Raw genomic sequence first — 56463 nt, 5'->3', positions numbered from 1 at the left:
GTGATGGTAGCGCGCTTCGGCAGTTCGTTTTCATCGGTCACGTCGATAACCGGGCCGGCCTGGCCGCCGCAGATGTCGAGCAGCAGGCGCGTAGCGCGCTCCATCGCTTTGTACTGCAGCGCCGGATCGACGCCGCGCTCATAGCGGTGAGAAGCATCGGTGTGCAGGCCGTGACGGCGTGCGCGACCGGTGATCGACAGCGGGCTGAAGAAGGCGCACTCCAGCAGCACGTCCTGAGTTTCCCCGTTGACGCCGGAATGCTCGCCGCCGAAGATGCCGCCCATCGCCAGCGCTTTTTGATGATCGGCGATCACTAAGGTGTCGGCGTTCAGTTTGGCTTCGCTGCCGTCCAGCAGCGTCAAGGTTTCCCCTTCTTCCGCCATGCGCACCACGATGCCGCCGTCGATGCGGCTCAGATCGAAGGCGTGCATCGGCTGCCCAAGCTCCAGCAGCACATAGTTGGTGACGTCAACCACGGCATCGATAGAACGGATACCGCAGCGACGCAGTTTTTCACGCATCCACAGCGGGGTTGGCGCCTTAACGTCGATGCCTTTCACTACGCGGCCCAGATAGCGTGGGCACGCCTGCGGCGCGTCAACGCGGATCGGCAGCGTGGCGTCGATGGTGGCAGCTACCGGGCTCATGTCCGGCTCGGTCAGCGCAACCTGGTTCAGTACGCCCACGTCGCGCGCAACGCCGATGATGCCCAGGCAGTCGGCGCGGTTCGGCGTGACGCTGATCTCGATGGTGTTGTCGTTCAGTTTCAGATAGTCGCGGATGTCGGTGCCGATCGGCGCATCCAGCGGCAGCTCAATGATACCGTCATGATCGTCGGAAATGCCCAGCTCGGAGAACGAGCACAGCATGCCTTCCGAAGGTTCGCCGCGCAGCTTGGCGGCCTTGATTTTGAAATCGCCCGGCAGCACCGCGCCCACGGTGGCGACCGCCACTTTCAGGCCGGTACGGCAGTTTGGCGCGCCGCAGACGATGTCGAGCAGGCGATCGCCGCCTACGTTAACCTTGGTGACGCGCAGTTTGTCGGCGTTCGGGTGCTGGCCGCACTCGACCACCTCGCCCACGACGACGCCGTTAAACGCGCCGGCAACCGGATCCACGCCGTCCACTTCCAGGCCGGCCATGGTGATTTGATCGGATAATGCTTCGCTGCTGATGGCCGGGTTTACCCACTCGCGCAACCAGAGTTCACTGAATTTCATGTGATATTCCCGCCTTACTTAAACTGTTTGAGGAAACGCAGATCGTTTTCGAAGAATGCGCGCAGGTCGGTGACGCCGTAACGCAGCATCGTCAGGCGCTCCATGCCCATGCCGAAGGCGAAGCCGGAGTAAACTTCCGGATCGATGCCCACGTTGCGCAGCACGTTCGGATGCACCATGCCGCAGCCCAGCACTTCCAGCCACTTGCCGTTCTTGCCCATCACGTCCACTTCAGCGGACGGCTCGGTGAACGGGAAGTAGGACGGACGGAAACGAACCTGCAGGTCTTCTTCAAAGAAGTTGTTCAGGAAATCGTGCAGCGTGCCCTTCAGGTTGGTGAAGCTGATGTCTTTATCGACGATCAGCCCTTCCATCTGGTGGAACATCGGGGTGTGCGTCTGATCGTAGTCGTTACGATAAACGCGGCCCGGCGCAATGATGCGGATCGGCGGCTGCTGGTTCTTCATGGTGCGGATCTGCACGCCTGAAGTCTGGGTGCGCAGCAGGCGCGTGGCGTCGAACCAGAAGGTGTCGTGGTCGGCGCGCGCCGGGTGATGCCCTGGAATGTTCAGCGCGTCGAAGTTATGGTAATCGTCTTCAATTTCCGGGCCGGTGGCAACGGAGAAGCCCAGCTCGCCGAAGAAGGTTTCGATACGGTCGATGGTGCGGGTCACCGGATGCAGGCCGCCGTTCTCCATGCGACGGCCCGGCAGGGACACGTCGATGGTTTCAGCCGCCAGGCGCGCGTTCAGCGCGGCGCTTTCCAGCGCGTTCTTACGCGCGTTCAGCGCGTCTTGCACCTCTTGCTTGGCCTGGTTGATCACCGCGCCGGCCGCCGGACGGTCTTCCGCCGGTACGTCGCGCAGAGACTGCATCTGCAAGGTGAAATGACCTTTCTTGCCAAAATATTCGACGCGTACCAAATCTAACGCGGCAACATCCTGGGCATCTTCTACGGCTGCCTTGGCATTGGCAACCAGCTCTGCGAGATGTGGCATTGCTTTCCTCTTCCTCTGGCCGGGATGGCCCTAAGTAATTGTTATCTATTATTCGAACACGCCTTTGAGCAATCTTCAAAGACTTTTCAATACGTTGCCGGCCAGGCGACTCACCAGCGAGGCACAAGGCTCGCTCAACGCCTGCCGCTCTCACCGCAACGCTTTGCAAGGCGGGACGATGGCCAAAAACAAAAAAGCCTCCACGAGGGAGGCTTAGGCGCTACTTTTCGTTTCTTTTCTTACGCGCAAAGCCTCCTGAAATCAGGCGCTAAAGTAAAAAAAGAAACGAAAAATAGCTGCGTGCATGATTGCGGTACCTTGTCGATGATTGCCCACCAGTGATATAGCGGCGGCCACTAAAAGTCAATATTTGTCGCTGAAAACAAAGATTAAAAGAGGGAGCAAGCTCCCTCTTCTACTGACTTACGCCAGAGCTGCTTTCGCTTTCTCAACCAGTGCGCCGAAGGCCACTTTGTCGAAGACTGCGATGTCAGCCAGGATCTTACGGTCAATTTCGATCGACGCTTTTTTCAAGCCGTTGATGAACTTGCTGTAAGACAGACCGTTCTGACGAGCAGCTGCGTTGATACGTGCAATCCACAGCTGACGGAACTGACGCTTACGTTGACGACGGTCACGGTAAGCATACTGGCCTGCTTTGATTACTGCCTGGAAGGCAACACGATATACGCGCGAACGGGCACCGTAGTAACCTTTCGCCTGCTTCAAAATTTTCTTGTGACGTGCGCGTGCAATTACACCACGTTTTACGCGAGCCATATGCTCTCTCCTAAAGTCTTATTCTAAATTCAAAAAAAATGGCTTATGCGTACGGCAGGCACGCGGTAACCAGGACCAGATCGTTTTTAGACACCATGCCTTTCGGACGCAGGTGACGTTTACGCTTGGTTGCTTTTTTGGTCAGAATATGACGCAGGTTGGCATGTTTACGCTTAAAACCACCGCTGCCGGTTTTTTTGAAGCGCTTGGCTGCACCACGTACAGTTTTAATCTTTGGCATTTTAATTAAATCCACTTCGCATTGTTAAACAACGAATCAGTTGGGCGAATAAAACCCACACAGCGCAAGCGCCGCGCGGGTTCCATTACTTGTAAGCCTTACTGTTTCTTCTTAGGAGCGAGCACCATAATCATCTGGCGGCCTTCGATCTTCGTAGGGAAGGATTCGACCACTGCCAGATCCATATCTTCACACAGGTCTTTACGGACGCGGTTAAGCACTTCCATACCGATCTGCTGGTGCGCCATCTCACGCCCACGGAAACGCAGGGTGATTTTGGCTTTATCGCCATCTTCCAGAAAGCGAATCAGGTTGCGTAGTTTGACCTGATAGTCGCCATCATCGGTGCCAGGACGGAATTTGATTTCCTTAACCTGGATAACTTTTTGCTTCTTCTTCTGTTCTTTCGTCGACTTGCTCTTCTCGTAGAGGAATTTGCCGTAATCCATGATTCGGCAAACTGGCGGTTCGGCATTTGGGCTGATTTCTACTAAATCAACGCCCGCTTCCTCAGCTTTTTCAAGAGCTTCATTCAGACTGACAATACCAATCTGCTCGCCATCGACGCCGGTTAGGCGAACTTCTTGCGCGCGAATTTCTCTGTTAATGCGATTAGGACGCGCCGGTTGAACTCGTTTTCCGCCTTTAATACTTTATTCCTCCAGTTGATGAAGACTACGGCTGCGAATCTCTTTCAGCAGCTTGTCTACGACTTCGTTTACGTCCAGGCTTCCCAAGTCTTTGCCACGGCGGGTACGAACGGCAACTTTGCCTGCTTCGACCTCTTTGTCGCCGCACACCAACATGTAAGGGACTCGACGTAAAGTATGTTCGCGAATTTTAAAGCCAATCTTCTCATTTCTCAAGTCCGCTTTCACGCGAATACCTGCATCCTGCAGTTTTTTGGTCAATTGCTGGACGTAATCAGACTGGCTGTCGGTGATATTCATCACCACCACCTGCACCGGGGCGATCCAGGTCGGGTAGAACCCGGCGTATTCTTCGGTCAGGATACCGATGAAGCGTTCCATGGAGCCCAAAATGGCGCGGTGAATCATTACCGGCACGACGCGATCGTTGTTTTCGCCAACGTACGAGGCGCCCAAACGGCCCGGCAAGAAGAAATCGAGCTGCACGGTACCACATTGCCATGCGCGATCCAAACAATCATGCAGGGTAAATTCAATTTTCGGTCCGTAGAAGGCCCCCTCACCCGGCTGATATTCAAACGGAATGCCGTTCTCGGTCAGCGCGGCGGCCAGGTCTTCTTCCGCACGGGTCCACATGTCGTCGGTGCCGATGCGTTTTTCCGGACGCGTAGACAGCTTGACGGCGATCTTGTCGAAGCCGAAAGTGCCGTACACGTCATAGACCATGCGAATGCATTCGTTCACTTCGGCACGCACCTGCTCTTCGGTACAGAAGATGTGTGCGTCATCCTGAGTGAAGCCACGCACGCGCATCAGGCCGTGCAGGGAGCCCGATGGCTCGTTGCGGTGGCAGCTGCCGAACTCGCCCATGCGCAGCGGCAAATCGCGGTACGACTTCAGGCCCTGGTTGAAGATCTGCACGTGACCCGGGCAGTTCATCGGCTTGATGCAGTATTCGCGGTTTTCCGACGCGGTGGTGAACATGGCGTCTTTGTAGTTTTCCCAGTGGCCGGTTTTTTCCCACAGCACGCGGTCCATCATGAACGGACCTTTCACTTCCTGGTACTGATACTCTTTGAGCTTCATGCGCACGAAGGCTTCCAGCTCGCGGAAGATAGTCCAACCGTCGTTGTGCCAGAACACCATACCCGGCGCTTCTTCCTGCATGTGATACAGGTCGAGCTGTTTGCCGATCTTGCGGTGATCGCGCTTGGCCGCTTCTTCCAGGCGCTGCAGGTAGGCGTTCAGCTGCTTCTTGTCTGCCCAGGCGGTGCCGTAGATACGCTGCAGCATTTTGTTTTTGCTGTCGCCGCGCCAGTAAGCGCCGGAGGTTTTCTGCAGCTTGAAATGGTGGCAGAAACGCATGTTCGGCACGTGCGGGCCACGGCACATGTCGACGTATTCTTCGTGGTGATACAGGCCAGGACGATCGTCATGGCTGATGTTCTCATCCAGGATCGCCACTTTGTAGATTTCGCCGCGCTCAGCGAAGGTGTCGCGGGCTTCTTGCCAGCTGACCTTCTTCTTGATGACGTCGTAATCTTTATCGGCCAACTCGTGCATCCGCTTTTCCAGCAGATCCAGGTCTTCCTGCGTCAGGGTGCGGTCGATATCCACGTCATAATAGAAACCGTTGTCGATCACCGGACCGATCGCCATTTTGGTATCCGGCCACAGCTGCTTGATCGCATGACCCAGCAGGTGCGCGCAGGAGTGGCGCATGATTTCCAGACCGTCTTCATCTTTGATGGTGATGATGGCCAGCTGCGCATCTGATTCGATCAGATCGCCGGCATCAACCAGCTCGCCGTTGACTCGGCCGGCGATACAGGCTTTCGCCAGGCCAGGGCCGATATCGCGCGCGACATCCATCGGGGAAACGGGGTGGTCGAAATGACGCTGACTACCGTCAGGAAGAGTAATAACAGGCATTAATAATTCCTTATCTACAGTGGTGACCCACACGACAGATCACATGCAGTACGAAAATTGGGTTTTGGGTTTGGTCAGCCAGGTTTCAGATCTCGCCCACAATTGCCAGATTGAAACCTCACTGGGTATACAGAATGGAACGCATACCTTCTCAGCCGCATTCGGCTAAGCGAATAGTATCACTAAAATTGTTCCGGATAAATAAAGCGCCGCCCTCACGCTTTCGCGTCATCCGGCGCAAAAACGGTTTTCATGTAGCTCAGGGTGGCCAGCAGGCACAGGCCGTAGCCCAGCAGTTCACAGCCCTCTTCCACCATGTTTTTCACTACCCGGTTATAGCCGTCCAACATCAGCGTTTGCCACAGCGCGCTCATGCCGAACAGGCGGGAAAACACCAGAATGCACAGCAGGCCCGCGCACATCATGCCGTAGCCGGGATGCGTTACGAAATCGGCCAGGCCGCGCACCGTCGCCGCGATGTGCCTGGCGGCATGCCACAGGCAAACCAAGGCGATCGCCAGCGCGAACCACACCCACGCGCCGTGCCACAGCGCATCGAAGGCGAAGTCCATCTCGCGGATCAACATGCAGAGAAAGAAGCCGCCGACCAGCATCCAGGCGGAGCGGCGTTCAGCCTGTCGCCAGGCCGCGGCGAAAAAACCACCGGCGATGGCGAGCAGCAACAGTTCCTGCGCCACTTCGGTCAGCGAGGTTTCATGCACGAAATTATGCAGCCAGTGTACGTCGATAAACACCAGGCCGACCAAGGCCGCTAAAAAAGCGCCGTAGAATAGAAAGGCAACGGCCTTCCCCAGCAAAATATTCAGCTCTTGTTTCATAATCACATTCATTATTATTTACAGCGCATCTATGTTATCCACCTGTTCTCAGGGATCGTGGCAATTGATGCCTAATACCGTACACAGCGATAAAGGTGGTCATTAATCACGCCGCAAACAATAAAAACCCCGGCACATGGCCGGGGGAAACGCCAGTCTTTCCTGGCTGTCATTTCATCACCGTCAGTATTTCAGGCTCTCATCCCTCTATCATCGAGACGCGCAAACGAGCCTGGAAATTACGCCTGCGGAGATGATACGGTGACACGCCGGGCGTTGGTGTTAACGCCCCACAAGCCTGCCAATGCACTGACCACTGCGCCAATCAACAATGCAAAGAATGACCACAGGGCAGCCCGAGACAATTCGTCCGCAGCCGCGGCAGCCTGTTCGCGCGCTTTCTGTTTCAGCTCAGCATACTCCTGTTTTGCCTGATTGATTTTTGCTTCGGCTTCATCCAAACGCTGATTAACCAGCTGCGCAGTTTTATTTTTGGCGTCGACCAAATTCTTCACAGTCTGGTCTACTTCCTGCGGCGTCATATTGGTATTTTCAACCAGCGCTTTTTTCAGTGTGTCTTGATCCACATCTTGCGAGATGGCCTCACCATGTTTTTTAAGCTTGTCGACCAGTTGCTTAATAATCGCATCGCTATTGTCGGGCTGAAGTGCCAGGGCTTTTACTGCGTCTGCCAAATCAGTCTTGGCCGCATTCAACTGTTGCTGCATGAATTCAGGCTGCAATGACGGAATACCACTTTTTTTAAGCGCCGTAACCACATCACCATGCAGCTGTTCAGGTTCCAACGTGGTGTCTATACCCAACTTGTCAAACACCTTGCCACCCACGTCCGCTAACCCGGCTGCCCCTTTGCCAATCGCTGAACCGGCACCGGAGAGCAAGCTGCCAGAGGTCGAAGCGATAGCACCCAGCGCATTGCCGGTGGCCTTCACTGCAGACCCGACCAGCATCCCGCCCAGCACCGCCGCCACAATCAGTGACGTAGCCCATACCAGGAAGCCATGAATAAGGCCGTCATTAGCAGCCAAACGTCCGGCAATAAAAGCGCCGGCAGCCAAGCTAATAATGATTGAAACAGCGGACCAAATCACTACGGTGGTACCGGCTCCATTGATTGGATCGTCTGACGTCGGATCCACGATGGAAAATCCAAGGCTGGTGCCCAACGTCGACAGCAACAGTGAAACAGCCAATACGGTGATAACACCACCAATGACGCTGCCCCAGGAGATTTTTTTCGCCGCTACCCATTCTTTTGCCACTTCCATAGTAAAACTCCTTTTAAGCTTTTCGATTATAAAGAAATGCCACAAAGCCTTACCAGTATAGAAGTGTTTAATCTCTTAAGCGCTTAAATGGTAAAAACAGTTAAAAATAATTAATAATAATTACAGCACGGACGTGCCTACTCTCGGCGACAACACGCTGACAGAGCGTCTTGGCATCACTATCCTTACGTTATTCACTGGTGAACAGGTCTTGAGCTCATAATATGAACCGGTTACTCGCAGTCCTCGTCGTGCTATGCGCGGTATTAGCGACGCTGTATGGGCGGGTGCATTTTGGCGCGCGTTCAGTGCCGCGAGCGATTGCGGTCAATGAAGCGCCGCTGGGGTGTGGGGATGAACCGGAGCTCGCCGGCGAGTGCAATGGCGAAGAGGAAACGCCGGCCGACGGTTAATTAACCTTCCGAGCTATCCCCATTGCCGCCAGGCACACGGCAGGCTAGGCTGTTCAGCTCATGGGCCGCCGCCTGGCGGCTTGAACGTTGCACAGGGAGTTTTTTATGACGGGTATTTTGCAGTTATTCCAGGCCATCGGACTGGGTTTGGTGCTGCTGCTGCCGCTGGCCAACCCGCTGACCACGGTGGCGTTGCTGCTCGGGTTGTCCGGCAATATGACGCGCGAAGAGCGTAACCAGCAGTCGCTGATGGCCTCGGTTTATGTGTTCTGCATCATGACGGTGGCGTTTTACGCCGGGCAGGTGGTGATGAACACCTTCGGCATTTCGATCCCCGGCCTGCGCATCGCCGGCGGGCTGATCGTCGCCTTCATCGGTTTTCGCATGTTGTTCCCCCAGCAGAGCCCTGAAGAGGCACCGGAGGTAGAAAGCAAGTCGCACGAGCTGCGCCATAAGACGTCGGCCAACATCGCCTTCGTGCCGTTGGCCATGCCGAGCACCGCCGGGCCGGGTACCATCGCGATGATCATCAGCTCGGCGTCGAGCGTCAAAGCGAACACGCTGGGTTTTGAACCCTGGGTACTGGCCGTGGCGCCGGTTGCCATCTTCCTGACGGTCGCGGTGATCCTGTGGGGCTGCCTGCTCAGTTCCGGCGCCATCATGCGCTTGGTGGGGAAAAGCGGCATCGAGGCGATCTCTCGCCTGATGGGCTTCCTGCTGGTGTGCATGGGCGTGCAGTTCATCATCAACGGCGTACTGGAGATTATCTCCACCTATACGCCGGCCGCCTGACGATAAAAAACGGGCGCGATGATCGTCGCGCCCGTTGCCGTTATTTCCCCGCCGGCGCCTGCGCGCCCAAAATGCCCTTGCCTTCCGGCACTTCGGTAAAGCGGCTGAGGATCTCGCTGTAGGTCTTGGCCGGATCCAGATCCGGGAACTGCGCCGGATAGATAAACTTCGCCAGATACTCCAGCCCGACGATGTTGTACGGGTGGTTGTAGAAGTTATGGTAGATGCCGTAGAACCGCCCTTCCTTCACCGCCGACACCTGAGCGAACCCCGGGCGCTGCTTCATGCGGTTGAAAGCCTCATCCACCTGCTGCTGCGTCACGCCATAGCCAAACGGCACCGCGGCGTTGGTCTTGCTGGCCCACTGCGAACCGGAAACGATGTAGGCGTCCGGCTTCATGCTGATCACTTTTTCCAGCGCCACGTCGCCGGTGGCGCCCGGCAGCAGCGCAGAGCCGATATTGCGCGCGCCGACCGCTTCCACCAACGCGCCCCAGCCGACGTGGGCGTGGGTATAGCAGCAGGACTCCAGCCCGTTCAGGCCGGCCTTGGCTTCAAAGAACACCAGCGGCTTGGGTTCCACCGCCTGCGTCTTGGCCAGAATGGCCTGATAGTGCTGCTGATAATAATCGGTATATTGCTTGGCTTCGCTTTCGCGGTTGAGGGTTTCCCCCAGCAGCGTCACGCTTTTCGGCGTGTTTTCCACCGGCTTGAGCATGGTGTCGATAAACAGCACCGGCACGTTCAACGCCTTCAGCTTATCCAGCACGCCGGTTTGGCTCAGCGAAGGTTTGGAACGCAGCTGGGCGATCATCAGATCGGGGCGTTTGGCGATCACGCTTTCCAAATTGACTTCGCCCTTGTCGCTGAACCCCATATCGATGATGTTTTTCGCCGCCGGCCATTTGCTTTGCAAGATGTCCCAGGTCGCCGCATCGCTTTTCTTCAGCAGGTTATTCCAGGCCACCAGCCGATCGAACGGGTTGGCGCGATCGAGCAGCGCCAGCGTGAGAATATCGCGCCCGTCCTGCACCACGATGCGTTTTGGCTCTTGCTGGAGGGTGAGCGTCTGGCCGGAAGTGTCGGTCAGGGTCAGCGGATAGGTAGTGGCCATCGCCGGGGCGGAAAGCGCGGCGGCGCAAACCAGCGCCGACAGAGTGATTCGACGGTGCACGAAAAGCTCCTTGGTAAACAATTCAACCAAGGAATAGTAATGAGAATGGCTAGCATTATCAAAGGTCGCGCCGCATTGCCCGGCGATTAATTGCAAAGGGATGTGTAACGCGGGATGAAGAGGCGCGCCGGAAGCGGCGCGCCCTGAGGATCACACCAGGCCGTAGATCAGCGCCGACAGCGCAATCAGGCCCATCACCAGCACGAAGACGTTGCTCGCCGCGCGGTATTTACGCATTGCCGGCACCGCGCGCACCGCGTACATCGGCAGAATGAACAGGATGGCGGCAATCAGCGGGCCGCTGATGGTTTCAATGATGTGCAGCGCACTGGGGTTCCACACCGTCGCCGCCCAGGTGAGCAGGAACAGCGACACCGCCGAGATGCGGTGCGTCATACGCGAACTGAGCGGTTTGCCGACCGCGCGCGTGACGCCGTCGATCAGGCTGGTCGCCCCTTCCGTCACCCCCAGCGAGGTGCCGAGATAGGATTTGGCCATTGCCAGCATCGCCATCACCGGGCCCAGATAGGCGATCAGCGGGTTGGAGAACTTGTTGGCCAGCGTGGTCAGCACCGTGATGTTCTGGTCTTTCGCCTGCTGCATGTCTTCATGGGACAGGCTCAGCACGCAGCTGAACACGAAAAACAGCACGGTGACGCAGATCAGCACATAGCTGTAGCGCATGATGCGCGCGCAGCGGCGTTCCGCCTTGTCGCCATACAGGCTCTTCTGCGTCGAGGCGAAGGAAGAGATGATCGGCGCATGGCTGAAGGAGAACACCATCACCGGCACCGCCAGCCACAGCGAATGCCACAGCCCCGGCGTGTCGAAGCGGGTGGCGGCCAGGCCGTGAACGAAGTTGGCGGTATTCCAGCTCGGCATCAGGTACAGCGAAATGCCCATCAGGAACACCAACAGCGGGAACACCAGCATGCCCATCGCCGCCACGATGCTGTCTTTGCCGCGCAGCAGCACCAGATTGAGCACCACCACCACCGCCAGGCTCAGCCAGATGCGCGGCAGCGGCGCCACGTGGAACTGATGGATCAGGAAGCTGTCCAGCGCGTTGGTGATCGAAATGCTGTACACCAGCACGATCGGGAAGAACGCCATCAGATACAGCATCATGATGATTTTGCCGGCCAGCACGCCGAAGTGTTCCACCACCACATCGTGAATATTGCCGTCGCGGCTGGAGCCGGACAGCACGAAGCGGCTGAGCGCGCGGTGCGGCAAATAGGTCAGCGGGAAAGCGAACAGCGCCATCAACAACAGCACCAGCGGGCCGTTCAAACCGGCGTTGATCGGCAAGAACAGCGTGCCGGCACCCACCGCGGTGGCATAAAGGCCGAACATCCAGACGGTGTCGGTTTTGTTCCATTTGGCTGGCTGAGCGGCCGTCAGCGTGCCTGAATCGGGAGAAATCGTACTCATGAGACAGTCTACCTTAATCTGCGGCGCCAACGATTGCGCCTAACGGGATATCCTTCTCCGCGAACTTTTTAATAGTAATCAGTGAATTAAAGCGATATTTCATACTTACGCCTGATGAAAGGACGGCAAAGGATAATGAAAAATCCGCTGCGGGTCTATGTTTTATCGGCCGAACGGGCAATTTGCGAACAGGAAATGCTGAAAAAACCGGCATGCACAGAAAAAACTAAGGGCCCCTTGCGGAGCCCTTAAGCGGTTTACTTCTTCGCGTCCGGATGGTCCGGCACCTCGGCGCTGCCCATCTCCTTCTCGTCGCGGATCATCGAGCGGTCTTTACGCACGTCGGCCACGTCGGAGGCGCTCACCGGTTTGGCGCTGTTGCCCCAGCTGGTGCGGATGAAGTTCACCACGTCCGCCACCTGCTGATCGTTCAAACGCCAGCCGAACGGCGGCATGGTGATGTTGGACACCGCCCCCTGCACCGCCGGCGTAGTGTTGCCGGTCAGCACGATGTGGATCAGCGAGGTCGCGTCCTCGGTCTGCACCACCGGGTTGCCCTTCAGCGACGGGAAGGCGCGCTTGTAGCCCACGCCGTCGGTGCGGTGGCAGGCCGCGCAGTTATCGACATACAGCGCCGCGCCGGGCTTGCTGTCGTCGCCGCGCCACAGATCCTTGGCCACGCTGTCTTCGACCGGCGCCGCCTGCTGTTTGCCGTCTTTCGGCGGCAGCGATTTCAGGTAGCGTGCGATGGCGGTCAGATCGTCGTCGCTCAGGTATTGCAGGCTGTGCTCCACCACGTCGCTCATGCCGCCAAACACGATCGCCTTGTCGTTACGGCCGGTTTTCAGGAACTCGGTCAGCTCGGCTTCGCTCCAGCTGCCCAGGCCATCCTTACGGTCGCTGCGCAGGCTGGAAGCCACCCAGCCGTCGATCGGCGCGTTGCTGCCGGACAGATAGTCGTCGCTTTCGCTGTTGCTCAACGCTTTTTCCTGCATGGTGATGCTGCGCGGGGTATGGCAGGCACCGCAGTGGCCCAGGCCTTCCACCAGATAACGACCGCGTTCAATCACCGGATCGGCTTTGGCGTCAGCCACGAAGTCCGCCGGCGACGGCGCAAACATGCCGCGCCAGATGCTCAGCGGCCAGCGCATCGACAGCGGCCACGGGATGTCGGAATCCTTGTTGGCCTGCTCCACCGGCTGCACGCCGTGCATGAAATAGGCATACATGGCGCGCATGTCTTCCTCTTTCACCAGCGCGAACGACGGGTACGGCATCGCCGGATACAGGGTACTGCCGTTTTTGGCTACGCCCTTACGCACCGCGTTGTCGAAATCTTCGAAGCTGTAATCGCCGATGCCGGTTTTCTTGTCCGGCGTGATGTTGGTGGAGTAAATGGTGCCGATCGGCGTCTCCATCGCCAGACCGCCGGCGAAGGTTTTGCCGCTCTTGCCGTCGGTGTGGCAGGCCACGCAGTCGCCGGCGCGCGCCAGGTATTCACCGCGCTTGATAAGCTCGCTGCTGACGGTGGCGTCCTGCGCCCAAACGGAAAAACTCACTGCACTGAGAACCAGTGCCGGTACAAATGCTTTCATCGTTCGCCGTCCTTATGCCTGCACCAATGGGCCTGGGTTTTTCAGATACTGCTCGCGAATAGCGCGGGCAGACCAGTAAGCCAGCGCCGCCACGGTGCCGGTCGGGTTGTAGCCCAGCCCCTGCGGGAAGGCCGAGGCGCCGATCGAGAACACGTTGTGCACGTCCCAGCTCTGCAGATAGCGGTTGACCGCGCTGGTCTTCGGATCTTCCCCCATTACCGCGCCGCCGTTCATGTGGGTAGTCTGGTAGCTGGTGGTATCGAAGTGGCTGTTGGCGTTTTTCGGGCTGCCGGCGATCAGTTTCGGGTTCATCGCCTTGGCAATCGGCACCATCTTGTCGTACATGAACTGCGCCATCTTGATGTCATTTTCCTGCCAGTCGAACGTCATGCGCAGCAGCGGCTGGCCAAAGACGTTCTTGTAGTTGGGATCGAGATCCAGATAGTTGTTGCGGTACGACTGGTGCGCGCCGTGGGCGTCCATCGAAACGTGGTGGGTGTAGGCATCCGCCACCGCCGCTTTCCACTTGCTGCCCCAGGCCGGGGTGCCCGGAGGGGTCGGCAGGCCGGAGATCGGCTTGGTGCCCGCCTGGTTGACCCAGAACGGCGAACCGCCGACGAAGCCTTCTTTAGCGTGGTCGAAGTTATCGGCGTTAAAGTCGTCCACGCCCACGCCGTTGCCGCCGGCGCCGATGAACGGGTTGGTAAACACGTCTTTATCGAAGAACGCCTTGATGGTGGTCATGTTCTGGTAGGCGAAGTTGCGCCCGACCACGCCTTCGCCGGTCACCGGATCGTAAGGCTTGCCGATGCCGGACAGCAGCATCAGGTGCACGTTGTGGAACTGGAACGCGCCCAGGATCACCAGATCGGCCGGCTGGTCAATCTCGCGGCCCTGCGCATCGACGTAGTTCACGCCGGTGGCGCGGGACTTGTCGTCGGTCAGGTTGACCTTCAGCACGTTGGCGTTGGTGCGCAGCTCGAAGCGTTTTTCCATGCGCAGCGCCGGCAAAATGTTGACGTTCGGCGAAGCTTTGGAATACATGTAGCAGGCGTAGCCGCTGCAGAAACCACAGAAGTTGCACGGGCCCATCTGCGCGCCGTACGGGTTGGTGTAAGAGTCCGAGGTGTTGGCGGACGGCAGGTTATAAGGATGGTAACCCACCTCCAGCGCCGCTTTCTCGAACAGCTGGGCGGAGTAGGTATTTTTCTGCGCCGGCAGCGGGAAGTCGCTGGAACGATCTGCCGCAAAGCGGTTGCCGCCCTTCTGCGCCACTTTCTGCCCTTTGATGGTCCAGGCGGTGCCGGAGGTGCCGAACACTTTCTCCGCTTTGTCGAAGAACGGTTCCAGCTCGTCGTAGGTCACGCCGAAGTCCTGGATGGTCATGTCCTTCGGAATGAAGTTTTTGCCGTAGCGCTCTTCATAGTGGCTGCGCATGCGCAGTTCGATCGGATCGACGCGGAAATGCACGCCCGACCAGTGCAGGCCGGCGCCGCCGACGCCAGTGCCCGGCAGGAACGCCGCCAACTGGCGGTAAGGCACCGCGGTCTGGCTGCTGTTGTGACGAATGGTGACGGTGCTTTTCGACAGATCCTGGAACAGCTTGCGGCGGATGTTATAGGTCAGCTCGTCGATCACCTGCGGATAAGACCCGTCCGGATAGGTGTCGCGCATCGGGCCGCGCTCCAGCGCCACCACGTTGAGGCCGGCCTCGGTCAGCTCTTTGGCCATGATCGCGCCCACCCAGCCGAAGCCGACGATCACCGCATCTACTTTTTTCATTACCGTTGCCATGATTAGCCCCTCTCCCCACGAATCGAGACCGGCGGGAAGGGATAACGCTCCCCTCGCTCAACCCAGTCCATAAAATCGGCGCGCGCGCCCGGAAAATTAATCAGCTTCCAGCCCACCATGTCTTTGTTGCCGCCATGGATAGGATCGCTGAAGAAACCTTCGCGGGTGTTTTGCAGCAGATAGGAGAAGAACAGTTTCGACGGCAGCTGCTGGAACTCCGCCTCGCCGGACTCGAACTTTTGCAGCATGGCGTCTTGCTGCGCGCCATCCAGTTCGGCGAAAGGCTTGCCGGCGGTTTTCTTGCTGTAGGCGTCGGCGTCACTGATGCCGAGGTTGTAGATTTGCTTGGGCACCAGCGGCAGCTGATAGCCCATCTCCTTCGGCACATCGGGGTTGAACGGCCCCTGCATGTACCAGATGGAGCCGGTGGCGTACGGGGTATTCATCTGGCGATCGATAAACTCCGGCACGCCGGCTTCCAGTGCGCCGGGGCCGCGTTCATCGGCCGGGATCAGGCGCGCGACGGCGGCCTTGATGAAGGCCCACTCTTCCGGGGTGAAAAAGGTCGGTTGGTAATCGTTCTGCGTTGTGGTGTTCGAGGCCGCGACCGCCGGTGTCGGTGCCGTCAGCGCGCCAACGCCGCTGCCACCAATTACCGCCGCAGGAATTAAGGTCATCGATTTCAACAAGAAATCGCGCCGCGAATTGTTGGTTTTATGGTTCGACATGTCACATTCCATCCAAAGATAGTCACAACTATTTAACCGCAACCTTGCGTTCGATACGGGTTTTTAAAATAATTTGTTACTTATTTGTATATTTATTGAAGGTCACAATGCGTGCAAAAGCAAAAATGTTACCGGTAACTTATTGAATGAACGTAAAGATTTATCTGCTAACGTAAATTTAACTTTTTGTGCGGTTTTTCCGATAAGCAGCGAGGAAATAACGAAAAATGAGAAGTAGGTCGCGCACTGGAACGGCGCCGGAAACAAAATCGGCCGCGTTCAGCGGCCGATTTGAAGAAGGATGGGAGGCTACGGCGACATCGCCTGATAAGCGGTGGTCACCTTCCACAAATAGCGCGGCGCCTGCGGTGCCGGGTGCTTTTTCTGGATGTGCTGATAAAACTCATCCGGGCTCATCTGATTGATGCGATTGACCGCCACGCGCTTGTCCGAGGAGAAGGTGCGCAACATGGCGCCCGCCCCGTTCACGTACGAAACGATGGTGGCATAACGCAAAGTCTGTGGGTTGTTGATCCCGGCTAGCTGCTGGCTTTGAAGAATATTGATATAGGCCGTTCCCAGATCAATATTGACCGCCGGATCCTTCAGCTCTCGCGAGCTGGGTTGCCCGCTTCGTCCTTTCATGCGATAGGCGTCGCGGCCGGCGGTAGAAGCCTTAAGCTGCATCAATCCCACTGCGTTCGAGGTGCTGACCACGTTCGGGTTAAACCCGGACTCCACCTGAATAATCGCTTTAATCAGCGTTTCATCGACGCCATAGTTGCTGGCGGCCTGACGAATGTAATCGTTATAAACAACCGGCGTGCCTGTGCGGTTTACCGGTGCCTGCGGAGGGGGTTTTAACCAACCGCCGCGCGTTGTGCCACTGCCTGAAATATTGCTTGCCGTTTGCGGGTCTTTGGCGCACCCCGACAAAAGTAAAATTGCCGTAAGGCAACCTATTTTTGTTTTCACAGAATCCCTCACTCCTTTCAATGAGTTGCGTAGCATATACAACTTGTAAGGACACCTGCAGTAATTTTTTGGACTAATCTCAAGCTATCCATATACCAAGAGGTGATTTATGAGTCAATCTGCAACAAGCTGCTTTGTGGTGACTTTTCGCTATCAGGAAGAAGGATTGACCGACCTGGCGAAGCTGACCGGGCAATTGACGCGGGAGGGTTTTGTCACGTCGGTGACAGACGAGAATGGCGTTCACCACGAACTCGGCAGCAACAGTTTTGCGTTTATAACCGTGCTGGATCAAGAGGATGTACAGCGGCTGGCGCAGGGGTTCGGGCAGTTGGCCTTGGGAAAACAGCCTGAGGTGACTATATGCAGCTGTAAGGACTACCTTCAGCGGTTACATACTGATACATAAAATGCTATAACTCCCCGGACGGTATTATTTTTTCAGTTGGAGAAATACCCCGCCGGCGGTGGGCAAGTGACGCTTGACTTCGCTTCAATTGATATTGATAATCATTTTCATTTGAACCAGGAGACGTCATCATGCCATTGATAAGTTGCGCTTTTCGCCGCAGTCGCCTTCCCCGCGCTGCCGCACTGTTACGCCCTTTCACGCTCGCCTGCCTGCTGCTCGGCGCCGCTATGGCCAGCCCACACGCGCTGGCGGAAAAGAAGCTGCGCGTGGTGACCACCTTTACCATCATTCAGGACATCGCCCAGAACGTAGCGGGTGACGCCGCCGTGGTAGAATCCATCACCAAACCCGGTGCCGAGATCCACGACTATCAACCTACCCCGCGCGACATCGTCAAGGCGCAGCACGCCGATCTGATCCTGTGGAACGGCATGAACCTGGAACGCTGGTTCCAGCGCTTCTTCGAGAACATCAAGCAGGTGCCGGCGGCGGTCGTGACCGAAGGCATCACCCCACTGCCGATCCGCGAAGGGCCGTATAACGGCAACCCGAACCCGCATGCCTGGATGTCGCCGAGCAACGCGCTGGTGTACATCGAGAACATCCGTAAGGCGCTGGTAGAGCACGATCCGGCCCATGCAGAAACCTACAACCGCAACGCCAAGGCCTACGCAGAGAAGATCGGCGCGCTGGACGCCCCGCTGCGCGAACGCCTGGCGCGCATTCCTGCCGCACAGCGTTGGCTGGTGACCAGCGAAGGCGCCTTCAGCTATCTGGCGCAGGACTACCAGCTGAAAGAAGTTTATCTTTGGCCGATCAACGCCGATGAGCAAGGCTCGCCGCAGCAGGTGCGCCGGGTGATCGACGCGGTGCGCGCCCACCATATTCCGGTGGTGTTCAGCGAGAGCACCATTTCCGACAAGCCGGCCAAGCAGGTGGCGAAAGAGACCGGCGCCAAATACGGCGGCGTGCTGTACGTGGATTCGCTGTCCACCCGCGATGGCCCGGTACCGACCTATATCGACCTGCTTAATACCACCGTGCAAACCATCGCCAAAGGATTCGATCAATGACCCATGAACCGTTTGTCCGCCCTGAATTGAACGTGGACGACGTCACCGTAACCTACAACAACGGGCACACCGCCATTCACAACGCCAGCTTTACCCTGAGCGGCGGCTCGATCTGCGCGCTGGTCGGCGTCAACGGCAGCGGCAAATCGACGCTGTTCAAAAGCATCATGGGCCTGGTCAGGCCCACTGCCGGCCAGGTGTCGCTGAGCGACAAACCGGTGGCGGACGCGCTGAAAAAAAACCTGATCGCCTACGTGCCGCAGACCGAAGACGTCGACTGGAACTTCCCGGTGCTGGTGGAAGACGTGGTGATGATGGGCCGTTACGGCAAGATGAACTTCCTGCGCATCCCGTCGCGCGAAGACCGGCTGCGGGTCGACAAGGCGCTGGAGCGCGTCGGCCTGAGCGAGCTGCGCAGCCGGCAGATCGGCGAGCTGTCCGGCGGCCAGAAAAAACGCGTGTTTCTGGCGCGCGCGCTGGCGCAACAGGGCACGGTACTGCTGCTGGACGAGCCGTTCACCGGCGTGGATGTAAAGACCGAGAACGCCATTATCGAGCTGCTGCGCGCGCTGCGCGACGAGGGGCACCTGATCCTGGTCTCCACCCATAACCTCGGCAGCGTGCCGGAGTTTTGCGATCGGGTGATCCTCATCAACCGCACGGTGCTGGCCGCCGGCCCGACCGAGACCACCTTCACCCAGAGCAACCTGGAACAGGCGTTCGGCGGCGTGCTGCGCCATATCAACCTCTCCGGCCCGGATCTGCACGACGACAACGATCCGCGCACCGTTACGGTGTTGACCGACGATGAACGCCCCGCGGTGTTCTACGGCCACACCAAGAGCGATCCGCCGGCCAACAGCCAGGCCAGGGAGAAACAATCCTGATGCTGGACCTTCTGCTGCAACCTTTCAGTTATAACTACATGGTGAAAGCCATCTGGGTCAGCGCCATCGTCGGCGCCGCCTGCGCGTTCCTCTCCGCCTACCTGATGTTGAAAGGGTGGTCGCTGATGGGCGACGCGCTGTCGCACTCGGTGGTGCCCGGCGTAGCCGGCGCCTACGCCCTCGGCCTGCCCTACGCCGCCGGCGCTTTCTTCACCGGCATGCTGGCGGCGCTGGCGATGACGCTGGTGCGCCACATCACCCGGCTGCGCGAAGACGCCATCATCGGCTTTATCTTCTCCACCTTCTTCGCCGTCGGCCTGCTGATCGTGTCGCTCAACCCCACCTCGGTCAACGTACAGTCGATCATCTTCGGCAATATCCTCGGCATCGCCGACGAAGACGTGCTGCAGGTGGAAATCATCATCGGCGTTTCGCTGCTGATCCTGTGCCTGGTGTGGAAAGACCTGCTGGCGGTGTTCTTCGACGAAAGCCACGCGGTGTCGATCGGCCTGTCGCCGCTAAAGCTGAAGATCCTGTTCTTCACCCTGCTCAGCGCCTGTACCGTCGCCGCGCTGCAAACCGTCGGCGCCATTTTGGTGATCGCCATGGTGATCACGCCGGGCGCCACCGCCTACCTGCTGACCGATCGCTTCAGCCGGCTGGTGATCATCGCCATCATCATCGGTTCGCTGACCAGCGGCGTCGGCGCCTACCTGAGTTTCTTCCTCGACGGTGCCACCGGGGGCGTGATTGTCACCCTGCAAACGCTGGTGTTCCTGGCGGCGTTCTTCTTCGCGCCGAAACACGGCCTGCTGGCGTCCCGGCGCCGCGTGGCGCATTCGCAAACCGGAGGCCGCTGATGGACACCCTGTATCAACTGCTCAGCGAACCCTTCGCCTACCCGTTCATGCAGCGGGCGATCGTCGCCGCCATCGTCACCGGCGTAGTGTGCGCCGTGCTCTCCTGCTATCTGGTGCTCAAAGGCTGGTCGCTGATGGGCGACGCCATCTCGCACGCGGTGCTGCCCGGCATCGTGGTGGCGTTCGTGGTCGGCATCCCGCTGGCGATCGGCGCGTTCCTCTCCGGCATCTTTTGCGCGGTAGCCACCGGCTACCTGAAAGAGAACAGCCGGGTGAAAGAAGACACGGTGATGGGCATCGTCTTTTCCGGCATGTTCGCTTTCGGCCTGGTGCTGTTCTCGCGCATCGATACCGACCAGCACCTGAGCCACATTCTGTTCGGCAACATGCTGGGCATTACCGACGGCGAGCTGAAGCAAACCCTGCTGATCGCCGGCATCACCCTGGCGGTGGTGCTGCTCAAGCGTAAAGACTTCATGCTGTACTGCTTCGATCCGCATCATGCGCGGGTGATTGGCCTGCCGGTCAAGCTGCTGCACTACGGGCTGCTGTGCCTGCTGGCGATGACCATCGTCGCCTCGCTGCAGGCCGTGGGGGTGATACTGGTGATCGCCATGCTGATCGCCCCCGGCATCATCGCCTTTATGCTGTGCCGCCGCTTCGACCGCATGCTGATGGTGGCGACGATAGTATCGGTGTTCTCCTGCGTGCTCGGCACCCTGATCAGCTTCCACATCGACGGCGCCACCGGCCCCTGCATCGTCATCGTACAGGCCGTGCTGTTCGTTATCGCCTTGTTGTACAGCAAGCTACGTCCGTTACAGCGTAACCAAGGCGCCCTCACCGGCGGTTAACTCCCCGATGCGGCGATGCCCTCTGCTCGCCGCATCACCTTCCCCCGCTCATCGCGTCGTTGTCATCAAGTTGCAACCGGTATTGCGCTTAAATTAATCAATAGGGTATATACTTTGAGCTGGCGAGGCGCTGAAAAAATCGCCGCCTTTGACGCCGGCTGTGCGCCGCGTCGTGTTTTCACCACGGGAAAGACGCTAACCTAATGAATTATCAGGCAGCACAGAGGGGGAAATACCATGTGGCAAGCCGTTAGCCGTCTGTTAAGTGAACATCTTGGCAGCGCAGAGATACGCGAAAGGATTGAACTGCCCGGGGGCGACATTCACCCGGCGTGGCGCGTGAGTTACGGTGACAACGAGGTGTTCGTGAAATGCGACGCCCGTGAACAACTGCCGATATTCACCGCCGAGGCCGATCAGCTGGCGTTGCTGGCGCGCAGCAAAAGCGTGCGGGTGCCGGAAGTGTACGGCGTCGGCAGCGATCGCGACTACAGCTTCCTGCTACTGGAGTATCAGCAGCTGAAACCCCTCGACGCCCACGGCGCCTACTGCCTGGGCCAGCAGCTGGCGCACCTGCACCAGTGGAGCGAGCAACCGCAGTTCGGCCTCGACTTCGACAGCGATCTGACCACCACCCCGCAACCTAACGCCTGGCAGCGCCGCTGGTCGGAATTCTTCGCCGAACAGCGCATTGGCTGGCAGCTGCAGCTGGCGGCCGAGAAAGGCATGACCTTCGGTGACATCGACGACATCGTCGACCGGGTGTATCTGCGCTTGCAGCACCACCAGCCGCAGCCTTCGCTGCTGCACGGCAACCTGTGGCCAGGCAACTGCGCGATGACCGCCCACGGGCCGATTCTGTTCGATCCGGCCAGCTACTGGGGCGACCGGGAGTGCGATTTGGCGATGCTGCCGCTGTACCCCGAGCTACCGCCGCAGATCTACGACGGCTATCAGAGCGTATGGCCGCTGGGGGCCGGATTTATCGAGCGTCAGCCGCTGTATCAGCTGTACTACCTGCTCAACCGCAGCAACCTGTTCGGCGGCCAGCATCTGGTGGCTGCGCAACGCGCGGTGGAGGCGCTGTTGCAGCCCGAGGCGTCATAACGTTCCGGGGCGCCGCTCGGCGCCCCGTTCATGGTTCAGGCCGCGCCGGCCAACTGCCCCAACAGGCGGATCACGAACCAGGCGATCACCGCAATCACGATCGGCAGGATATACAGCGGGAAGTACTGCAGGAAGATGGTGTGGTGCGGCAGCGTGATGCGCGCCTCCAGCTGCTGGCGCGTGTGCCCTTCGCTGCCCTTGGCCTGCTCCAGGATCATCTGGTCTTCCAACCCTTCGCGGATGAACTTGACCTGGCGCGACATGCGTGCGCCGGAAGCCTGCAGCGCCAGCCCGACGAAGATCAGTATGTAGATAATGATGAACATCAGATTGGCGCCGCTGAACAGGCTTTTATCCACGTCAGGCACCGGCGAGTTGTACCAGAAAAGGTTCAGGAACGGCGTATTGAAACGCACCATGTCCACCATCACGTGAACAAAATCCAGCATCACCGCGTTGATGCCCTTGGTTTTTTCACTGTGCTGATAGATGAAGCCCAGCACGGAAATCAGCGTCGACAGCAACGCCGGGATAAAAACTACCCATCCGAGAATGCGTTTCAAAATGGCGATACGCCCGGCCTGTTGATACGTCATGTGTTCCCCTTGTTAGCGACGTAACCGAATCGGCTAAGTCTACCTGCAGTTGGCGAAACTCGCCCACCGTTTTCTTCATTCCCGCTGTGCTACAAGCTTAGCCGAATTCGCCGAAATCAACTGCTTAACGACGTTCGCGCACTATCATTGAAGAGATAACGTTACCCGTTTAATCAGAGGCCGTCATGATTCGACTGATTATCTTATTGCTGGGCGCGCAGGCGCTGCACGGCCAGCGCCGCCTGCTGGTGCTGTTCGGTTGGCTGTGGATAGCCGCAGGGGCGCTGATGCTGTTCGACATCCTGCAGGATGGCCGGTCCGTGCTGGCGCTGGATGCGCTGGCGGTCATCCTGGCGCTGGAGGGGCTGGTGGCGATATCCGCCGCGCTGGTGATCGGCTCTTCGGCCAGCCGGCCGGTGCTGCTTAAGGGGCTGGGCTTCGTGTTTATGGCCTTTTTAATGTTGGACGTGCCCGCAGACGATAACATCGTCGCCACCGTGGTGTTTGGCAGCGCGCTGCTGCTTGACGGCGCCGTGCGCATCGCCTCCTCCACGGTGATTCAACACAGCCGATGGAAAGCCGTGGCGCTGGCGGGCGGCGGCGAAATCCTGCTTTCGTTGATGATTTTTGTCGGCTGGCCGGCGCCGCATCGCATGACGGTGCCCTTTTGCCTCGGCGTGATGATGGTGCTTTCCGGCTGGGCTTTATTGCGCATCGCCCGGAGACTGACAAGCTTTTCTCTGAATCAGCACCCAATCCGGCAGCCACCGCCCCCGGCGGATGAGACTGCGCCGCTCACGGTGTATGTCTGGACACCGATTGGTGCGGCTAAAGATCCGCGCCGGCGTTACATCGTCGACCGATACATCGCGGCGGTCGACAACGGCGGCAATATCTCCACCGGTCATGCCGCCCTGGCGCTCGCGCCGGATGTGTATATCAGTCACTACCCGCTCAACGACATCAGCCATTCCGTTCAGGATTTCCGCCAGTTGTTGCATGCCGGCGAACAGAACAACGTCGACGGACGTTTCCTGCCCGACCTGTCGGGCGAGATCGCCGCCTGGTGCCCCCCGGACAAAAAAATTCAGTTCTATCGCTATAACCCGGCGGCGCTGCGCGCATTCTGGTTACGCTACCGACAGGATGCGACTTACAACCTGACCCGGCGTAACTGCTCCACCACGGTCATCGGCGCGCTCGACAGTGCGCTGGAGGGCGTGCTGGGCGATAAACATCTGTGGCGCCGTTTTCTGTTATTGGTGCTGGATCCCAATCTGTGGATGCTGGCGGTACTGCGCAGCCGTGGCGAAAGCATGACCTGGACGCCGGGGTTGGTGCTGGACTATGCGCGCATGTTGCAACAGGTTACCGAGCGCCAACACCAACGCTGGTGGCTAAAGTTGCGCGAGATGTGGAATATCCTTCGCTTTGGCAAAAGCCAAACGCGCAGGCAAAGATTTTAGTCTCGCCGTCGGCGATGATAGAGTGTCGGGCACATTCACCCGCGCCGGCAGGAGTTAACCGCTAATGGCTTATTCGCAACGCATTGAAACCGCAATTTTTGATATGGACGGCTTGTTGATCGATTCGGAACCGCTGTGGCTGCAGGCCGAGCTGGATATCTTCGGCGCGCTGGGTCTGGATCTGTCCGATCGCCACAAACTGCCGGACACCCTGGGGCTGCGCATCGATCTGGTGGTGAAAATGTGGTACCAGGCGATGCCGTGGCAAGGGGTTTCGCTCGATGAGGTGTCGGCACGGATTATCGAACGCGCCATCGAGCTGGTGCACGAGACCCGCCCGCTGCTGCCGGGGGTCCGGCAGGCGCTGGAACTGTGCCGCGAGCAGGGGCTGAACATCGGTCTCGCCTCCGCCTCGCCGCTGCACATGCAACAGCAGGTGCTGAAGATGTTCGATCTTGAGGGCTACTTCGATCAGCTGGTTTCCGCCGAATACCTGCCGTACAGCAAACCGCACCCGGAGGTCTACCTGATCGCCGCCGAACGGCTGGGCAGCGATCCGCTGCGCTGCATCACGCTGGAAGACTCCTTTAACGGCATGATCGCCACCAAGGCCGCGCGCATGCGCTCCATCGTGATCCCGGCCGCCGAATACCGCCACGATCCGCGCTGGGCGCTGGCAGACCACCAGCTGGAGACCCTGGAACAGCTCACCCCCGCCCACTTTGCCTGACCTGCGGCGCCGGCCACCGGCGCCCTGGCTTTCCGCTCAGCGCCATAAAAGGGATCCGTGCCGCAAAACAAACGAAACAGCGTTTCATTATTATTGAATCGGCATGCTGTTGTTATTATGCTGGGCGGCAGGGAAAGCGACGGTCCGCGAAACGTTGTCACTGCCACGCAGCGCTCTTCGCGGCCGCCGCTTCCTCCCGCCGCTGCGTACTGAAAACCGCCCTTATTTCTCTCCGTTCCGCACCACCCATTGCCCGCTTTTTGTTCACGTCCGTCAAAAGCGATGATTTGTTACGCATTGCCGTAACAAGCCGTTGTAAAACCGGGAAAAATAAACAATTGGTTACAGGGTAACTGCTTCCACTACTGGGAATTTTCCCATATACTGGATAAATTAACAGTTTACCAGCCGGAATCGCAACAGCATGACCGCGGAAGGACACCTTATATTCTCTGTCGCTTGCGCGATCTTCGCCAAGAAGGCGGAAGTGACGCCAGAGCTGGCTACCGGCGACTGGTGGCACATCATACCCGCCGCGCTGCTGACCTCGCTGCTGCCGGACATCGATCACCCCAAGTCGGTACTGGGCCAGCGTCTGCGCTGGATTGCCCTGCCCATCGCCCGCGCCTTCGGCCACCGCGGCTTCACCCACAGCCTGCTGGCGATCGCCGGCGGCATGGCGCTGTTCCAGCTGGACGTGCCGCGCAGCTGGCCGATCCCGGCCGACGCGCTGCACGCCATGATCATCGGTTACTTCAGCCATCTGCTGGCCGATATGCTCACTCCCGCCGGCGTTCCGCTGCTGTGGCCATGCCGCTGGCGTTTTCGCCTGCCGCTGCTCAACTCGCAAAAAGGCAATCAGCTCGAGCGCGTGCTGTGTCTGTGCCTGGTGGCGTTTGCCATCTGTTGGCAAGGTGATTTCACCCTGCCGGTGCAATCCTATGTCGAGCAAATCAGAAATATCAGACTCTGATCACAAAAACCCGCTCAACCCATCACCTTCATGTATATAAAACGAACAAAAACACACAAAAAGCTATATCAAATTCCATTTGGATATAAGTAGGCCACTCGGCAAACTGTTACGATATTTACATCGCGACATACGTGATGCGTAGTCGTTTTTATAAGAAAGATTATTGGAGACATTGGGGATGAATCTTCCGCTCGTGATTAACGTGCTGGTGTTTGTCGCGCTCCTGTTGCTGTTGGCGCAAACCCGCCACAAGCAATGGAGCCTGGCGAAAAAAGTGCTGGTCGGCCTGGTGGTCGGCGTGGTGTTCGGCCTGGGCCTGCAGCTGGTGTACGGCTCCGACAACCCGGTGCTGAAAGAATCCATCAGCTGGTTCAACATCGTCGGCAACGGCTATGTGCAGCTGCTGCAAATGATCGTCATGCCGCTGGTGTTCGCCTCGATCCTGAGCGCGGTGGCCAAGCTGCACAACGCCTCTTCTCTGGGCAAAATCAGCGTCCTGACTATCGGCACGCTGCTGTTCACCACGCTGATCTCGGCGCTGGTGGGCGTGCTGGTCACCAACCTGTTCGGCCTGACCGCCGAAGGCCTGGTGCAGGGCGCGCAGGAAAGCGCGCGCCTGACGGCGATCCAGACCAACTACGTGGGTAAACTGGCCGACCTGACCGTGCCGCAGATGGTGCTGTCGTTCATCCCGAAAAACCCGTTCGCCGATCTGACCGGGGCCAGCCCGACGTCGATCATTAGCGTGGTGATTTTCGCCACCTTCCTCGGCGTGGCATCGCTGCAGCTGCTGAAAGACGACAAGCCGAAAGGCGAGCGCGTACTGGTGGCTATCGACACCCTGCAGGCCTGGGTGATGAAGCTGGTGCGTCTGGTCATGAAGCTGACGCCGTACGGCGTGCTGGCGCTGATGACCAAAGTGGTCGCCGGTTCCAACATTCACGACATCGTCAAGCTCGGCAGCTTTGTGGTGGCCTCGTATATCGGCCTGGCCATCATGTTCGTGGTGCACGCTGTGCTGCTGGCCTTCACCGGCGTTAACCCGATGAAGTTCTTCCGCAAGGTGTGGCCGGTGATCACCTTCGCCTTCACCAGCCGCTCGAGCGCCGCCAGCATTCCATTGAACGTGGAAGCGCAGACCCGCCGCCTGGGCGTGCCGGAATCCATCGCCAGCTTCTCGGCGTCTTTCGGTGCCACCATCGGCCAGAACGGCTGTGCGGGCCTCTACCCGGCGATGCTGGCGGTAATGGTTGCGCCGACCGTCGGCATCAACCCGCTGGATCCGGTGTGGATCGCCACCCTGGTCGGCATCGTCACCATCAGCTCCGCCGGCGTAGCGGGCGTGGGCGGCGGCGCTACCTTCGCCGCGCTGATCGTGCTACCGGCGATGGGCCTGCCGGTGACGCTGGTCGCGCTGCTGATCTCGGTCGAACCGCTGATCGACATGGGCCGTACCGCGCTGAACGTCAACGGCTCCATGGCGGCGGGCACCATCACCAGCCAGCTGATGAAGCAAACCGACAAAGCCGTGATGGACAGCGAAGACGAAGTCGAATTGGCTCACCGTTAACGCCGTCTCAAAACGAAAAAAACCGGGGATTATCCCCGGTTTTTTTATGCCCCGCGCTCGGTCGTTACGGCCGCTCGCCGTTCGCCAGCCGCCGGTTGATGTCGGCGATCACGCCCGGCAAGTGCGCCAGCGTGTCTATCACATAGTGCGCGCCCGCCGCGTACAGCTTATCGGCGGCCGCCTTACGGCGCTGCTCTATCTCACCTTCCGCCATTTGGCGGTACTCCTGCCAGGTCGCGCCAAACTCATTGCCGGACAGCGCCAATCCGACGCTCCACATCCCGGCGTTCAGCCCTTCAGCAATGCCCGGCACCGCGTCGTCCACCTTCACGCAGTGCGCCACCGCATCGATGCCCAGCGCGATAACGTTCTGCAACGCCATCCACGGCCCCGGCCGGCCACCGGCCGCGAGATCGTCAGTGGCGACCCAGTAATCTGGCGCGTAGCCGCGCTGCGCGGCGGCAGGCACCAGCACCTCCATCACCGCACGCGGATAACCGGAGCAGGAGCCGATTTTAATGCCCTGTTCGCGCAGCCCGGCAATCACCTGCGGCACACCTTCGATGGGATCGGCGAAGTCGATCACTTTGGCGATTTGCAGCGGCATAAACGCCTGATACAGCGCGTCGATGTCCTGATGGGTCATCGAACGGCCCAGCTTCTGCCGCCAGCGCGCGTCGACCGCCGGCAGCTTGCCTAGCGCCTCGATGTGCTGCCATTTACCCAGCCCCATCGGAATGCGCGCCTCCGCCAGGCTGATGTCGATATCGAAGGTTTGTTTGAATGCCTCGACAAAAATCTGCGTTGGCGCAAAGGAGCCGAAGTCCACCGTGGTGCCGGCCCAGTCGAGGATCACTGCGTTGATCTGTTTCATGGTCAATCCTTATTGATTCCAGTACATCGCCTGCCCGACGGCCGCCAGCAAACGTTCGATATCCTGCGGATAAATTTCCCCGATGTTGCCGATGCGGAAGCAGTCGCTCTGCGACACTTTGCCGGGATAGATCACAAACCCTTGCTGCTTCAGGCGCTGATAAAATTCGGCAAAGCGGTAAGTGTCGGCCTTTGGCGAATAGAACGCGGTGATGATCGGCGAATGCAACGCATCGTCCAGCAGAGTCTCAAAGCCCAGCTCGCGCATACCCGCCACCAGCCGCCGCTGATTGGTCTGATAGCGGCGGTGGCGCGCGGCAATGCCGCCCTCTTGTTCCAGTTCTTTCAGCGCCTGTGCAAAGGCCAACACGGTGTGGGTCGGCGACGTAAAGCGCCATTTGCCGGCCTGGTCTTCCATACAGCGCCACTGGGCATACAGATCCAGCGACAGCGAGCGTGAACAGCCGGCACATTTCTCCAGCTCGCTGCGGCGGGCGATGACGAAAGCGAAGCCCGGCACGCCCTGAATGCATTTGTTGGCGGAGCTGATCAGAAAATCGATGCCCAGCGCGTCCACATCCAGCGGAATGCCGCCGAAGCTGCTCATGGCGTCGACGATAAAGGTCTTGCCGTTGCGCGCCGCCAGGCCGGCGACTTTCTGCAGCGGGTTGAGCATGCCGGTGGTGGTTTCGCAGTGCACCATGGCGATATGGCTGATGCGCGCATCGCTTTTCAGCACCGCCTCCATCGCCGCCACGTCCGGCTCATTGACCTCGCCGCAGTCGAAAGCGTGGTGGTCGATATCCATCAGCCGCGCCATTTCGATCATCCGCGCCCCGTAGGCGCCGTTGTTGACGATCAGCAGCTTGTCCTGCGGGCCGATGACCGTGCCCAGCACGCCTTCCACCGCAAAACTGCCGCTGCCCTGCAGCAACACCGAGGTGTAACCGGCGGACGGCGTCGCCAGCGCCACCAACTGCTGGCGGATGCTTTGCACCACGCCCAGGTTGTAATCTTCATCCCAGGTGCAGCTGTCGAACAGCATCGCCTCTTTTACCGTTTTCGACGTGGTCAACGGGCCGGGGGTCAACAGCAGGTAGTTACGATCGGACATGTTATTCACCTATTTGGTCTATACCAGATTGCGGGCATTGTGGCCGCAAATTCCTTCCCCGGTCAAACGACAAAGCGCGGTGAAACAAAAAATTCATCTGGCTATGTATAATAAGCGCGTGCCGGAATGTCGGGCCGATGCCATAGCGAGATGAAATGAAAGAACATCAGGGCGATATGCCCCACTACCTGCAGATCAAGGATCAGCTTCAGGCGCGTATCACCCGCGGCGCGCTGCAGGCGGGCGACAAGCTGCCTTCGGAGCGCGAGCTGTGCGCCATCTTCTCCACCACCCGCGTTACCATTCGCGAGAGCCTGGCGCAGCTGGAGGCCACCGGCGCCATCTACCGCGCCGATCGCCGCGGTTGGTTCGTCACGCCGGAGCGGCTGTGGCTGGATCCGACGCAGAACACCAACTTCCACCGCCTCTGCCAGGAGCAGGGGCGCACGCCGCGCACCGCGCTGCTGTCCGGCGAAAAAACCACGGTGCCGCTCGACGTGATGCAGCCGCTGGCGCTCGAACCGTTCGATCAGGTGTATCTGCTGCGCCGCGTGCGCTACGCCGACGGCCGCGCCATCTGCTATTGCGAAAACCACTGCCTGCCGCAGCGGGTGCCGGAACTGCTCAGCCACGATCTCAACGGCAGCCTGACCGAGGTCTATCAACAGCATTACGCGTTGATTTACAGCAACATGCATCTGTCGTTCTATCCGACAGCCCTGCCTTACCGCGCCGCCAACGCGCTCGGCGCCATGGTCGGCCTGCCTGCCTTGTTGCTGCGCCGGTTGAATTACGATCAGCACGGCCGCATTCTCGATTTCGATATCGAATACTGGCGCCACGACAGCCTGCGCATCGAAGTCGATACGCTTTAACCCCAGCATGACGGGGCTGCGCCTGCCGCCCCCGTTTCTCTCCCACGCCCAATCCCCGTTGCCGGCAAATATATTTTGCCGCTTTCATTTGTTTGTCATATTCGCCGATTAGCTTGGCCGCATATCTGGTGTATACCAGTTTCGCATTAACCCGCAACAGTGAGGCTGAAGCTATGAAACTTTCTCGTCTGGTCGTGATGACCGCCATCGCACTCGGCGCCGCGCCGGCCTGGGCCGCCGACGCGGTGGTGACCGTCTACTCTGCCGATGGGCTGCACGACGGCGATCACAGCTGGTATCAAACCCAGTTCGACGCCTTCACTCAGGCAACCGGCATCAAGGTGCAGTACGTCGAAGGCGGTTCCGGCGCCATCGTCGAGCGGCTGTCGAAAGAGCGCAGCAACCCGCAGGCCGACGTGCTGGTGACGCTGCCGCCGTTCATCCAGCGCGCCGCCGCGGAAAAACTGCTGCAGGATTTCACCCCGCAGGATGCGGCGCAGATCGCCGACGCCCAGCCACAGTTCGTGCCGCTGGTGAACAACTACCTGAGCTTCATCTATAACGCCAAGCTGTTGCCGCAGGCGCCCGCCAGCTATCAACAGCTGCTGGACGCGCAGTTCCGCAACAAGCTGCAGTACTCCACGCCGGGCCAGGCGGGTGACGGCACCGCGGTGATGCTGCAGGCGTTTCACAGCTTCGGCAGCAAAGACGCCGGTTTCGACTACCTCGGCAAACTGCAAAGCAACAACGTCGGCCCTTCCGCTTCCACCGGCAAGCTGACCGCGCTGGTCAATAAAGGCGAGCTGCTGGTGGCCAACGGCGATCTGCAGATGAACCTGGCGCAGATGCGCAGCAACCCGAACGTGAAGGTGTTCTGGCCGGCCGGGCCGGACGGCAAGCGCAGCACGCTGGTGCTGCCTTACTATGTCGGCCTGGTGCAAGGCGCGCCGCAAAGCGCCAACGGCAAAAAGCTGATCGACTTCCTGCTGAGCAAAGAAGCCCAGAGCAGCGTCAGCGCCATTTCCTACGGCATGCCGGTGCGTAAGGACGTCACCCCGACCGACGATAACTTCAAGCAGTCGCAGGCGGCGCTGAAAGGCGTTGAGATCTGGGCGCCGGACTGGAATCAGGTGGTGAGCAGCCTGTCCGCCGATATCTCCCGCTGGCACCAGGTGACCGAATGACGCTGACGATGCCTTCTACCCTCTCTTCCCGCGCCGAGGCGCGGGATAGCAGTCAGGACATCGCCGGGCCGTCGGGCATTCAGCTCGACCGCGTCAGCGTGTCGTATCGCGGCACCGAGGTGCTGAAACCCCTGACGCTCACCATCGCCCCCGGCGAAGTGCTGGCGCTGATCGGCCCCTCCGGTTCGGGTAAAACCACCGTGCTGCGGGCGATCGCCGGCTTCGTGCAGCCCTCCGCCGGGCGTATTGCCATCGGTGACGTCGATGTCACCGACGTGCCGCCCTATGAGCGTGGTCTGGGCATGGTGGTACAGAACTACGCGCTGTTTCCGCATATGCGCGTCGAAGACAATGTGGCGTTCGGCCTGCGCGCCCAATGCAAGCCGCGCGGCCTCACCGCCGAGCGCGTCGAAGAGGCGTTGGCCATCGTCGGCATGTCCGCCTACGCCAAGCGCTATCCCAGCCAGCTCTCCGGTGGCCAACAGCAGCGGGTGGCGATCGCCCGCGCCATCGCGGTGCGCCCCAAAGTACTGCTGTTGGATGAGCCGCTGTCGGCGCTGGACGCGCAAATTCGCCACAGCATGGTGGAGGAGATCGCCCGCCTGCACCGCGAACTGCCTGACCTGACCATCCTGTACGTCACCCACGATCAGGGCGAAGCGCTGACGCTGGCGGACAAGATTGGCATCATGCGCGACGGCCACCTGATCGCCCACGGCGAGACTCGCGCGCTGTACCATCATCCGACGAACCGCTTCGCCGCCGAGTTCCTCGGCCGCGCCAACCTGCTGCCGGCCACCGCGCTGGAGACGACCACCGGGCAAGGCATGACCACCGTCAGCTGCGCCGGCAAAGTGATCGGCTGCTTCACCTACGGTGCACAACGCGGCTTCGATAAATTGCTGTGCATTCGGCCGCAGCATATTGCGCTCGATGCCGACGCCCAGCGCAGCAACTGCATCATCGGTACGCTGCGCGACATTCACTGGCAGGGGGAGTTGACGCACCTGCAGTTCGACGCGGAAGGTCATCCGCTGCGCGTGGTCACCACCCATCGCAGCCAGATGCCGCAGCTCGGCGAGCGCGTGCCGCTCTATTTCGCCCCCGACGACGCGGTACTGATCGAGGACTGACATGACCGACTCTACGCTTATTCGCCCGGCTCTGCGGCTGCGCTTGCCGCGCCGTCTGTGGATCTTGCTGCCGCTGCTGGTGCTGGCGACGCTGTTTTTCTATCCGCTGGCGCTGATCGTCAAACAGGCGTTTACCGACGATCAGGGGCTGTTCAGCGCCGCCGCGCTGCAACAGGTGTTTGAATCCCGACGCTTTGTCGGCGCCCTGCTCAACACGCTGCAGATTGCGCTGCTGGCGACGCTGGGCTGCCTGGTACTCGGCACCCTGCTGTCGCTGCTGCTGGTGTTTACGCCGTTCCCCGGCAGCCGGCTGATCGCCAGGGTGATCGATACCTTTATCGCCATGCCGACCTTCCTGATCACGCTGGCCTTCACCTTTATCTACGGATCCGCCGGCCTGCTGAACGGCACGCTGATGGCGGCCTTCGGTTTTACCCTGCCACCGGTGGACTTTCTTTACTCCATTTGGGGCGTGATCCTGGCGGAAATCACCGTGTTTACGCCGCTGGTGATGCGCCCGCTGATGGCGGCGCTGTCGCAGATCGATCGCAGCCAGCTCGAGGCCGCCAGCATCCTCGGCGCCCGGCCGGGGCGCGTGGTACGCCAGGTGATTTTGCCGGCCGCGCTGCCGGCCTTGCTGGCCGGCGGCAGCCTGTGTTTGCTGTTGACCACCAATGAATTCGGCATCGTGCTGTTTATCGGTGCCAAGGGCGTCACCACGCTGCCGATGATGGTCTACTCCAAAGCGATTCTGGAGTCGGATTACGCCGTCGCCTGCACGATCGCCGTCGTGAATATCGCGCTGTCGCTCGGGCTGTTCTCCCTTTACCGCTACGCCGCGGCGCGCGCCGGGCTGAGGAACTGACGATGTTGATTTGGTCTCGCACCGGCCGCACCCTGACCTGCACGCTGGCGGTCACGCTGTTCGCCCTGTTCTTCTGCCTGCCGCTGGCGGTGATCCTGATGTCCAGCCTGAGCGAACAGTGGAACGGCGTGCTGCCGAGCGGCTTCACTCTAAGCCATTTCCGCCAGGCCTTCAGCGGCGCCTCCTGGGACGCGCTGGTCGCCAGCCTGGCTATCGGTTTCAGCGCCAGCCTGTTCGCGCTGCTGTGCGGCACCTGGGCGGCGTTGGCGCTGCGCCACCATCAGGGGCGCGGCCAGCGCCTGCTGAGTACGCTGTTCTTCATACCCAGCGCGGTGCCTTCGGTGTCGATCGGTTTAGGGATGCTGGTGGCATTCAGCCAGGGACCGCTGCAGATGAACGGTACCTTCCTGATCGTGCCCGTCGCCCACTTCGTGCTGATTTCCGCCTTCACCTTCGGCAACGTGATGGCCGGGCTGACCCGGCTTTCGAGCGACTACGAAAACGTCGCCGCCAGCCTGGGCGCTTCGCCGTTGTTTCGCCTGCGTCACGTCACCCTGCCGATGATCGCTCCCTATATGATCTCCGCCTTCGCCCTCAGCCTGTCGCTGTCGATGGGTGAGCTGGGCGCGACCATGATGATCTACCCACCGAGCTGGGCGACGCTGCCGGTCACTATCTTCAGCCTGACCGATCGCGGCAGCATCGCCAACGGCGCGACGCTGACCATGATCCTGGTGGCGGCCACGTTGCTGCTGATGTTAGTGCTGGAGCGGATTGCGCAGAGGCTGACGCCGAGCGCAAAATAGCAACAAGGCGCTGCCATGGCCGCGCCTTGTTCATCGAAGCGAAGGGTTAGAACGGGTAGTCGTGATAGCCCTGCTGTTCACTGATGCGCCGGGCGGCGACGTGCAGCAGCGCCACATACTCCTCCCGCGCCGCTTCGGAAAAACGCAGCGTCGGGAAAGAGAGGCTCAGCCCGGCGATCGCCACCCCGAACCGATCGAAGACCGGCACCGCGATGCAGCGGATCCCCGCCTCCTGTTCCTCGGCATCTTCGCCGTATCCCTGCTTACGCACCCGCTCCAGCACCGGCAACAGCTCGGCGGCGCTGGCCAGGGTATGCTCCGTGCTGCGGGTAAATTCAATCTGCGACAGGATCTGCGCCACCTCATCCCGATCGCGCCAGGCCAACAGCACTTTACCGATGGCGGTGCTGTGCAGCGGGTTGCGGCGGCCGATGCGCGAATACATGCGCAGGTTATACATCGCGTCTATCTTGTGGATGTAGACGATGCCATCTTCATCCAGGGCACCAAGGTGGATGGTTTCGCGGGTATGATTCGACAGTTCGCGCATCTGCACGTCGGCGCTGCGGATCAGATCGACGTTCTGCAACGATTTGGCACCCAGCTCGAACAGCTTGAGCGTCAGCGCATACTTTTCCGTCTCCCCTTCCTGCGAGACGTAGCCCAGCGCTTTCATGGTCTGCAGAAAACGGTAGACGGTGCTTTTAGACATCATCACCCGCTGGGACAGTTCGGTAATGCCAATCTCGCGCTCATCGCCGAGCGCCTGCAAAATGCCGAACACTTTCATCACGGATGAGACGGCATCCGGCTGCTTGTCTGAATCTGCGTTAGCCATGGTGCATACCCTACTTAACGGTTTTGTTTCAGGAAATTTAAACAAGGGTTTCAGTATAATCGGAACAGATCGCGACGTGCAACGCGGCTGAACGCTAAGTGATTGAAGCCAATTGGATAACCGCCGACCTGCTCATCGCCGTTTACAATTAAGCAGACAACGGGCATGCAATCGCAGGCGATTATGATTAGCATGATAATACTCCCCTGAATAAACACCGCTGAGACCAACATGCGTCCTTGTTCCGACGGCCTCCCCGTCCCGCAACGCTATGGGGCGATCCTCGCGATCGCCCTCGGCATTACCGTATCCGTACTCGACGGCGCGATAGCCAACGTAGCGCTGCCCACCATCGCGCGCGATCTCAACGCCAGCCCGGCCAGCTCCATTTGGGTGGTTAACGCCTATCAGCTGGCGATCACCGTGTCTCTGCTGTCGCTGGCGTCGCTCGGCGATCTGATCGGCTATCGCCGCATCTATCAGGCCGGGTTGCTGGTGTTCAGCATTACCTCGCTGTTCTGCGCCCTGTCCGACTCGCTGCTTACGCTGACCATCGCCCGCGTGCTGCAAGGCTTTGGCGCCGCCGCCATCATGAGCGTCAACACCGCGCTGATCCGCATCATCTATCCGCAGCGTTTTCTCGGCCGCGGCATGGGCATCAACTCGCTGATCGTCGCCTGCTCCTCGGCGGCCGGGCCAACGGTGGCGGCGGCGATCCTGTCGGTCGCTTCCTGGCAGTGGCTGTTCGCCATCAACCTGCCGATCGGCCTCGTCGCGCTGCTGCTGGGCATGAAGTTCCTGCCGGCCAACGGCCAAAAAAGCGATAACCGCCGTTTCGATCCCACCAGCGCCGTGCTGAACGCGTTGACGTTCGGCCTGCTGATCACCGCCATCAGCGGCTTCGCCCAGGGCCAGAGCCTGACGCTGATCTTCAGCGAGATCGCCGCGCTGCTGGCGATTGGCGCGGTGTTCGTGCGCCGCCAGCTGCGCCAGGAATTTCCGCTGCTGCCGGTCGACCTGCTGCGCATCCCGATCTTCGCCCTGTCGATGGGCACCTCAATCTGCTCGTTTGCTGCGCAAATGCTGGCGATGGTGTCGTTGCCGTTCTTCCTGCAAAGCGCATTGGGCCGCGACGAAGTGGCGACCGGGCTGCTGCTGACGCCGTGGCCGCTGGCGATCGTAGTCATGGCACCGATCGCCGGCCGGCTGGTGGAGCGTGTGCACGCCGGCCTGCTGGGCTGCATTGGGCTGGCGGTGTTCGCGCTTGGGCTGTTCTCGCTGGCGCTGCTGCCCGCGGATCCGTCGAATGGGGACATCATCTGGCGCATGGTGCTGTGCGGCGCCGGCTTCGGCCTGTTCCAGTCGCCCAACAATCACACCATCATCTCCGCCGCGCCGCGTAACCGCAGCGGCGGCGCCAGCGGCATGCTGGGCACCGCTCGCCTGCTGGGGCAAACCTCGGGGGCCGCGCTGGTGGCGCTGATGTTCAACCTGTTCCCCACCTCCGGCACCCACGCATCGCTGATCCTGGCCGGCGTGTTCGCTACTCTGGCGGCGGCGGTCAGCAGCCTGCGCATCACCCAATCGACGGCGCAAACGGCGCAGCCAAGCCGCGAGGTGAAATAGCGGACATAAAAAAACCCCGGCGAGCCGGGGTTTTTCCTTTCATTCAGCCGATTACTTCAGGTACTGGCCGGAACGCAGCGCTTCGATACGCTTGTCGAGCGGCGGGTGCGACATGAACAGCTCGCTGAACGACTTGGATTTACCGTTGATGCAGAACGCCATCATGCTGCCCGCTTCCTGCGGTTCGTAGCTGGTTTTCAGGCGCTGCAAGGCGGCGATCATCTTCTCGCGGCCCACCAGCTTGGCGGAGCCGGCGTCGGCGTAGAACTCGCGGTGACGCGAGAACCACATGGTGATGATGCTTGCCAGGATGCCGAACACCAGTTCCAGCACCATCGACACCGCGAAGTAAATCATCGGGTTGCCGTTGCCTTCCCCTTCGCCATCACGATTGCCCAGGAAGCCGGCGGCGACCTGCGCGATCAGGCGCGAAATGAAGATGACGAAGGTGTTCACGATGCCCTGAATCAGGGTCATGGTCACCATATCGCCGTTGGCGACGTGGCTGATTTCATGCGCGATGACCGCTTCCGCTTCGTCGCGGCTCATGCTCTGCAGCAGGCCAGTGCTGACGGCGACCAGCGAGGCGTCGCGGCGCGCGCCGGTGGCAAAGGCGTTGATGTCCGGCGCGTGGTAGATAGCGACCTGCGGCATGGCGATGCCCGCCTGCTGCGACTGACGGCGTACCGTTTCCAGCAGCCAGTTTTCGGTTTCGTTACGCGGTTGTTCAATCACTTCCCCGCCGACGGAGCGCAGCGCCATCCACTTGGACATCAGCAACGACACGAAAGCGCCGCCGAAGCCGAACAGACCGGCCATGATCATCAGGCCCTGAACGCTACTGGATTGGATTCCTGTCAGGCTGAGCACCAGCCCGAAAACCAACATCACCGCCAGGTTGGTGAGCAGGAACAGAGCTATACGCATCATAAAATGTTTACTTCCTCATAAATGTTAACAAAACGCTGTCTAAGATACCCTAGATCGTATGGGCATTCGTCACAGTTTCAAGAGTCGCACGTCATTAACCTACTAAAAATACGAAACTTTACAAAAACGACGCGCGACCGGGATTTGGCAAATTGTAAACGATTGTTGCGCAAGGCGGAGGGATTTCTCAGAAAAAACTCTTGGCCCGTGCAAAATGACGTCGAGAAAAATTGCCCGCACACTTTTTATGGCCGCCAGGCTCTCACCGCCTTTGCTCACGCAGCGCTCGCCTCGCCTGACAGGAAAGTTTGAATCCCGCGATTAATTGTTACATTATAACATCACATTTAATCGTAAAGGGATGTCAATCATGTTACCTCGCCTCGTCTGCATGCTGACTGCGTGGCTGCTCTTTTGCCACGTCGCGCAAGCTGAAATCCACCTCACCGACGCAGAAGGACGCCAGGTCACCCTGGCCGCCCCCGCACAACGCGCCTATATCGGCTTTTACTACGAAGATTTTCTGGCGGTGAACGGCCCGGACAGTTTTCAACAGGTGGCCGCCTTCTCTAAAAGCGACTGGGCCTTGCGCACCAGCCAATGGCCGCGTTATCAGGCGGCTCTGCCGCGGCTCGCTCAGCTGGTCGATGTCGGTTCGCTCTACAATCAGAGCTTTGACTTCGAACGCCTGCTGACCACGCGGCCAGACCTGCTGATCCTGGCGAAATGGCAGCTCGACGGCTTCGCCAACTACCTGCCGGTGCTGCAACAGCTCAACATTCCTTACATCGTCGTCGACTTCAACCAGGGTGCGGAAGTCAAACTTGCCAGCATTCGGGCCATGGGTCAGGCGATGGGCCACCCCGAGCGGGCGGAACGGCTGGCCAGCGAGTATCGGCAGAGCCTTGAAGAGACTCAGCGACGTATTCGCGAGGCGCAGCTGCCGCCACCGACCGCTTATATCGAACTCGGCGACAAGGGGCCCGGCGAATACAGCAGCAGCTATGGCGCCTCCGTCTGGGGGCCGCTGTTACAGCTGGCCGGCGCCCGCAATATCGCCGCCGGCGTCGTCGGTAGCCCCGCGCCTTTGCGCGCCGACTATGTACTGACCCAAAAGCCGGACGTCATTTTCCTCGCCGGCGGCGACTGGGAAAACATGCCAAACGCCGTACCGATGGGCTACGGCGCACAGGCGGCCCCCCTTCAGGCACGCCTCGCTCAGTACGCCCAGCGTGCCGGTTGGCCGCAGCTGCCGGCGATAAAAGACCAGCGCCTCTATGCGCTCTACCATGGCGGCGCGCGCACGATTTACGATTTTATTTTTGTTCAGTATCTGGCGAAAGCGCTCTATCCGGCCGCGTTTGCCGACGTTGATCCCCCACGCAACCTGGCGCGGTTCTACCGCCAATACTTACCGATAGAGGCTGACGGCGTCTTCCTGCAACGCTGGCAAGGAGAGTAGCCGTGGCCTACACAGGACGTGCGTTTTTACAACGGCGCAGGCTGCGCCGCGGGCTATTGACGCTGGCGCTGCTCGGCGCGCTGCTGGCGGCCGCCGTCGTCGATCTGACCGTCGGCGCCGCGCACCTTAGCCTCTCGGATATCCTGCCCCTGCTCTGGCCCGGCTCCGCGCCAGGCAACGAGCTGCATCAGGTGGTTTTCTGGTCGATTCGCTTGCCGATGACGCTCACCGCGTTGGTCGTCGGCGCCAGCCTGGCGCTGGCCGGTCTGTTGATGCAGACCGTGCTGGCCAACCCCCTCGCCAGCCCGTATACGCTGGGGATCTCGGCCGCGGCGGGATTTGGCGCGGCGCTGTCGATCATCACCGGATTCAGCCTGGGTGGCGCGCTGGCGCTGGGCACGCCGCTGCTGGCTTCGCTGATGGCGCTGTTGGCCTGCGTGCCTATCTATCTGCTGGGACAGCGCCGCGGCATGACGCCGCAAATTTTGGTGCTGAGCGGCATCGTGGTGCTGTTCTTCTTTCAGTCGCTGCAATCCCTGCTGCTGTTTCTGGCCTCGCCCGAAGCCATGCAGCAAATCGTCTTCTGGCTGTTCGGCAGCCTGCTCAAAGCCAATATGCACGGCGTGGCGATCACCGGCGGCGTCCTGTTCTGCGCGCTGGTCGTCAGCCTGCGGCTGGCCTGGCGCCTGACCGCACTGTCCGCCGGCGAAGAACAGGCCCAGGGGCTGGGCATCAACGTCAGCGCGCTGCGCAAGCTGGCCTTTCTGCTGGCGACCTTACTGACGGCCGCCTCGGTCTCGTTTGTCGGCACCATCGGGTTCGTCGGGCTGATCGCCCCGCATTTCGCCCGTTTTCTGGTGGGCGAGGATCAACGCTATCTGATCTGCATTTCCGCCCTTTGCGGCAGCCTGCTGCTGCTGTGCGCGTCGATCGTCGCCAAACTGGTGCTGCCGAACGGCGTAGTGCCCATCGGCATCGTTATCGCCTTAATCGGCGTGCCGGTGCTGTTCTACTTCGTCACCCGACAGGTTAAACGCCCATGACTCAACTGACCCTCACCGGCGTCGGCGTCACGCTGCATCGACGTCAGCTGTTAGCCGACGTTTCATTGGCCTGGCCGGAGGCAAAGCTCGGCGGCATCATCGGGCCCAACGGCGCCGGCAAATCGACGCTGCTCAAAGCGATCAATCGCATGCTGCCGCACAGCGGCGCTATCGCCTACCGCGAGCGCCCGCTCGATCCGAAAACCAGCCGCATCGCCTATGTGCCGCAACTCAATCGCAGCGAGTCGGCGTTGACCGCGTTTGACATGGTGCTGCTGGGCAAGGTACGGCAGTTGGGGTGGCGCGTCAGCGCCGCACAGGCCGACGCGGTCGAACAGGCGCTGGCGGAATGCGGCATTTCCGCACTTGCCGATCGCCCTTTCAACCGCCTCAGCGGCGGGCAGCGGCAGTTGGTGATGTTGGCGCAGGCCTTCGTCTCTCAGCCGCAGCTCATTTTACTCGACGAGCCCACCAGCGCGCTGGACATCCACCATCAGCTGCGCGTACTCAATCAGATCGCCGACTACAGCCGGCGTCATCGCTGCATCACGCTGCTGGTGATCCACGATCTGGGGCTGGCGCTGCGCTACTGCCATTCTCTCACCTTGCTCGAGCACGGACGCGTCATTTGCCACGGCGACACCCATCAGATGATGGGGCACCCGATGATGTCCCGCGTATTTGGCGTCGGTATCGAAAGCGGCATCAGCCCCCAAGGCTACCCCTTTCTGCTGCCGACACAGCTGTTACACGCACACGGAGAAACCCCATGTACACTCTGACCAAGGCGGACATGCTGGCGCAACTCGCCGGCTTGCAACAGGAAATCCACCAGCTTCACCGTTCCGCCCGGCAAGATCGGCGCCATTTTTCCCTGCTGGAACGGCGCTTCAGCCGCCTGCAGGCCTTTAACGATCTGCCGCAGCTGCAGGCCTATCGCCGCAAGCTGGAAAACGATCGCTCGATAACGGCGCAAATCACCCAGCTGCGAGCGGTGGCCAATGCCGCCTTGTGCGATTACGAGAAGCATCGCGTCGCCACGCTCTGCCGGGAGCCGGCGCAGACCAACGCCTACCTGAACAGTTTCGATAGCGCCCTGCAGCTGGAGATCGCCGCCGCCGACATCAAACCCGGTGAACGAGTGTTGCTGGTGGGCAGCGGCGCCTTGCCCACCACCGCGCTGGCGCTGGTCGCCAGGCTCTCCGCCACCGTCATTTGCTACGATTGCGACCCGGCGGCCCAGCGTTTTGCCCGCCGCCTCACGCGCCATCTGGGGCTGTCACGGCAAATCCCCTGCATCGATAAATTGAACGGCCTGACCGAGCGCGACATCGATCACATCATCATCGCCTCTCTGGTGGCGGACAAGCAGACCTTGCTGACGCAGCTGCGGCCTTTACTGCCCCAGCGCGGCAAACTGCTGCTGCGCTACGGTAACGGCCTTAAGTCGATCTTCAACTGCCCTTATCACCATCTGGCTGCCCGTTCACCCTGGCGCGTCAGCGGTAAACCGGTTGCCACCCCGCTGTACGATCTCTTGATTTTGGAGTCTCATCGCCATGAATAATGCGTTTTCTACCCTGATCCTCGGCGCCGGTCCGGCGGCGATCCAATTGGCTGCGGATATCCAGGCCACGGCCGACACGCGCATCGGCCTGTACAATCGCCCCAGCGAGAAAGGACAACGCCTGAAGGCGCATCTGGCGCACACGCCCAGTCTGCATCTTGAAGGCGTCGGCAAGGCGCGGCAGACCCAGCGCGATGCGCAGGTGGCAGTAGACAGTTATTGCGACGATCTGTCGCTCATCGGCGGCGACTGGCAGCGGCTGATCCTCGCGGTGCCCGCCGATCGCTATTACGAGGTGCTGCGGCAGGTGCCGTGGGCCACCTTACCCCACCTGCGTTCGTTGATCCTGCTTTCCCCGTCCATCGGCTCCGGCCTGATGGTGCAAAACCTGCTGCAGGCGGCTGGCCAATCCCACGTCGGGGTCATCAGTCTGTCCAGTTATTACGCCGACACCAAATATCAGGATGCGGCGCAGCCCTACCGCGCCTATACCAAGGCCTTTAAACAGCGGGTCTATCTCGCGGCCCAAAGCCCGGCGCCAGACTCCGCCGAACTCGACTGGATCGGCTCGGTGCTGGCGCGTCACGCTATCGACGCCCGGCGCTGCGACAGCCTGCTGGCCGCCGAGCGCTTCAGCATCACCAACTATGTTCATCCGCCGCTGGCGCTGGCCGACACCACGCTGCAGGCGATATTCCAGCCGCAGGCGCCGGTGCAATACCTGTATAAAACCTATCCCGAGGGTCCCATCTGCCCCGAGGTGATCGCCGATATGCTCGAACTGTCGGAGGATTACAAAAGGCTGCTCAACCATCTCGGCGTCGAGGAGATCAACCTGCTGCGCTTTTTGAACGACGACAGCTACCCGGTTCCCTCCCGCATGGTGAGCCGCCGCTGGATTGACCATTTCCCGCAGCTCGCGCCGGCGGAACAACGCTATGCGCTGTTTACGCGCTATACCGCGCTGCTGGTCGATCCCTATTCCGAACCGGACGCGCAGGGTCGCTATTATGATTTTTCCGCCGTCAGGGTCGCCCGCGTCTTTCAGGATGCTCAAGGGCTGTGGTGCCTGCCGCGCGTGCCGCTGGAAGACGTGCGAAAACTCCGCACGCTGGTCTTGCTGGCGGAGCGGCTTGGCGTCGAGATGCCCACTGCCCGGCGCCTGTTGGCGCGCTTTCAGCAGGCGCTGCAGAGCTTCGTCACCCGGATCGGCGCCGAGCATTGCCATCATTCGCTGCTGGACGATACCTGCGACGAACAGGCGGCCATCACCTACCGTCAGTGGCGGGGGCAAGCATGAATCAGGGTGCGCTGCTGGCCATTTTCGCCTCGCTGATTTTCAGCGTCATGAATGCGCTGGTCAAAACCATCGCCGACGACATACCCACCGGGGAAATCGTGTTCTTTCGCAGCAGCATCGGCTGCCTGCTGGTTCTGCTGCTGATGTATCGCCACGGCGTCGCCTTCAGCCGCGAAGACCGGCCGCTGCTGGTATTACGAGGCACTATGGGTGGGCTGTATCTCATCTGTTATTTTTACAGCATCGCCCACCTCACGCTGGCCGACGCCAGCATGCTGGCCTACCTGTCGCCGTTTTTCTCCATTCTGCTTTCCTTGCTGGTGCTGCGTGAACGGATCAGCGCCAACACCGCATTTTGGCTAGCGCTGGTCATCATCGGCGCCGTGCTGCTGGTGCGGCCGTGGCATTTCTCAACGTATACCCTGGCGTCGCTGGTCGGCGTGATGAGCGCGGTGTTCGCCGCTATCGCCTATCTGTCGGTCAACAAGCTCAGCAAGCGCCACCACAACTACGAGATCGTGTTCTATTTCCTGTTTATCGCGACGCTGATCTCGCTGCCGCTGATGTGGAACGCCTTCGTCTGGCCCAACGTCTACCAGTTTGCCATCCTGCTCGCCATCGCCCTGGTATCGCTGTTGGGACAGGTTGTCTTAACCCAGGCCTTTTCCTCCGATAACCTGATCGTGGTCTCGGTGGTGCGCTATATCGGCATCGTTTTCAATATTGCCTGGGGCTGGCTGTTCTGGCACGAAGTCCCGCTGTTGCTGTCGCTGATCGGCTGCCTGCTGGTGGTGGTTTCCTGCATCCGGCTCGGGCTGCGCCACCGCAAGAAAGCCGTCTGAGCAGCACGTAACGCGGCCATAAAAAAACGCACCCGAGGGTGCGTTTTTCATCCTGCCTGACGCGGCCTTATTTGGCCGGCGTTGGCTGCTGAGCGGGCTGATCTTTTTCCAGATGAGCCAGGTCCAGCGCGATATGCACGGTTTCATCCAGGTACGGATCCGGTTCCTGGTAATCCTTCGGCAGATCGTCGAGCGATTTCAGCGGCTTCTTGCCCGCACGTTCCAGGCGCTCGTTGATGCGTTTCAGACGGGTCGCATCGTCATCGTGGTTCTCTTTCTCGCGCACGGCCAGATTGAGGGACACGATGTTGCGTTTATCCTTCAGCGCCTTGTAATGCGCGATATCCTGCGCGATGTACTGGAACTCCGGATTCTGCGCGATGCGCTGCTGGTGATCTTTCAGCAGCTCCGGCTCGAACGGCGCCATATCGCCGGTCTTGCTGTAGGTCGCCGCATTGATGCTGTCCCACGGCATGGCGTTGTCTTCAAACGCTTCGCCGGTTTCCGCCGGATCGACGCCGGTCGGCATCAGAATGTCCGGGGTCACCCCTTTGCGCTGGGTGCTGCCGCCGTTGACGCGGTAGAACTTCTGAATGGTGTACTGCACCGACCCCAGCGCCGGCCACTCAGGGCGCAGCATCTGATCGTAGATGCGGTTCAGCGAACGGTACTGCTGCACGGTACCTTTACCGAAGGTCGGTTCGCCGACGATCAGCGCGCGGCCGTAATCCTGCATCGCCGCCGCGAAGATCTCGGAGGCGGAGGCGCTGAAGCGATCGACCAGCACCACCAGCGGGCCTTTGTAGTAGGTCACGCCATCGGTGTCGGCGTCTTCACGCACTTTGCCGTTGTTGTCGCGCACCTGCACCACCGGGCCGCTCGGAATGAACAGGCCGGACAGCGACACCGCTTCGGTCAGCGCGCCGCCGCCGTTGGTGCGCAGATCGATGATCACGCTCTTGACGTTCTGCTTGGCCATCTTCTGCAGCTGCACTTTCACGTCATCGGTCAGACCGACGTAGAAGCCTGGGATGTCGAACACCGCCACCTTCTCTTTGCCGACGGTCTTGATGGTCATTTTCACCGCGCGGTCTTCCAGGCGGATGCGCTCGCGGGTCAGGGTGACCACGCGGGTTTTGGTGCCCTTGCCGGCCGGCAGGATCTCCAGGCGCACCTTGCTGCCTTTCGGCCCTTTGATCAATGACACCACGTCGTCCAGGCGCCAGCCGATCACGTCCACCATCGGTTTGCCGGCCTGGCCGACGCCGACGATGCGATCGCCCACGGTGATCGCCTTGCTCTTCGCCGCCGGGCCGCCCGGCACCATCGAGTTGATCAGGGTGTAGTCGTCATCCATCTGCAGCACCGCACCGATGCCTTCCAGCGACAGGCTCATCTCGGTGTTGAACTGCTCGGTGTTGCGCGGAGACAGATAGTTGGTGTGCGGGTCGATTTCATGCGCAAAGGCATTCATCGCCAGCTGGAAGACGTCTTCGCTGTTGCTTTGCGTCAGGCGCTTGATGGCGAACTGATAACGCTTGGTCAGCGTGTCGCGGATTTCTTTGTCGGTCTTGCCGGTCAGCTTGAGGTTCAGCTCGTCATAGGTGACTTTCGCATCCCACAGGCTATCCAGCTCGGCCTTGTCTTTCGGCCACGGCGCTTTGCTGCGGTCGAGATCGATAGTGCCGTTGCCGGTGAAGTTCATCGGCTTGTCCAGCAGCGACAACGCATAGGTGTAACGCTCGAAACGGCGTTTCTGCGCCAGATTGAACAGCGCGTAGAAGGTATCCAGCTTGCCGGTTTTCAGCTCTTCGCCAACCTGATTGCGTTTGCCGGCGAACTGCGCCACGTCGGAGGCCAGCAACACGTTATGGTTGTAGTCCAGCATGTTCAGGTAGCGATCGAAGATCTTGCCTGAAAACTCCGCGTCGAGGGCGAACTGGCGGTAATGAGAGCGAGTGAAGCGCGAGGTCACGCGCTCACTCACCGTAGCGTGCTGGGGTTCCTGTTGCAGTTGGGGCAGTTGGCCGATGCGGATGTTGGCTGTTTCCGCGCCGTAACTGACACCCGCCCACAGCAGCCCTGCAATCGCTGTTAATCTGACGAATTTGTTCATGCCTTGGTTGGCCTCCGTATCAGAACTGCAAGTGTTCTGCGCGCACAATCATCGCCAGACCGGAAGAGAGCTGCACACGTACGCCATCTTTAGCGATTTCGAGTACGGTAGCATCCATCGCGCTCTTGCCTGCTCTGACTTTGATTTCCTGGCCAATTTGCAGTTTAGAGATATCCGTGACTGGCGCATAACGCGGCTGGTTTTCCTCTTTTGCTGCACGAGGTTGACGAGCTGGCTGTGGGCGAGTTTGTGGGCGCGGCTTGCGGTTTTCCGGCGCGGCTCCGCCTTCGCGACGTGCAGCAGGCTTTTTACCGGCTGGGCGCGGACGGCGTGGCGCGGCATCGGCAGATTCACCGGCGGCTTCACGTTTTTTGGCGTTTTGTTCGGCACGCTGTGCCTGAACGCGCGCTTTGGCTTCTTCAAGCTGCTGGCGAGCATGATCGACATGCTGCTGTTCCAGTTCACCGCACGGATTGCCGTCCAGGTCGACGCGCTGCGCGCCAACTTTGACGCCGTACAGGTAACGCCAGCTTGAGGTGTACAGGCGCAGGGCAGAACGCAATTGCGTTTTGCTGAGATTCTCTTCCCCCTGCACGCGCTCTACCAAATCCTGAAAAATACCGATTTTCAGCGGACGAGCTTCGCCTTCGGCGCTAAAGCAGAGCGGAAAACGCTCGGCAAGAAAAGCAATGACTTCTTTACTAGAGTTCAACTTAGGTTGATTTTCCATGAAATTTCCTGATTACAACGGTATTGCCAACAAGCCACAGGCATGAACAGGCGTCATTATAATGACGCCATCGGTAATTGCCACGTTAACCGTCGATCAACTTGCCGCTACAGTCACATATTTCGCACTGTCGCACTGTTCCAGTTGCTCACAAAGCCCCGCCACCACTGCTTTCAGGCCCGCTTCATCCTGTTCGTCGAAGCGTTGATAAACCGTGCTGTCGATATCCAAAACGCCGATCACCCGGCCGCCAACCGCCAACGGCAGCACGATTTCCGCATTGCTGGCCGCATCGCAGGCGATATGGCCCGGGAACGCATGCACGTCGCCGACGCGCTGCACGCGATTTTCCGCCACCGCCGTGCCGCACACGCCCTTGCCCACCGGGATGCGCACGCAGGCGATCTTGCCCTGGAACGGCCCCAGCACCAGCTGGTCGCCATCCATCAGATAGAAACCGACCCAGTTCACGTCATCCAGACGCTCGTTGATCAACGCGCTGGCGTTGGACAGCGCCGCGATAAAGTTGGTCTCCCCGCCGAGCAACGCGCTCAGGTCACGTTTTAATTCCGCGTAGAATTGTTCTTTTGTCATGTGATAACCATTGAAACAGTGAAGATGGCCAGAAGCCCAAAGCTTAGGCCCTATAAAATAAGCATTAAATGCGTATAGCCACAAGGTTAATCATCTGTTGCTTCACAAAACCCTGCCGCTCGGGGTATGTTTGCCGCTCAGAATCCCGGTTTACCTCTTTTTACCGTCCGGCGCCCGATCGCCGGTGACGCGGCCGGTTTATTTTTCAGCTACGCTGACAGTTCCGGCGGGCTCAAGGGCAGCTACTTGTCAAAAATGAAAATACACGCGATCACCGCCCCCCTTTCCAAAGCGCGCCACCAGCGCTGCTGCGAGTGCGACCTGCTGTTCGTGCTGCCGCCGCTCAGCGGCAATCAGGCCGCCTATTGCCCGCGCTGCAACGCCAAGGTGGTGAGCGGCCGCGACTGGTCGATGACGCGCCTGACCGCCATGGCGATCGCCATGCTGCTGCTGATGCCGTTCGCCTTCACCGAGCCGCTGATCAGCATCCGCCTGCTCGGCACGCGCATCGACGCCAGTTTGCTGGAGGGCATCTGGCAGATGAGCCGTCAGGGCGATCCGCTTACCGCCAGCATGGTGGCGTTCTGTACCCTCGGCGCCCCGCTGACGCTGGCGCTGTCGCTGCTGTATCTGCGCTTCGGCCACGCGCTCGGCATGAACCTGCGCCCGGTGCTGCTGATGTTGGAGCGGCTGAAAGAGTGGGTGATGCTGGACATCTATCTGATCGGCATGGCGGTGGCGGCGATCAAGGTGCAGGATTATGCCGACATCCAGGCGGGCAGCGCGCTGATCGCCTACCTGTCGCTCACCCTGCTCAGCATCCTGACGCTGATCCACGCCAACCTGGAGCAGCTGTGGGAGCGTTACTACCCGCAGGAGCAGCCGAAAGGCCCACCAGCGGCGCTGCATATTTGCCTGTCCTGCCACTATACCGGCTACCCCGACGCGCGCGGCCGCTGCCCGCGCTGCCACGTGCCGATGTGCCACCGCCAGCCCTACAGCCTGCAGAAAACCTGGGCGGCGCTGATCGCGGCGATGATCCTGCTGATACCGGCCAACCTGCTGCCGATTTCCATCATTTACGCCAACGGCGCGCGGCTCGAAGACACCATCTTCTCCGGCGTGGTCTCGCTGGCCACCTCCGGCAACGTGCCGATCGCCGCCATCGTGTTCATCGCCAGCGTGCTGGTGCCCTTTACCAAGGTGATCGTGCTGATCACGCTGCTGTTCAGCATTCACTTCAAAACCTCGCACAGCCTGAAGACGCGCATTCGTCTGCTGCGCCTGGTCACCTGGATCGGCCGCTGGTCGATGCTGGATCTGTTCGTTATCGCCTTGATGATGTCGCTGGTAAACCGCGACCAGCTGTTATCTTTTACTATGGGACCGGCCGCGTTTTACTTTGGCTCGGCGGTCATTTTGACTATTCTTGCCGTTGAGTGGCTGGATAGCCGATTGATTTGGGATGCACATGCAACAGGAAACGCCGACTACACCGACTGAAGCGCGGGTCAAGAACAAGCGCCGCATTTCACCGTTCTGGTTACTGCCGTTCATCGCCCTGCTGATCGCCGGGTGGCTGGTCTATAACAATTTCCAGGAGCGCGGCACCACCGTCACCATCGATTTCCAATCGGCGGCGGGCATCGTCGCCGGCCGCACGCCGGTGCGCTACCAGGGCGTTGACGTCGGCACGGTGCAGAAGATCAGCCTGAGCAAAGATCTGCGCAGCATCGTGGTGGAAGCCAGCATCAAAAGCGATCTGGAAGACTCGCTGCGCGAAGGCACCCAGTTTTGGCTGGTGACCCCCAAGGCTTCGCTGGCCGGGGTCTCCGGGCTCGATGCGCTGGTCGGCGGCAACTATATCGGCATGATGCCCGGCAGCGGCAAGGCGCAAACCCACTTCGCCGCGCTCGATACCCAGCCGAAATACCGCCTGAACACCGGCGAGCTGATGATCCATCTGCACGCCGACGATCTGGGCTCGCTCAACAGCGGCTCGCTGGTCTACTACCGTAAAATCCCGGTCGGCAAGGTGTACGACTACACCATCAGCGAAGGCAATAAGGGCGTGACCATCGACGTACTGATCGACCGCCGCTTCGCCCATCTGGTGAAAAACAACAGCCGCTTCTGGAACGTCTCCGGCTTCAAGGGCGATTTCAGCCTGTCCGGCGCGACGGTACAGATGGAGAGCCTGGCGGCGCTGGTCAACGGCGCCATCGCCTTCGATTCGCCGGCCGATGGCCAGCAGGCCAAGGGTGACCAGAGCTATGCCCTGTATCCCGATCTGGCCCACAGCCAGCGCGGCGTCAATATCCTGCTGGATCTGCCGAGCGGCAACAACCTGAGTGAAAACCGCACGCCGCTGATGTACCAAGGGCTGCAGGTCGGCACCCTGACCAAACTGACGTTGCAGCAGGACAGCAAAGTGGTCGGTGAACTGACCATCGATCCTTCGGTGGTCGATCTGATGCGCAGCGGCACCCGCATCGTGATGCGCAGCCCGCGCATCAGCCTCAACGACGCCAAGCTCAGCCAATTGCTGACCGGCACCACGCTGGAGCTGGTGCCGGGTGAAGGCGAGCCGCAGCAGCGCTTCAACGTGCTGGACAGCAGCGAGACGCTGTTGCAACAGCCTGGCGTGCTGACCGTCACGCTGAATGCGCCGCAAAGCTACGGCATCGACGTGGGGCAGCCGTTGGTGGTGCACGGCGTGAAAGTCGGCCAGATCCTGAGCCGCACCCTGACCGCCAGCGGCGTGGTGTTCACCGCCGCCATCGACGCCCAATATCGCGGCCTGCTGCACAAAGACAGCAAATTCGTGGTCAACAGCCGCCTCGACGTCAAGCTGGGCATCGACGGCATGGAAGTGCTCGGCGCCAGCGCCCAGGAGTGGGTAGACGGCGGCGTGCGCATTATTCCCGGCAGCAAGGGGGAACCGGGCGGCCAATACCCGCTGTACGCCAACAGTGAGAAAGCCGAGGAAGGCATCGTCGGCAACGCCCCGGCCACCACCCTGACCCTCAGCGCCACCAGCCTGCCGGACGTGCAGGCCGGCTCGGTGGTGCTGTATCGCAAATTCCAGGTGGGCGAAATCGTCAACGTGCGGCCAAAGGCCAACGAGTTTGAGGTGGACGTCTACATCAGCCCGGAATACCGCAAGCTGCTGACCCGTGAAAGCATCTTCTGGGCCGAAGGCGGCGCCAAGGTGCAGCTCAACGGCAGCGGGCTGACGGTGCAGGCTTCGCCGCTTAACCGCGCGCTGAAAGGCGCCATCAGCTTCGACAACCTGCAGGGCGTGACGCTCAACAAGGGCGCCAACCGCGTGCTGTACGCCAGCGAAACCGCCGCTCGCGCGGTGGGCAGCCAAATCACGTTGAAAACCTACGACGCCAGCAAGCTGTCGGCGGGCATGCCGCTGCGCTACCTCGGCATCGACGTCGGCCAGGTGGAGTCGCTGCAGCTGGCGCCGGAGCGCAACGAAGTGTTGGCCAAAGCGGTGCTGTATCCGGAATACGTGCAGACCTTCGCGCGTCTGGGCAGCCGCTTCTCGATCGTCTCGCCGGAGATCTCCGCCGCCGGCGTCAGCAACCTCGATACCCTGCTCCAGCCTTATATCAACGTGGAGCCGGGGCGAGGCCGCGAGCTGCGCACCTTCGAACTGCAGCAGGCCAGCATCACCGACTCGCGCTATCTCGACGGCCTGAGCGTGGTGCTCGACGCCGCCGAAACCGGCTCGCTGCAGATCGGCACGCCGGTGTTGTTCCGCGGCGTGGAGGTCGGCACCATCACCGGCTTCTACCTTGGCGCCATGTCAGACCGGGTTCATGTCGCGCTGCGCATCAGCAAGAAGTATCAGCATCTGGTGCGCAACAACAGCGTGTTCTGGCTGGCTTCGGGGTACAACCTGCAGTTCGGCCTGACCGGCGGCGTGATCAAGAGCGGCACCTTCCAGCAGTTCATCCGCGGCGGTATCGCCTTCGCCACGCCGCCGACCATTCCGCTGGCGCCGAAAGCGACGCCTAACAAACACTTCCTGCTGAATCCGGAAGAGCCGAAGGACTGGAAAACCTGGGGCACCGCCATTCCGCGCGATTAAATTTCGCATTTTCCTCAGGGCCCGGCATTGTCGGGCCCTGTTTTTTTCCGCTTTGTGATAAACTCTCGCCCTTGTCTTTATTGCACCCTGAGAGTTCGCCCCGTGGCCAAATCCACCGCCGTTTTTCTGCCCCCCGCTTTCCTTGACGCCACCCGCGCCATCATGCCCGCCGAGCTGGCGATGGAAGATTTTATCGCCGCCTGCCAGCGCCCGCTGCGCCGCAGCCTGCGCGTCAACACGCTGAAAATCAGCGTCGCCGACTTCCTGGCGCTGGTGCAGGATTACGACTGGCGACTGGAGCCCATCCCCTGGTGCGCGGAAGGGTTCTGGATCGAGCGCGACGATGAAGAGCTGCGTCTGGGCAGCGCCGCCGAACACCTGAGCGGCCTGTTCTACATTCAGGAGGCCAGTTCAATGCTGCCGGTCAGCGCGCTGTTCTCGGGCGGCGCAGTGCCGAATCGGGTGCTGGACGTGGCGGCGGCACCAGGCTCCAAAACCACCCAAATCGCCGCGTTAATGGGCAATCAGGGCGGCATCGTCGCCAACGAATACTCCGCCAGCCGGGTAAAAGTGCTGCACGCCAATATCAGCCGCTGCGGCGTGAAGAACGCCGCGCTGACCCACTTCGACGGCAGGGTGTTCGGCGCCGCGCTGCCGGAGAGCTTCGACGCCATTCTGCTCGATGCCCCCTGCTCCGGCGAAGGCGTGGTGCGCAAGGATCCGGACGCCATGAGCAACTGGTCGCCACAGAGCGTGGCCGAAATCGCCGCCACCCAACGCGAACTGATCGACAGCGCGTTTCATGCGCTGGCGCCGGGCGGCGTGATGGTTTACTCCACCTGCACGCTCAATGCGCAGGAAAACCAGCAGGTGGTGCGCTGGCTGCTGGACACCTACGGCGACGCGGTCAGCGTCGAGCCGCTGGGTGCGCTGTTCCCCGGCGCCGACAAGGCGCTGACTGCCGAAGGCTTCCTGCACGTCTTCCCGCAGATTTACGACAGCGAAGGCTTTTTCGTCGCCCGCCTGCGCAAACAGCGCGCCGTGGCGCCGTTGGCGAAGCCGACCTACAAGGTGGGTAAATTCCCGTTCAGCCCGCTGTCCGGCAAAGAGGCGGCGCTGGTCGCCCAAGCCGCCGCCGCATCCGGCTTAACCTGGGACGATGACAGCCGGCTGTGGGAGCGCGACAAGGAGCTCTGGCTGTTCCCGGCCGAGCTGGAACCGCTGTTCGGTAAAGTGCGCTTCTCACGTATCGGCCTCAAGCTGGCGGAACGTTTCCCGAAAGGTTTCCGCTGGCAGCACGAGGCGGCGATCGCGCTGGCCGGCACCGGCGGCAAAACGCATTTCGAGCTGGACGCCGCGCTGGCGCAAGAGTGGTATCACGGCCGCGATCTCTACCCGGAGCAGCCGCCGGCCGGCGATGAATGCATCGTCACCTACCAGGGCCAGCCGCTGGGCATCGCCAAGCGCATCGGCAGCCGCATCAAGAACAACCTGCCGCGCGAGCTGGTGCGCGACGGCGCGCTGGATTTTCACCTGTAATCGCTCCGGTGCCGGGGAACCGCCTTCCCCGGCGCCAAAATAATGCTAATAATATTCCTATCGCCATTCATTATTATTCTAATCATTTCCAATTTGCACTATTCCGCCTCCCCGCCCGTATTTCCCCGCCGGAAAAGAAAAAAGTTTTTAGCCTTTGATCAAGACAATTTCGCGTTCTTATCCTATTAATTTAAATGTAAGTAAATTAATGCGTTCAACTCAGCTCTGGGTGGCGTTTTTGCGGGCTTTCTCTGACACGGCAAGGAATCATGATGAATAAAACTCTGATGGTTTTGACCTCGGTAGCACCTCTGCTGTGCATCAGTGGCACAGCCAACGCAGCGGGCACCATTCAGGGCACGCTGGGCGTGACGATCACCATCGGCGCCGGCTGTGTGGTCACCGGCGGCAACAGTTCCGGCACCACCAACGACTTTGGTTCGATCAGCTTCGGGACTTACTCCTCGCTGGCCAACGTCATCACCGCCAGTGCCACCGGCAGCGGCGGCACCGGCACGCTGGGGCTGAACTGCACCACCGGCACCAACTATACCGTAGCGCTGGACAACGGCCTCAACGCCTCCGGCAGCCAACGGCGCATGGCCAGCAGCGTGCCGGCCTACATCAGCTACAACCTCTATCAGGACAGCGCCCACGCCCTGCCGTGGAACAGCACCACCGGCACGCTGACCGGTACCGGTACCGGCTCGGCGGTGCCGCTGATCGTTTACGGCCTGGTGCCTGCCGCGGGAACGACTCCGGCGGCCGGTGTGTACAGCGATACCGTCACCATGACCGTCACCTGGTGAGTTTCATCGTCAACGGAGCGCCGTCAGTGCGCTCCGTTATTCATTAAGTAATAATATTCCCACTCATCTTATCAATATCCCCTTCATGTTCATGCCCGGTGACACGGCCGCCGCAGCGAACCTGCGACAGCGATTAAAAATAAATAAAGTTTTTAATCTTTTAGCGCGACATTCTCACGTTCTTATTCTATTAATTAATCTGTAAATAGATTAATGCATTTGACTCATTTTTCGGGCTTTTTGGCAGGCTTCTCTACTACGGCAAGGAACCACGATGAAAAAGACTCTGGCGGCATTAACCTCGGCAGCGCTTCTGCTGTGCGCCTCTGGCACCTCCTACGCGGCGGGCACCATTCAGGGCACGCTGGGCGTCACCCTGACCATCGGCGCCGGCTGCGTGGTCACCGGCGGCACCAGCTCCGGCACCACCAACAGCTTCGGCTCCATCAGCTTCGGCACCTACTCCTCACTGGCTAACGTCATCACCGCCAGCGCCACCGGCAGCGGCGGCAGCGGCACGCTGGGGCTGAACTGCACCACCGGCACCAACTACACCGTGGCGCTGGACAACGGCCTCAACGCGACCGGCAGCCAGCGGCGCATGGCCAGCAGCGTACCGGCCTATATCAGCTATAACCTCTACCAGGACAGCGCCCACTCCGTGCCGTGGAACAGCACCACCGGCGTGCTGACCGGCACCGGCACCGGTTCGGCGGTGCCGCTGATCGTCTACGGCCTGGTACCTGCGGCAGGCACCACCCCGGCGGCCGGTGCGTACAGCGATACCGTCACCATGACCGTCACCTGGTAAACATGACGCGCCTGGCCGTCACCTGCATGCTGCTGTCGTTGGCGGGCGTTTGCCGCGCCGACGTCAGCACCGCGACGGTGGGCGTCAGCGCCACCTTGGTCAAGTCCTGCGTCGCCGGCACCACCAGCGGCGGCAACACCACATTCGGCACCTTTAACTTCGGCACGGTCTATTTCCTCAATACGGCGATAAAGGTGACCGGCCAGGCGAACGCCGGCGCACTGCAGATCAACTGCAACAACGGCACCAGTTACACGGTGCTGCTCAGCGGCGGACAGAGCGGCAATACCGCCGCACGCTATCTGCAAAGCGCGGCGGGCGCCCGCGTGAACTACAACCTGTATACCAGCGCCAGCTACGCCACCGTCTGGGATAACGTCACCGGCGTCACCCAGACCGCCACTGGCCAAAGCGTCTGGCTGCCGGTGTACGGCATGATCCCGGTACAAACGACGCCGGCGACGGGCAACTATACGGATACGGTGCAGGTGACGATAAATTGGTGATTAACGGAACGCTGCGCACCCTGCTGCTGGCGGCGCTGATCGGCGCCCCGACGACCCGTGCCGACACCGTCAGCCAGGGCTTCACGGTCAATGCTTCGATCATCAAAGGCTGCGTACTCGGCAGCGGCGTCACCAACGTTACCTCGTTCGGCAGCATGAGCTTCGGCCAGGTGGCGTCCTTGAGCAGCCCGATAAAAATCGTCTCTAGCGCCGGCGCCGGCTCCATTTTGATCCGCTGCAATCCCGGGCTCAGCGTCACCCTGGGGCTGAACGTCGGCAATAACGTCACCGGCTCCATCGCCGGCGGGCGAAAACTGTTGAACTCGGTGACCTCGGAAACGCTGGTTTACCAGCTCTACCAGGATGCCAACTACGCCGTTTTGTGGGGCGACGGCGGCAACGGCGGCGCCGTCCAAACCGTCTCCTCCACCGGCAGTACGCAAGAAATAAAAATCTACGCCAGTTTAATGGCGAGCAGCACCTTGCCCACCAGCGGCACCTACAACGATACGGTCTTAGTGACGGTGAGTTATTGAGCTTTTAAAAAGGATCACATTATGCGTAGTACTCTGCTCCGCCTGCCCCTGCTGGCAGGATTGCTGTTAGCCGGTCAACCGCAGGCCTTCGCCGCCGCCTCCATTCTGATTTGGCCTATCGATCCGGCGATTGAAGACAACCAGCAGGCGACGGCCCTGTGGCTGGAAAACCGCGACAGCAAACCGGTCTATATGCAGATCCGCGTGCTCGGCTGGCAACAAACCGGCGGTAAGGACGACTACCGCAACCAGAGCGAAGTGGTCGCCAGCCCGCCGGTCGCCACCATTCTCCCCGGCAAACGCCAGCTGATTCGCCTGATCAAGCAGACCCCGGTCGCCGCCGGGCAAGAACGGGCTTACCGGATACTGGTTGACGAAGTGCCCATCAAGGATAAAGACGGCGCGGCGCCCGACAAGGGTGCGCAGATGGGGCTGAAATTCCAGATGCGTTATTCGGTGCCGCTGTTCGTCAGCGGCAAAGGCGTCTGGACCAAGCAAGACTTCGAACACCCGCGCGACTATGCCACCGCCAACCAGCCTAAGCTCAGCTACCGGCTGCTGCAGCAAAACAGCCAGCGCTGGCTCGACGTGCGCAACGACGGCATCGTGCACGCCCGCCTGTCGCAGGTCAGCATCCAGGGCAAGCCGCTCAACAACGGGCTGCTGGGCTATGTGCTGCCGGGTTCGCAAATGCGCTTTGCCCTGCCGCCTTCGGGCAGTTTCGCCGCCGGCAAGCTGCAGGCGATGGTCAATGACAATAAGCAACCCGTAACCATTCCGTCTTACTGAGCCTGAGGTGCAGGTGAAGCGGATCTCGTCGCCGGCCACGCGCGGCATGCAGCTCAAGCCGCTGGCCCTGGCCGTACTTTGTATGGCG

The 56463-nt window shown here is 60.2% G+C and carries 55 protein-coding genes and 1 other annotated feature (2 of these 56 only partly in view); of the genes, 32 read left to right on the top strand and 23 right to left on the bottom strand.

Annotated elements, in window-relative coordinates; genetic code table 11:
* From pheT to ACJ8QI_RS06615, 9 genes are all read right to left on the bottom strand, one after another.
* Window positions 1-1220, bottom strand: the 5' portion of a protein-coding gene (gene pheT, locus ACJ8QI_RS06655; RefSeq protein ID WP_442532250.1) for a phenylalanine--tRNA ligase subunit beta. Its footprint begins 1168 nt before the window's first position; only the first 1220 of its 2388 coding nucleotides appear in the window; it begins with the start codon at window positions 1218-1220; its stop codon lies beyond the left edge, outside the window.
* Between the two features lie 14 nt (window positions 1221-1234).
* Entirely contained in the window at window positions 1235-2218 is a 984-nt protein-coding gene (pheS, locus tag ACJ8QI_RS06650) for a phenylalanine--tRNA ligase subunit alpha (protein WP_004931416.1), read from the bottom strand.
* A 187-nt stretch (window positions 2219-2405) separates the two neighbouring features.
* Window positions 2406-2528: a sequence feature (Phe leader region), on the bottom strand.
* The gene (pheM, locus tag ACJ8QI_RS06645; protein WP_121626058.1) at window positions 2480-2524 is read right to left on the bottom strand and encodes a pheST operon leader peptide PheM; all 45 of its coding nucleotides are present in this window, start codon (window positions 2522-2524) and stop codon (window positions 2480-2482) included. Its footprint overlaps the feature before it by 45 nt.
* 113 nt (window positions 2529-2641) lie before the next feature.
* Entirely contained in the window at window positions 2642-2998 is a 357-nt protein-coding gene (gene rplT / locus ACJ8QI_RS06640; protein ID WP_004963673.1) for a 50S ribosomal protein L20, read from the bottom strand.
* 43 nt (window positions 2999-3041) lie between these two features.
* Window positions 3042-3239 (bottom strand): 50S ribosomal protein L35, encoded by a 198-nt coding sequence (gene rpmI / locus ACJ8QI_RS06635; protein ID WP_004931418.1) that lies wholly within the window; start codon window positions 3237-3239, stop codon window positions 3042-3044.
* A 98-nt stretch (window positions 3240-3337) separates the two neighbouring features.
* Entirely contained in the window at window positions 3338-3889 is a 552-nt protein-coding gene (gene infC / locus ACJ8QI_RS06630; protein ID WP_048233542.1) for a translation initiation factor IF-3, read from the bottom strand.
* 3 nt (window positions 3890-3892) lie between these two features.
* On the bottom strand, window positions 3893-5821 hold the full coding sequence (gene thrS, locus ACJ8QI_RS06625) for a threonine--tRNA ligase (RefSeq protein ID WP_025159696.1): 1929 nt from the start codon (window positions 5819-5821) through the stop codon (window positions 3893-3895).
* Between the two features lie 215 nt (window positions 5822-6036).
* Window positions 6037-6660, bottom strand: coding sequence for a hypothetical protein (locus ACJ8QI_RS06620; RefSeq protein ID WP_060440074.1), 624 nt, complete (start codon window positions 6658-6660; stop codon window positions 6037-6039).
* Window positions 6661-6899: 239 nt separating this feature from the next.
* Window positions 6900-7949, bottom strand: coding sequence for a CAP-Gly protein (locus ACJ8QI_RS06615; RefSeq protein ID WP_060419224.1), 1050 nt, complete (start codon window positions 7947-7949; stop codon window positions 6900-6902).
* A gap of 518 nt (window positions 7950-8467) precedes the next feature.
* Here ACJ8QI_RS06615 and ACJ8QI_RS06610 point away from each other — a divergent pair.
* Window positions 8468-9154, top strand: a complete 687-nt coding sequence (locus ACJ8QI_RS06610; RefSeq protein WP_038877591.1) for a MarC family NAAT transporter — start codon at window positions 8468-8470, stop codon at window positions 9152-9154.
* A gap of 40 nt (window positions 9155-9194) precedes the next feature.
* Here ACJ8QI_RS06610 and ACJ8QI_RS06605 read toward each other — a convergent pair whose 3' ends face one another.
* From ACJ8QI_RS06605 to ACJ8QI_RS06580, 6 genes are all read right to left on the bottom strand, one after another.
* Window positions 9195-10328, bottom strand: coding sequence for an ABC transporter substrate-binding protein (locus ACJ8QI_RS06605; protein WP_060440076.1), 1134 nt, complete (start codon window positions 10326-10328; stop codon window positions 9195-9197).
* A gap of 150 nt (window positions 10329-10478) precedes the next feature.
* Complete coding sequence (locus tag ACJ8QI_RS06600) at window positions 10479-11762, bottom strand: serine/threonine protein kinase (RefSeq protein ID WP_033638320.1); 1284 nt, start codon at window positions 11760-11762, stop codon at window positions 10479-10481.
* Between the two features lie 257 nt (window positions 11763-12019).
* A complete protein-coding gene (locus tag ACJ8QI_RS06595; protein WP_060419230.1) occupies window positions 12020-13357 on the bottom strand; it encodes a c-type cytochrome in 1338 nt (445 codons plus the stop codon).
* A gap of 12 nt (window positions 13358-13369) precedes the next feature.
* On the bottom strand, window positions 13370-15151 hold the full coding sequence (locus ACJ8QI_RS06590; RefSeq protein WP_442532249.1) for a GMC family oxidoreductase: 1782 nt from the start codon (window positions 15149-15151) through the stop codon (window positions 13370-13372).
* A 2-nt stretch (window positions 15152-15153) separates the two neighbouring features.
* Entirely contained in the window at window positions 15154-15879 is a 726-nt protein-coding gene (locus ACJ8QI_RS06585; RefSeq protein ID WP_038877597.1) for a gluconate 2-dehydrogenase subunit 3 family protein, read from the bottom strand.
* Window positions 15880-16188: 309 nt separating this feature from the next.
* Window positions 16189-16854 carry a transglycosylase SLT domain-containing protein gene (locus ACJ8QI_RS06580; protein WP_049295470.1) on the bottom strand — a complete coding sequence of 222 codons (666 nt, stop codon included), beginning with the start codon at window positions 16852-16854 and terminating at the stop codon, window positions 16189-16191.
* A gap of 109 nt (window positions 16855-16963) precedes the next feature.
* Between ACJ8QI_RS06580 and ghoS the strand changes: the two genes are divergently transcribed.
* The 6 genes from ghoS to ACJ8QI_RS06550 all read left to right on the top strand — a co-directional run bounded on the left by ghoS (window position 16964) and on the right by ACJ8QI_RS06550 (window position 22047).
* Window positions 16964-17263 (top strand): type V toxin-antitoxin system endoribonuclease antitoxin GhoS, encoded by a 300-nt coding sequence (ghoS, locus tag ACJ8QI_RS06575; protein ID WP_060419232.1) that lies wholly within the window; start codon window positions 16964-16966, stop codon window positions 17261-17263.
* 131 nt (window positions 17264-17394) lie between these two features.
* Window positions 17395-18339, top strand: coding sequence for a metal ABC transporter substrate-binding protein (locus tag ACJ8QI_RS06570; protein ID WP_060419234.1), 945 nt, complete (start codon window positions 17395-17397; stop codon window positions 18337-18339).
* Window positions 18336-19226 (top strand): manganese/iron ABC transporter ATP-binding protein, encoded by an 891-nt coding sequence (locus ACJ8QI_RS06565; protein WP_047727680.1) that lies wholly within the window; start codon window positions 18336-18338, stop codon window positions 19224-19226. The genes ACJ8QI_RS06570 and ACJ8QI_RS06565 overlap by 4 nt, the downstream gene beginning before the upstream one ends.
* Complete coding sequence (gene yfeC / locus ACJ8QI_RS06560) at window positions 19226-20086, top strand: iron/manganese ABC transporter permease subunit YfeC (protein WP_049198580.1); 861 nt, start codon at window positions 19226-19228, stop codon at window positions 20084-20086. Before ACJ8QI_RS06565 ends, yfeC begins: the two co-directional genes overlap by 1 nt.
* On the top strand, window positions 20086-20940 hold the full coding sequence (locus tag ACJ8QI_RS06555) for a metal ABC transporter permease (protein WP_060440079.1): 855 nt from the start codon (window positions 20086-20088) through the stop codon (window positions 20938-20940). Before yfeC ends, ACJ8QI_RS06555 begins: the two co-directional genes overlap by 1 nt.
* A gap of 237 nt (window positions 20941-21177) precedes the next feature.
* The gene (locus ACJ8QI_RS06550; protein WP_004931452.1) at window positions 21178-22047 is read left to right on the top strand and encodes a fructosamine kinase family protein; all 870 of its coding nucleotides are present in this window, start codon (window positions 21178-21180) and stop codon (window positions 22045-22047) included.
* Window positions 22048-22082: 35 nt separating this feature from the next.
* Here ACJ8QI_RS06550 and ACJ8QI_RS06545 read toward each other — a convergent pair whose 3' ends face one another.
* Window positions 22083-22643 (bottom strand): YniB family protein, encoded by a 561-nt coding sequence (locus ACJ8QI_RS06545; protein WP_038877612.1) that lies wholly within the window; start codon window positions 22641-22643, stop codon window positions 22083-22085.
* A gap of 185 nt (window positions 22644-22828) precedes the next feature.
* Between ACJ8QI_RS06545 and ACJ8QI_RS06540 the strand changes: the two genes are divergently transcribed.
* The 4 genes from ACJ8QI_RS06540 (at window position 22829) to ACJ8QI_RS06525 (ending at window position 27385) form a co-directional block, all read left to right on the top strand.
* Window positions 22829-24109 carry an HdeD family acid-resistance protein gene (locus ACJ8QI_RS06540; protein ID WP_442532248.1) on the top strand — a complete coding sequence of 427 codons (1281 nt, stop codon included), beginning with the start codon at window positions 22829-22831 and terminating at the stop codon, window positions 24107-24109.
* Between the two features lie 64 nt (window positions 24110-24173).
* A complete protein-coding gene (gene hxpB, locus ACJ8QI_RS06535) occupies window positions 24174-24839 on the top strand; it encodes a hexitol phosphatase HxpB (protein WP_049198577.1) in 666 nt (221 codons plus the stop codon).
* Window positions 24840-25263: 424 nt separating this feature from the next.
* Window positions 25264-25812: a metal-dependent hydrolase gene (locus ACJ8QI_RS06530; protein WP_004931456.1), complete on the top strand. Its 549-nt coding sequence runs from the start codon at window positions 25264-25266 to the stop codon at window positions 25810-25812.
* A gap of 181 nt (window positions 25813-25993) precedes the next feature.
* Window positions 25994-27385, top strand: a complete 1392-nt coding sequence (locus ACJ8QI_RS06525; RefSeq protein WP_038877619.1) for an L-cystine transporter — start codon at window positions 25994-25996, stop codon at window positions 27383-27385.
* Between the two features lie 64 nt (window positions 27386-27449).
* On the opposite strand, the gene phnX is transcribed toward ACJ8QI_RS06525, so the two are convergent.
* Both phnX and phnW read right to left on the bottom strand, forming a co-directional pair.
* Window positions 27450-28259: a phosphonoacetaldehyde hydrolase gene (phnX, locus tag ACJ8QI_RS06520; protein WP_089185891.1), complete on the bottom strand. Its 810-nt coding sequence runs from the start codon at window positions 28257-28259 to the stop codon at window positions 27450-27452.
* A 9-nt stretch (window positions 28260-28268) separates the two neighbouring features.
* Window positions 28269-29372: a 2-aminoethylphosphonate--pyruvate transaminase gene (gene phnW, locus ACJ8QI_RS06515; RefSeq protein ID WP_442532247.1), complete on the bottom strand. Its 1104-nt coding sequence runs from the start codon at window positions 29370-29372 to the stop codon at window positions 28269-28271.
* A 155-nt stretch (window positions 29373-29527) separates the two neighbouring features.
* Here phnW and phnR point away from each other — a divergent pair, with 155 nt between their 5' ends.
* The 5 genes from phnR to ACJ8QI_RS06490 all read left to right on the top strand — a co-directional run bounded on the left by phnR (window position 29528) and on the right by ACJ8QI_RS06490 (window position 34235).
* On the top strand, window positions 29528-30247 hold the full coding sequence (gene phnR / locus ACJ8QI_RS06510; RefSeq protein WP_049198574.1) for a phosphonate utilization transcriptional regulator PhnR: 720 nt from the start codon (window positions 29528-29530) through the stop codon (window positions 30245-30247).
* Between the two features lie 173 nt (window positions 30248-30420).
* Window positions 30421-31431, top strand: a complete 1011-nt coding sequence (locus ACJ8QI_RS06505) for a 2-aminoethylphosphonate ABC transporter substrate-binding protein (RefSeq protein WP_145958028.1) — start codon at window positions 30421-30423, stop codon at window positions 31429-31431.
* Between the two features lie 8 nt (window positions 31432-31439).
* A complete protein-coding gene (phnT, locus tag ACJ8QI_RS06500) occupies window positions 31440-32564 on the top strand; it encodes a 2-aminoethylphosphonate ABC transport system ATP-binding subunit PhnT (RefSeq protein ID WP_442532684.1) in 1125 nt (374 codons plus the stop codon).
* 1 nt (window position 32565) lies between these two features.
* On the top strand, window positions 32566-33429 hold the full coding sequence (phnU, locus tag ACJ8QI_RS06495; RefSeq protein WP_060419249.1) for a 2-aminoethylphosphonate ABC transporter permease subunit: 864 nt from the start codon (window positions 32566-32568) through the stop codon (window positions 33427-33429).
* A 2-nt stretch (window positions 33430-33431) separates the two neighbouring features.
* Entirely contained in the window at window positions 33432-34235 is an 804-nt protein-coding gene (locus ACJ8QI_RS06490) for an ABC transporter permease (protein WP_330113490.1), read from the top strand.
* Window positions 34236-34281: 46 nt separating this feature from the next.
* Here ACJ8QI_RS06490 and kdgR read toward each other — a convergent pair whose 3' ends face one another.
* Complete coding sequence (kdgR, locus tag ACJ8QI_RS06485; RefSeq protein ID WP_442532246.1) at window positions 34282-35073, bottom strand: DNA-binding transcriptional regulator KdgR; 792 nt, start codon at window positions 35071-35073, stop codon at window positions 34282-34284.
* A gap of 231 nt (window positions 35074-35304) precedes the next feature.
* On the opposite strand from kdgR, the gene ACJ8QI_RS06480 reads away from it, so the two are divergent.
* A complete protein-coding gene (locus ACJ8QI_RS06480; protein WP_147840241.1) occupies window positions 35305-36699 on the top strand; it encodes an MFS transporter in 1395 nt (464 codons plus the stop codon).
* 51 nt (window positions 36700-36750) lie between these two features.
* Here the strand turns inward: ACJ8QI_RS06480 and htpX are convergent, their stop codons facing one another.
* The gene (gene htpX, locus ACJ8QI_RS06475; RefSeq protein ID WP_033638291.1) at window positions 36751-37629 is read right to left on the bottom strand and encodes a protease HtpX; all 879 of its coding nucleotides are present in this window, start codon (window positions 37627-37629) and stop codon (window positions 36751-36753) included.
* A gap of 370 nt (window positions 37630-37999) precedes the next feature.
* Here htpX and ACJ8QI_RS06470 point away from each other — a divergent pair, with 370 nt between their 5' ends.
* The 6 genes from ACJ8QI_RS06470 to ACJ8QI_RS06445 are packed head-to-tail and all read left to right on the top strand — an operon-like array spanning window position 38000 to window position 43843.
* Window positions 38000-39091, top strand: a complete 1092-nt coding sequence (locus tag ACJ8QI_RS06470; RefSeq protein WP_084826337.1) for an ABC transporter substrate-binding protein — start codon at window positions 38000-38002, stop codon at window positions 39089-39091.
* Between the two features lie 2 nt (window positions 39092-39093).
* Window positions 39094-40134, top strand: a complete 1041-nt coding sequence (locus ACJ8QI_RS06465) for a FecCD family ABC transporter permease (protein ID WP_442532245.1) — start codon at window positions 39094-39096, stop codon at window positions 40132-40134.
* Entirely contained in the window at window positions 40131-40916 is a 786-nt protein-coding gene (locus ACJ8QI_RS06460) for an ABC transporter ATP-binding protein (protein WP_087763515.1), read from the top strand. The genes ACJ8QI_RS06465 and ACJ8QI_RS06460 overlap by 4 nt, the downstream gene beginning before the upstream one ends.
* The gene (locus tag ACJ8QI_RS06455) at window positions 40904-41701 is read left to right on the top strand and encodes a nicotianamine synthase family protein (protein ID WP_197757619.1); all 798 of its coding nucleotides are present in this window, start codon (window positions 40904-40906) and stop codon (window positions 41699-41701) included. Before ACJ8QI_RS06460 ends, ACJ8QI_RS06455 begins: the two co-directional genes overlap by 13 nt.
* On the top strand, window positions 41694-43001 hold the full coding sequence (locus ACJ8QI_RS06450) for an opine metallophore biosynthesis dehydrogenase (RefSeq protein WP_442532244.1): 1308 nt from the start codon (window positions 41694-41696) through the stop codon (window positions 42999-43001). Before ACJ8QI_RS06455 ends, ACJ8QI_RS06450 begins: the two co-directional genes overlap by 8 nt.
* Window positions 42998-43843, top strand: coding sequence for a DMT family transporter (locus tag ACJ8QI_RS06445; protein ID WP_038877656.1), 846 nt, complete (start codon window positions 42998-43000; stop codon window positions 43841-43843). Before ACJ8QI_RS06450 ends, ACJ8QI_RS06445 begins: the two co-directional genes overlap by 4 nt.
* A 67-nt stretch (window positions 43844-43910) precedes the next feature.
* On the opposite strand, the gene prc is transcribed toward ACJ8QI_RS06445, so the two are convergent.
* The 3 genes from prc to ACJ8QI_RS06430 all read right to left on the bottom strand — a co-directional run bounded on the left by prc (window position 43911) and on the right by ACJ8QI_RS06430 (window position 47283).
* Window positions 43911-45959, bottom strand: coding sequence for a carboxy terminal-processing peptidase (gene prc, locus ACJ8QI_RS06440; protein ID WP_033642845.1), 2049 nt, complete (start codon window positions 45957-45959; stop codon window positions 43911-43913).
* A 19-nt stretch (window positions 45960-45978) separates the two neighbouring features.
* Window positions 45979-46689, bottom strand: coding sequence for an RNA chaperone ProQ (proQ, locus tag ACJ8QI_RS06435; RefSeq protein WP_033638287.1), 711 nt, complete (start codon window positions 46687-46689; stop codon window positions 45979-45981).
* 96 nt (window positions 46690-46785) lie between these two features.
* Window positions 46786-47283, bottom strand: coding sequence for a GAF domain-containing protein (locus ACJ8QI_RS06430; protein ID WP_060440088.1), 498 nt, complete (start codon window positions 47281-47283; stop codon window positions 46786-46788).
* 255 nt (window positions 47284-47538) lie between these two features.
* On the opposite strand from ACJ8QI_RS06430, the gene yebS reads away from it, so the two are divergent.
* The 9 genes from yebS to ACJ8QI_RS06385 all read left to right on the top strand — a co-directional run.
* On the top strand, window positions 47539-48786 hold the full coding sequence (gene yebS / locus ACJ8QI_RS06425) for a membrane integrity lipid transport subunit YebS (protein ID WP_197785439.1): 1248 nt from the start codon (window positions 47539-47541) through the stop codon (window positions 48784-48786).
* On the top strand, window positions 48755-51385 hold the full coding sequence (locus tag ACJ8QI_RS06420) for a PqiB family protein (RefSeq protein ID WP_087763559.1): 2631 nt from the start codon (window positions 48755-48757) through the stop codon (window positions 51383-51385). Before yebS ends, ACJ8QI_RS06420 begins: the two co-directional genes overlap by 32 nt.
* Window positions 51386-51487: 102 nt before the next feature.
* Window positions 51488-52924 (top strand): 16S rRNA (cytosine(1407)-C(5))-methyltransferase RsmF, encoded by a 1437-nt coding sequence (rsmF, locus tag ACJ8QI_RS06415; protein WP_442532241.1) that lies wholly within the window; start codon window positions 51488-51490, stop codon window positions 52922-52924.
* A gap of 272 nt (window positions 52925-53196) precedes the next feature.
* The gene (locus ACJ8QI_RS06410; RefSeq protein WP_060419268.1) at window positions 53197-53733 is read left to right on the top strand and encodes a Csu type fimbrial protein; all 537 of its coding nucleotides are present in this window, start codon (window positions 53197-53199) and stop codon (window positions 53731-53733) included.
* Window positions 53734-54007: 274 nt separating this feature from the next.
* Window positions 54008-54544 carry a Csu type fimbrial protein gene (locus ACJ8QI_RS06405; RefSeq protein ID WP_442532240.1) on the top strand — a complete coding sequence of 179 codons (537 nt, stop codon included), beginning with the start codon at window positions 54008-54010 and terminating at the stop codon, window positions 54542-54544.
* A gap of 2 nt (window positions 54545-54546) precedes the next feature.
* Entirely contained in the window at window positions 54547-55050 is a 504-nt protein-coding gene (locus ACJ8QI_RS06400) for a Csu type fimbrial protein (RefSeq protein ID WP_038877669.1), read from the top strand.
* Complete coding sequence (locus ACJ8QI_RS06395) at window positions 55044-55586, top strand: Csu type fimbrial protein (RefSeq protein ID WP_154632680.1); 543 nt, start codon at window positions 55044-55046, stop codon at window positions 55584-55586. Before ACJ8QI_RS06400 ends, ACJ8QI_RS06395 begins: the two co-directional genes overlap by 7 nt.
* A 21-nt stretch (window positions 55587-55607) precedes the next feature.
* Window positions 55608-56375, top strand: a complete 768-nt coding sequence (locus ACJ8QI_RS06390) for a fimbrial biogenesis chaperone (RefSeq protein WP_049201714.1) — start codon at window positions 55608-55610, stop codon at window positions 56373-56375.
* Between the two features lie 46 nt (window positions 56376-56421).
* Window positions 56422-56463, top strand: the 5' portion of a protein-coding gene (locus ACJ8QI_RS06385) for a fimbria/pilus outer membrane usher protein (RefSeq protein WP_442532683.1). Its footprint extends 2406 nt past the window's final position; the window shows 42 of its 2448 coding nt (coding positions 1-42); its start codon is at window positions 56422-56424; the stop codon falls past the right edge of the window.

It is taken from the genome of Serratia sp. CY84636, assembly GCF_052166245.1.
In the GTDB taxonomy this organism is placed as follows: Bacteria; Pseudomonadota; Gammaproteobacteria; order Enterobacterales; family Enterobacteriaceae; genus Serratia; species Serratia nevei.
Note: the sequence above shows the minus strand (reverse complement) of the source record. Positions and strands in the feature narration are given on the sequence as shown.

Excerpts from the sequence above, each read along its gene's own strand:
- ACJ8QI_RS06455 (WP_197757619.1), top strand. The coding sequence starts at position 40,904 with ATGTACACTCTGACCAAGGCGGACATGCTGGCGCAACTCGCCGGCTTG.
- ACJ8QI_RS06450 (WP_442532244.1), top strand. The coding sequence starts at position 41,694 with ATGAATAATGCGTTTTCTACCCTGATCCTCGGCGCCGGTCCGGCGGCG.
- ACJ8QI_RS06555 (WP_060440079.1), top strand. The coding sequence starts at position 20,086 with ATGGACACCCTGTATCAACTGCTCAGCGAACCCTTCGCCTACCCGTTC.
- ACJ8QI_RS06595 (WP_060419230.1), bottom strand. The coding sequence starts at position 13,357 with ATGAAAGCATTTGTACCGGCACTGGTTCTCAGTGCAGTGAGTTTTTCC.
- ACJ8QI_RS06620 (WP_060440074.1), bottom strand. The coding sequence starts at position 6,660 with ATGAAACAAGAGCTGAATATTTTGCTGGGGAAGGCCGTTGCCTTTCTA.
- yebS (WP_197785439.1), top strand. The coding sequence starts at position 47,539 with ATGAAAATACACGCGATCACCGCCCCCCTTTCCAAAGCGCGCCACCAG.
- ACJ8QI_RS06540 (WP_442532248.1), top strand. The coding sequence starts at position 22,829 with ATGATTCGACTGATTATCTTATTGCTGGGCGCGCAGGCGCTGCACGGC.
- ACJ8QI_RS06590 (WP_442532249.1), bottom strand. The coding sequence starts at position 15,151 with ATGGCAACGGTAATGAAAAAAGTAGATGCGGTGATCGTCGGCTTCGGC.
- ACJ8QI_RS06570 (WP_060419234.1), top strand. The coding sequence starts at position 17,395 with ATGCCATTGATAAGTTGCGCTTTTCGCCGCAGTCGCCTTCCCCGCGCT.
- ACJ8QI_RS06430 (WP_060440088.1), bottom strand. The coding sequence starts at position 47,283 with ATGACAAAAGAACAATTCTACGCGGAATTAAAACGTGACCTGAGCGCG.
- yfeC (WP_049198580.1), top strand. The coding sequence starts at position 19,226 with ATGCTGGACCTTCTGCTGCAACCTTTCAGTTATAACTACATGGTGAAA.
- ACJ8QI_RS06525 (WP_038877619.1), top strand. The coding sequence starts at position 25,994 with ATGAATCTTCCGCTCGTGATTAACGTGCTGGTGTTTGTCGCGCTCCTG.
- phnT (WP_442532684.1), top strand. The coding sequence starts at position 31,440 with ATGCCTTCTACCCTCTCTTCCCGCGCCGAGGCGCGGGATAGCAGTCAG.
- ACJ8QI_RS06445 (WP_038877656.1), top strand. The coding sequence starts at position 42,998 with ATGAATCAGGGTGCGCTGCTGGCCATTTTCGCCTCGCTGATTTTCAGC.
- ACJ8QI_RS06565 (WP_047727680.1), top strand. The coding sequence starts at position 18,336 with ATGACCCATGAACCGTTTGTCCGCCCTGAATTGAACGTGGACGACGTC.
- ACJ8QI_RS06600 (WP_033638320.1), bottom strand. The coding sequence starts at position 11,762 with ATGAGTACGATTTCTCCCGATTCAGGCACGCTGACGGCCGCTCAGCCA.
- kdgR (WP_442532246.1), bottom strand. The coding sequence starts at position 35,073 with ATGGCTAACGCAGATTCAGACAAGCAGCCGGATGCCGTCTCATCCGTG.
- ACJ8QI_RS06480 (WP_147840241.1), top strand. The coding sequence starts at position 35,305 with ATGCGTCCTTGTTCCGACGGCCTCCCCGTCCCGCAACGCTATGGGGCG.
- rplT (WP_004963673.1), bottom strand. The coding sequence starts at position 2,998 with ATGGCTCGCGTAAAACGTGGTGTAATTGCACGCGCACGTCACAAGAAA.
- ghoS (WP_060419232.1), top strand. The coding sequence starts at position 16,964 with ATGAGTCAATCTGCAACAAGCTGCTTTGTGGTGACTTTTCGCTATCAG.
- phnR (WP_049198574.1), top strand. The coding sequence starts at position 29,528 with ATGAAAGAACATCAGGGCGATATGCCCCACTACCTGCAGATCAAGGAT.
- ACJ8QI_RS06615 (WP_060419224.1), bottom strand. The coding sequence starts at position 7,949 with ATGGAAGTGGCAAAAGAATGGGTAGCGGCGAAAAAAATCTCCTGGGGC.
- ACJ8QI_RS06460 (WP_087763515.1), top strand. The coding sequence starts at position 40,131 with ATGACTCAACTGACCCTCACCGGCGTCGGCGTCACGCTGCATCGACGT.
- pheS (WP_004931416.1), bottom strand. The coding sequence starts at position 2,218 with ATGCCACATCTCGCAGAGCTGGTTGCCAATGCCAAGGCAGCCGTAGAA.
- hxpB (WP_049198577.1), top strand. The coding sequence starts at position 24,174 with ATGGCTTATTCGCAACGCATTGAAACCGCAATTTTTGATATGGACGGC.
- ACJ8QI_RS06550 (WP_004931452.1), top strand. The coding sequence starts at position 21,178 with ATGTGGCAAGCCGTTAGCCGTCTGTTAAGTGAACATCTTGGCAGCGCA.
- phnX (WP_089185891.1), bottom strand. The coding sequence starts at position 28,259 with ATGAAACAGATCAACGCAGTGATCCTCGACTGGGCCGGCACCACGGTG.
- ACJ8QI_RS06505 (WP_145958028.1), top strand. The coding sequence starts at position 30,421 with ATGAAACTTTCTCGTCTGGTCGTGATGACCGCCATCGCACTCGGCGCC.
- rpmI (WP_004931418.1), bottom strand. The coding sequence starts at position 3,239 with ATGCCAAAGATTAAAACTGTACGTGGTGCAGCCAAGCGCTTCAAAAAA.
- proQ (WP_033638287.1), bottom strand. The coding sequence starts at position 46,689 with ATGGAAAATCAACCTAAGTTGAACTCTAGTAAAGAAGTCATTGCTTTT.
- ACJ8QI_RS06410 (WP_060419268.1), top strand. The coding sequence starts at position 53,197 with ATGAATAAAACTCTGATGGTTTTGACCTCGGTAGCACCTCTGCTGTGC.
- ACJ8QI_RS06585 (WP_038877597.1), bottom strand. The coding sequence starts at position 15,879 with ATGTCGAACCATAAAACCAACAATTCGCGGCGCGATTTCTTGTTGAAA.
- prc (WP_033642845.1), bottom strand. The coding sequence starts at position 45,959 with ATGAACAAATTCGTCAGATTAACAGCGATTGCAGGGCTGCTGTGGGCG.
- htpX (WP_033638291.1), bottom strand. The coding sequence starts at position 37,629 with ATGATGCGTATAGCTCTGTTCCTGCTCACCAACCTGGCGGTGATGTTG.
- ACJ8QI_RS06470 (WP_084826337.1), top strand. The coding sequence starts at position 38,000 with ATGTTACCTCGCCTCGTCTGCATGCTGACTGCGTGGCTGCTCTTTTGC.
- ACJ8QI_RS06400 (WP_038877669.1), top strand. The coding sequence starts at position 54,547 with ATGACGCGCCTGGCCGTCACCTGCATGCTGCTGTCGTTGGCGGGCGTT.
- ACJ8QI_RS06390 (WP_049201714.1), top strand. The coding sequence starts at position 55,608 with ATGCGTAGTACTCTGCTCCGCCTGCCCCTGCTGGCAGGATTGCTGTTA.
- ACJ8QI_RS06610 (WP_038877591.1), top strand. The coding sequence starts at position 8,468 with ATGACGGGTATTTTGCAGTTATTCCAGGCCATCGGACTGGGTTTGGTG.
- ACJ8QI_RS06405 (WP_442532240.1), top strand. The coding sequence starts at position 54,008 with ATGAAAAAGACTCTGGCGGCATTAACCTCGGCAGCGCTTCTGCTGTGC.
- phnU (WP_060419249.1), top strand. The coding sequence starts at position 32,566 with ATGACCGACTCTACGCTTATTCGCCCGGCTCTGCGGCTGCGCTTGCCG.
- ACJ8QI_RS06420 (WP_087763559.1), top strand. The coding sequence starts at position 48,755 with ATGCAACAGGAAACGCCGACTACACCGACTGAAGCGCGGGTCAAGAAC.
- ACJ8QI_RS06530 (WP_004931456.1), top strand. The coding sequence starts at position 25,264 with ATGACCGCGGAAGGACACCTTATATTCTCTGTCGCTTGCGCGATCTTC.
- thrS (WP_025159696.1), bottom strand. The coding sequence starts at position 5,821 with ATGCCTGTTATTACTCTTCCTGACGGTAGTCAGCGTCATTTCGACCAC.
- ACJ8QI_RS06545 (WP_038877612.1), bottom strand. The coding sequence starts at position 22,643 with ATGACGTATCAACAGGCCGGGCGTATCGCCATTTTGAAACGCATTCTC.
- ACJ8QI_RS06490 (WP_330113490.1), top strand. The coding sequence starts at position 33,432 with ATGTTGATTTGGTCTCGCACCGGCCGCACCCTGACCTGCACGCTGGCG.
- phnW (WP_442532247.1), bottom strand. The coding sequence starts at position 29,372 with ATGTCCGATCGTAACTACCTGCTGTTGACCCCCGGCCCGTTGACCACG.